The sequence below is a fragment of the Enterobacter sp. NFIX58 genome, assembly GCF_900110475.1.
Taxonomy (GTDB): domain Bacteria; phylum Pseudomonadota; class Gammaproteobacteria; order Enterobacterales; family Enterobacteriaceae; genus Enterobacter; species Enterobacter quasiroggenkampii.
The window spans coordinates 1-57671 of sequence record NZ_FODW01000008.1 but is presented as its reverse complement, the minus strand read 5'-3'; the positions used below and the strand labels follow the sequence as shown (position 1 = coordinate 57671).

General features: G+C 54.4%; 54 protein-coding genes (1 of these 54 running past the window's edge). 26 read left to right on the top strand and 28 right to left on the bottom strand.

Annotated elements, in window-relative coordinates:
• Together pfkA and fieF are read right to left on the bottom strand one after the other, a co-directional pair.
• On the bottom strand, positions 1-747 hold the 5' portion of the coding sequence (pfkA, locus tag BMW97_RS21760) for a 6-phosphofructokinase (protein ID WP_008501816.1). It extends 216 nt beyond the left edge of the window; only the first 747 of its 963 coding nucleotides appear in the window; the start codon lies at positions 745-747; the stop codon falls past the left edge of the window.
• 174 nt (positions 748-921) lie between these two features.
• The gene (fieF, locus tag BMW97_RS21755) at positions 922-1815 is read right to left on the bottom strand and encodes a CDF family cation-efflux transporter FieF (protein WP_045909114.1); all 894 of its coding nucleotides are present in this window, start codon (positions 1813-1815) and stop codon (positions 922-924) included.
• Positions 1816-2295: 480 nt separating this feature from the next.
• Between fieF and BMW97_RS21750 the strand changes: the two genes are divergently transcribed.
• Positions 2296-3804, top strand: coding sequence for a polysaccharide pyruvyl transferase family protein (locus tag BMW97_RS21750; RefSeq protein WP_045909113.1), 1509 nt, complete (start codon positions 2296-2298; stop codon positions 3802-3804).
• Between the two features lie 145 nt (positions 3805-3949).
• On the opposite strand, the gene cpxP is transcribed toward BMW97_RS21750, so the two are convergent.
• The gene (cpxP, locus tag BMW97_RS21745; RefSeq protein WP_045909112.1) at positions 3950-4456 is read right to left on the bottom strand and encodes a cell-envelope stress modulator CpxP; all 507 of its coding nucleotides are present in this window, start codon (positions 4454-4456) and stop codon (positions 3950-3952) included.
• 150 nt (positions 4457-4606) lie between these two features.
• Here cpxP and cpxR point away from each other — a divergent pair, with 150 nt between their 5' ends.
• Both cpxR and cpxA read left to right on the top strand, forming a co-directional pair.
• On the top strand, positions 4607-5305 hold the full coding sequence (gene cpxR, locus BMW97_RS21740; protein ID WP_006179159.1) for an envelope stress response regulator transcription factor CpxR: 699 nt from the start codon (positions 4607-4609) through the stop codon (positions 5303-5305).
• The gene (gene cpxA, locus BMW97_RS21735; RefSeq protein WP_014885717.1) at positions 5302-6675 is read left to right on the top strand and encodes an envelope stress sensor histidine kinase CpxA; all 1374 of its coding nucleotides are present in this window, start codon (positions 5302-5304) and stop codon (positions 6673-6675) included. The genes cpxR and cpxA overlap by 4 nt, the downstream gene beginning before the upstream one ends.
• A gap of 53 nt (positions 6676-6728) precedes the next feature.
• On the opposite strand, the gene yiiM is transcribed toward cpxA, so the two are convergent.
• Both yiiM and sodA read right to left on the bottom strand, forming a co-directional pair.
• On the bottom strand, positions 6729-7403 hold the full coding sequence (yiiM, locus tag BMW97_RS21730) for a 6-hydroxyaminopurine reductase (protein WP_045909111.1): 675 nt from the start codon (positions 7401-7403) through the stop codon (positions 6729-6731).
• Between the two features lie 71 nt (positions 7404-7474).
• Positions 7475-8095, bottom strand: coding sequence for a superoxide dismutase [Mn] (sodA, locus tag BMW97_RS21725; protein WP_003861999.1), 621 nt, complete (start codon positions 8093-8095; stop codon positions 7475-7477).
• 288 nt (positions 8096-8383) lie between these two features.
• Here sodA and rhaT point away from each other — a divergent pair, with 288 nt between their 5' ends.
• On the top strand, positions 8384-9418 hold the full coding sequence (gene rhaT, locus BMW97_RS21720; RefSeq protein ID WP_045909110.1) for an L-rhamnose/proton symporter RhaT: 1035 nt from the start codon (positions 8384-8386) through the stop codon (positions 9416-9418).
• Here the strand turns inward: rhaT and rhaR are convergent, their stop codons facing one another.
• Positions 9419-10267, bottom strand: coding sequence for an HTH-type transcriptional activator RhaR (gene rhaR / locus BMW97_RS21715; RefSeq protein ID WP_045909109.1), 849 nt, complete (start codon positions 10265-10267; stop codon positions 9419-9421). It lies immediately after the preceding gene.
• A 73-nt stretch (positions 10268-10340) separates the two neighbouring features.
• Positions 10341-11177: an HTH-type transcriptional activator RhaS gene (rhaS, locus tag BMW97_RS21710; RefSeq protein ID WP_045909108.1), complete on the bottom strand. Its 837-nt coding sequence runs from the start codon at positions 11175-11177 to the stop codon at positions 10341-10343.
• 301 nt (positions 11178-11478) lie between these two features.
• On the opposite strand from rhaS, the gene rhaB reads away from it, so the two are divergent.
• The 5 genes from rhaB (at position 11479) to rhaM (ending at position 16631) form a co-directional block, all read left to right on the top strand.
• Positions 11479-12948 (top strand): rhamnulokinase, encoded by a 1470-nt coding sequence (rhaB, locus tag BMW97_RS21705; RefSeq protein WP_045909106.1) that lies wholly within the window; start codon positions 11479-11481, stop codon positions 12946-12948.
• The gene (gene rhaA, locus BMW97_RS21700; RefSeq protein WP_045909105.1) at positions 12945-14204 is read left to right on the top strand and encodes an L-rhamnose isomerase; all 1260 of its coding nucleotides are present in this window, start codon (positions 12945-12947) and stop codon (positions 14202-14204) included. Before rhaB ends, rhaA begins: the two co-directional genes overlap by 4 nt.
• 95 nt (positions 14205-14299) lie before the next feature.
• A complete protein-coding gene (gene rhaD / locus BMW97_RS21695) occupies positions 14300-15130 on the top strand; it encodes a rhamnulose-1-phosphate aldolase (protein ID WP_045909104.1) in 831 nt (276 codons plus the stop codon).
• Between the two features lie 41 nt (positions 15131-15171).
• On the top strand, positions 15172-16320 hold the full coding sequence (gene fucO / locus BMW97_RS21690) for a lactaldehyde reductase (RefSeq protein WP_045909103.1): 1149 nt from the start codon (positions 15172-15174) through the stop codon (positions 16318-16320).
• Positions 16317-16631: an L-rhamnose mutarotase gene (gene rhaM / locus BMW97_RS21685; protein WP_045909102.1), complete on the top strand. Its 315-nt coding sequence runs from the start codon at positions 16317-16319 to the stop codon at positions 16629-16631. The genes fucO and rhaM overlap by 4 nt, the downstream gene beginning before the upstream one ends.
• Here the strand turns inward: rhaM and BMW97_RS21680 are convergent.
• The 4 genes from BMW97_RS21680 to BMW97_RS21665 all read right to left on the bottom strand — a co-directional run bounded on the left by BMW97_RS21680 (position 16619) and on the right by BMW97_RS21665 (position 21730).
• Positions 16619-17896 (bottom strand): MFS transporter, encoded by a 1278-nt coding sequence (locus BMW97_RS21680; RefSeq protein WP_045909101.1) that lies wholly within the window; start codon positions 17894-17896, stop codon positions 16619-16621. The genes rhaM and BMW97_RS21680 overlap by 13 nt on opposite strands.
• Positions 17897-17940: 44 nt before the next feature.
• Positions 17941-20064, bottom strand: coding sequence for an alpha-galactosidase (locus BMW97_RS21675; protein WP_045909100.1), 2124 nt, complete (start codon positions 20062-20064; stop codon positions 17941-17943).
• Between the two features lie 104 nt (positions 20065-20168).
• The gene (locus BMW97_RS21670; protein ID WP_045909099.1) at positions 20169-21164 is read right to left on the bottom strand and encodes a LacI family DNA-binding transcriptional regulator; all 996 of its coding nucleotides are present in this window, start codon (positions 21162-21164) and stop codon (positions 20169-20171) included.
• A gap of 17 nt (positions 21165-21181) precedes the next feature.
• Positions 21182-21730: a helix-turn-helix domain-containing protein gene (locus BMW97_RS21665; RefSeq protein WP_023309744.1), complete on the bottom strand. Its 549-nt coding sequence runs from the start codon at positions 21728-21730 to the stop codon at positions 21182-21184.
• Positions 21731-21832: 102 nt separating this feature from the next.
• On the opposite strand from BMW97_RS21665, the gene BMW97_RS21660 reads away from it, so the two are divergent.
• A complete protein-coding gene (locus tag BMW97_RS21660; RefSeq protein WP_045909098.1) occupies positions 21833-22492 on the top strand; it encodes an AzlC family ABC transporter permease in 660 nt (219 codons plus the stop codon).
• Positions 22492-22815: an AzlD domain-containing protein gene (locus BMW97_RS21655; RefSeq protein ID WP_008501826.1), complete on the top strand. Its 324-nt coding sequence runs from the start codon at positions 22492-22494 to the stop codon at positions 22813-22815. Before BMW97_RS21660 ends, BMW97_RS21655 begins: the two co-directional genes overlap by 1 nt.
• Before the next feature lie 40 nt (positions 22816-22855).
• Here BMW97_RS21655 and BMW97_RS21650 read toward each other — a convergent pair whose 3' ends face one another.
• Entirely contained in the window at positions 22856-23068 is a 213-nt protein-coding gene (locus tag BMW97_RS21650) for a YdgH/BhsA/McbA family protein (protein ID WP_021242795.1), read from the bottom strand.
• Between the two features lie 114 nt (positions 23069-23182).
• Complete coding sequence (gene fdhD, locus BMW97_RS21645) at positions 23183-24019, bottom strand: formate dehydrogenase accessory sulfurtransferase FdhD (protein WP_045909097.1); 837 nt, start codon at positions 24017-24019, stop codon at positions 23183-23185.
• A 372-nt stretch (positions 24020-24391) separates the two neighbouring features.
• Here fdhD and fdnG point away from each other — a divergent pair, with 372 nt between their 5' ends.
• From fdnG to fdhE, 4 genes are read left to right on the top strand one after another with little or no spacing between them, the layout of a single operon-like run.
• Positions 24392-27442 carry a formate dehydrogenase-N subunit alpha gene (gene fdnG, locus BMW97_RS21640; RefSeq protein WP_090393126.1) on the top strand — a complete coding sequence of 1017 codons (3051 nt, stop codon included), beginning with the start codon at positions 24392-24394 and terminating at the stop codon, positions 27440-27442.
• Positions 27443-27454: 12 nt separating this feature from the next.
• On the top strand, positions 27455-28357 hold the full coding sequence (gene fdxH, locus BMW97_RS21635) for a formate dehydrogenase subunit beta (RefSeq protein WP_045909095.1): 903 nt from the start codon (positions 27455-27457) through the stop codon (positions 28355-28357).
• On the top strand, positions 28354-28989 hold the full coding sequence (gene fdoI, locus BMW97_RS21630) for a formate dehydrogenase cytochrome b556 subunit (RefSeq protein ID WP_045909094.1): 636 nt from the start codon (positions 28354-28356) through the stop codon (positions 28987-28989). The genes fdxH and fdoI overlap by 4 nt, the downstream gene beginning before the upstream one ends.
• Positions 28986-29915: a formate dehydrogenase accessory protein FdhE gene (gene fdhE, locus BMW97_RS21625; protein ID WP_008501833.1), complete on the top strand. Its 930-nt coding sequence runs from the start codon at positions 28986-28988 to the stop codon at positions 29913-29915. Before fdoI ends, fdhE begins: the two co-directional genes overlap by 4 nt.
• Before the next feature lie 39 nt (positions 29916-29954).
• Here fdhE and BMW97_RS21620 read toward each other — a convergent pair whose 3' ends face one another.
• Positions 29955-30326, bottom strand: coding sequence for a type II toxin-antitoxin system VapC family toxin (locus tag BMW97_RS21620; protein WP_080347348.1), 372 nt, complete (start codon positions 30324-30326; stop codon positions 29955-29957).
• A 2-nt stretch (positions 30327-30328) separates the two neighbouring features.
• Entirely contained in the window at positions 30329-30571 is a 243-nt protein-coding gene (locus BMW97_RS21615; protein WP_045909092.1) for a ribbon-helix-helix protein, CopG family, read from the bottom strand.
• Between the two features lie 198 nt (positions 30572-30769).
• Between BMW97_RS21615 and BMW97_RS21610 the strand changes: the two genes are divergently transcribed.
• Entirely contained in the window at positions 30770-31690 is a 921-nt protein-coding gene (locus BMW97_RS21610; protein WP_045909091.1) for an alpha/beta hydrolase, read from the top strand.
• A gap of 8 nt (positions 31691-31698) precedes the next feature.
• Here BMW97_RS21610 and fabY read toward each other — a convergent pair whose 3' ends face one another.
• The 6 genes from fabY to BMW97_RS21580 form a co-directional block, all read right to left on the bottom strand.
• A complete protein-coding gene (fabY, locus tag BMW97_RS21605) occupies positions 31699-32640 on the bottom strand; it encodes a fatty acid biosynthesis protein FabY (RefSeq protein WP_023309755.1) in 942 nt (313 codons plus the stop codon).
• 44 nt (positions 32641-32684) lie between these two features.
• Positions 32685-33122, bottom strand: coding sequence for a D-aminoacyl-tRNA deacylase (gene dtd / locus BMW97_RS21600; protein ID WP_008501836.1), 438 nt, complete (start codon positions 33120-33122; stop codon positions 32685-32687).
• Positions 33119-34000, bottom strand: a complete 882-nt coding sequence (locus BMW97_RS21595; protein WP_045909090.1) for a virulence factor BrkB family protein — start codon at positions 33998-34000, stop codon at positions 33119-33121. The genes dtd and BMW97_RS21595 overlap by 4 nt, the downstream gene beginning before the upstream one ends.
• Positions 33994-34593: a glucose-1-phosphatase gene (gene yihX / locus BMW97_RS21590; RefSeq protein ID WP_045909089.1), complete on the bottom strand. Its 600-nt coding sequence runs from the start codon at positions 34591-34593 to the stop codon at positions 33994-33996. Before yihX ends, BMW97_RS21595 begins: the two co-directional genes overlap by 7 nt.
• A gap of 88 nt (positions 34594-34681) precedes the next feature.
• Entirely contained in the window at positions 34682-35152 is a 471-nt protein-coding gene (locus BMW97_RS21585) for a hypothetical protein (RefSeq protein WP_045909088.1), read from the bottom strand.
• Positions 35149-35886: a winged helix-turn-helix domain-containing protein gene (locus BMW97_RS21580; protein ID WP_045909087.1), complete on the bottom strand. Its 738-nt coding sequence runs from the start codon at positions 35884-35886 to the stop codon at positions 35149-35151. Before BMW97_RS21580 ends, BMW97_RS21585 begins: the two co-directional genes overlap by 4 nt.
• A gap of 547 nt (positions 35887-36433) precedes the next feature.
• Here BMW97_RS21580 and BMW97_RS21575 point away from each other — a divergent pair.
• Positions 36434-37051 carry a transcriptional regulator gene (locus BMW97_RS21575; RefSeq protein WP_045909086.1) on the top strand — a complete coding sequence of 206 codons (618 nt, stop codon included), beginning with the start codon at positions 36434-36436 and terminating at the stop codon, positions 37049-37051.
• A gap of 71 nt (positions 37052-37122) precedes the next feature.
• Positions 37123-39999: an autotransporter outer membrane beta-barrel domain-containing protein gene (locus BMW97_RS21570; protein WP_045909085.1), complete on the top strand. Its 2877-nt coding sequence runs from the start codon at positions 37123-37125 to the stop codon at positions 39997-39999.
• Positions 40000-40053: 54 nt separating this feature from the next.
• Here the strand turns inward: BMW97_RS21570 and typA are convergent, their stop codons facing one another.
• Positions 40054-41877, bottom strand: a complete 1824-nt coding sequence (gene typA, locus BMW97_RS21565) for a ribosome-dependent GTPase TypA (RefSeq protein WP_023331638.1) — start codon at positions 41875-41877, stop codon at positions 40054-40056.
• A 378-nt stretch (positions 41878-42255) separates the two neighbouring features.
• On the opposite strand from typA, the gene glnA reads away from it, so the two are divergent.
• The 4 genes from glnA (at position 42256) to BMW97_RS21535 (ending at position 46530) form a co-directional block, all read left to right on the top strand.
• Positions 42256-43665: a glutamate--ammonia ligase gene (gene glnA / locus BMW97_RS21555; RefSeq protein WP_008501856.1), complete on the top strand. Its 1410-nt coding sequence runs from the start codon at positions 42256-42258 to the stop codon at positions 43663-43665.
• Between the two features lie 170 nt (positions 43666-43835).
• Positions 43836-44885 carry a nitrogen regulation protein NR(II) gene (gene glnL, locus BMW97_RS21545; protein ID WP_032644301.1) on the top strand — a complete coding sequence of 350 codons (1050 nt, stop codon included), beginning with the start codon at positions 43836-43838 and terminating at the stop codon, positions 44883-44885.
• A gap of 11 nt (positions 44886-44896) precedes the next feature.
• Positions 44897-46309 (top strand): nitrogen regulation protein NR(I), encoded by a 1413-nt coding sequence (glnG, locus tag BMW97_RS21540; RefSeq protein WP_023309765.1) that lies wholly within the window; start codon positions 44897-44899, stop codon positions 46307-46309.
• Positions 46310-46419: 110 nt separating this feature from the next.
• Positions 46420-46530 (top strand): YshB family small membrane protein, encoded by a 111-nt coding sequence (locus BMW97_RS21535; protein ID WP_032622955.1) that lies wholly within the window; start codon positions 46420-46422, stop codon positions 46528-46530.
• A gap of 100 nt (positions 46531-46630) precedes the next feature.
• On the opposite strand, the gene hemN is transcribed toward BMW97_RS21535, so the two are convergent.
• Positions 46631-48004 (bottom strand): oxygen-independent coproporphyrinogen III oxidase, encoded by a 1374-nt coding sequence (gene hemN / locus BMW97_RS21530; RefSeq protein ID WP_045909084.1) that lies wholly within the window; start codon positions 48002-48004, stop codon positions 46631-46633.
• Positions 48005-48192: 188 nt separating this feature from the next.
• On the bottom strand, positions 48193-48708 hold the full coding sequence (gene yihI / locus BMW97_RS21520) for a Der GTPase-activating protein YihI (protein WP_032644299.1): 516 nt from the start codon (positions 48706-48708) through the stop codon (positions 48193-48195).
• Positions 48709-49285: 577 nt separating this feature from the next.
• On the opposite strand from yihI, the gene yihA reads away from it, so the two are divergent.
• Complete coding sequence (gene yihA, locus BMW97_RS21510; RefSeq protein WP_045909083.1) at positions 49286-49915, top strand: ribosome biogenesis GTP-binding protein YihA/YsxC; 630 nt, start codon at positions 49286-49288, stop codon at positions 49913-49915.
• 312 nt (positions 49916-50227) lie between these two features.
• On the opposite strand, the gene polA is transcribed toward yihA, so the two are convergent.
• Complete coding sequence (polA, locus tag BMW97_RS21505) at positions 50228-53020, bottom strand: DNA polymerase I (protein WP_045909082.1); 2793 nt, start codon at positions 53018-53020, stop codon at positions 50228-50230.
• A 440-nt stretch (positions 53021-53460) separates the two neighbouring features.
• Between polA and BMW97_RS21500 the strand changes: the two genes are divergently transcribed.
• Entirely contained in the window at positions 53461-54369 is a 909-nt protein-coding gene (locus BMW97_RS21500) for an acyltransferase (protein WP_045909134.1), read from the top strand.
• 23 nt (positions 54370-54392) lie between these two features.
• Here BMW97_RS21500 and dsbA read toward each other — a convergent pair whose 3' ends face one another.
• From dsbA to BMW97_RS21485, 3 genes are all read right to left on the bottom strand, one after another.
• A complete protein-coding gene (gene dsbA, locus BMW97_RS21495; RefSeq protein ID WP_045909081.1) occupies positions 54393-55016 on the bottom strand; it encodes a thiol:disulfide interchange protein DsbA in 624 nt (207 codons plus the stop codon).
• 27 nt (positions 55017-55043) lie between these two features.
• Complete coding sequence (locus BMW97_RS21490) at positions 55044-56030, bottom strand: serine/threonine protein kinase (RefSeq protein ID WP_045909080.1); 987 nt, start codon at positions 56028-56030, stop codon at positions 55044-55046.
• A gap of 75 nt (positions 56031-56105) precedes the next feature.
• Positions 56106-56375, bottom strand: a complete 270-nt coding sequence (locus BMW97_RS21485) for a YihD family protein (protein ID WP_008501866.1) — start codon at positions 56373-56375, stop codon at positions 56106-56108.
• Positions 56376-56443: 68 nt separating this feature from the next.
• Between BMW97_RS21485 and mobA the strand changes: the two genes are divergently transcribed.
• Together mobA and mobB are read left to right on the top strand one after the other, a co-directional pair.
• Entirely contained in the window at positions 56444-57028 is a 585-nt protein-coding gene (mobA, locus tag BMW97_RS21480; RefSeq protein ID WP_045909079.1) for a molybdenum cofactor guanylyltransferase MobA, read from the top strand.
• Positions 57025-57528 carry a molybdopterin-guanine dinucleotide biosynthesis protein MobB gene (gene mobB / locus BMW97_RS21475; protein WP_045909078.1) on the top strand — a complete coding sequence of 168 codons (504 nt, stop codon included), beginning with the start codon at positions 57025-57027 and terminating at the stop codon, positions 57526-57528. Before mobA ends, mobB begins: the two co-directional genes overlap by 4 nt.
• The last annotated feature ends 143 nt before the right edge of the window (positions 57529-57671 follow it).

Below are 57671 nucleotides of genomic sequence, written 5' to 3'. Positions count from 1 at the left end.
CCCCAGTACGGTGGCACGGGTTTCACGTTTGGTTTCGGTTTCGATGTACTTCGCCAGCTCGTCTACGTCACAGATGTGCTCGGTGATAGCCACGATCGCGTGTTTCTTGCCTTTCGCGATGCCCGCTTTGATTTCAGCCACCAGATCTTCACGGCTGAATTCCACTTCCGGAACCACGACAAACTCACAACCACCCGCAATCGCCGCAGCCAGGGTCAGGTCACCGCAATAACGCCCCATCACTTCAACGATTGAGATACGCTGGTGAGAAGAAGATGTGTCACGCAGGCGGTCAATCGCTTCCACAACGGTTCCCAGCGCGGTGAAGTAACCGATGGTGTAGTCGGTGCCTTTGATATCGTTGTCGATAGTGCCTGGCAGACCGATGCACGGGAAGCCCATTTCAGTGAGACGTTTTGCACCCATGTACGAGCCGTCACCACCGATAACCACCAGGGCGTCCAGGCCACGTTTTTTCATGTTCTCGATAGCCACTTCACGAACGTGTTCATCACGGAATTCCGGGAAGCGTGCAGACCCAAGGAAGGTACCGCCACGGTTGATCATGTCAGACACGCTGTAACGGTCGAGCTGAACCATACGGTCTTCATACAGACCCAGGTAACCATCATAGATACCAAAAACTTCCAGACCTTCCGTCAGCGCCGCGCGAACAACCCCACGAATTGCCGCGTTCATGCCCGGCGCATCACCGCCGCTTGTCAACACACCGATTTTCTTAATCATGACTACCTCTGAACTTAGGAATGCAAAATTGAAATCTGTTGCCGGAAGAAACTTATCGACCAACGAATACTGCAAATAGTATATCAATCCCTTCCAGCTGAATTGATTCAGGTCAGACCAAATGGCGGTAATTTATACACAAAATGCTGGCCTGGCTCACTTTTTTACAACGAATTACGAAAGCCCAACATGTCCGGGTACAACCGAGCAGGGATCCTGGTGAATGATGACGTCTGAACCAGGAAAACGCTGCAAAATCGCCTGCTCAACCTGCTCAGCAATCACGTGAGCCTGAACCAGTGGCAGGTTGTCTTCCATTTCAATATGAATCTGAATAAAGCGGGTCGGCCCTGACTGCCGCGTTCGAAGATCGTGCGCACCGCTGACGCCGGGCCAAGCGGTCACGATAGAAAAAATTTCATTGCGTTCTGAATCCGGGAGGGCGCGGTCAAGCAGTGATTGCACCGCTTCATACCCCATCCGCAGGGCGCTATATAAAATATAGATACCAATCCCTAACGCAAACAACGCATCGGCCCGATGCCAGCCATACCAGGCCAGACCGAGCGCAATAAGAATAGCCCCATTCATCATAACATCAGATTGATAATGAAGCATATCCGCCCGTACAGCCTGACTTTGCGTTTTGCGAACGACCCAGCGCTGGAACGTTACCAGAACAAGTGTGCATATAAGCGCGACAATCGTCACAACGACGCCGACGCCGGGATCGTTCATCGGTGTCGGCGAGACGAGATGCTGAATGCCGGTGAGAAACAGGAACAGCGCAGAACCGGATATAAACATGCTCTGCGCCAGCGCGGCCAGCGACTCCGCTTTGCCGTGCCCAAACGTGTGCTCTTCATCCGCTGGCTGCAGCGAGTAACGCACCACCAGCAGGTTGGTCAGCGAGGCGGCAATATCGACCAGCGAGTCCACCAGCGCCGCCAGAATACTGACCGAACCGGTATACCACCACGCAAAAACCTTAATGACCAGCAAACACGACGCCATGATCGTCGCGGCCATGGCGGCCCGGTTTACCAGTCTTCCATAGGATTGATTCATAAACGCTCCTGTCATGTCATGCCGCTAGTATAACGGAAGCATGGGGAGTCGAAGGATGAATAAACGGTTAACAAATCAGAATATGGTGCAGAGCCCCCCTTATGTGGGAAAAGACAGGAACAGAGAAGAAAGAAAAACAATAACCACTTGTATCAAAAGAATTTTATTTCACCAACCCGTTACATCCAGACTACACATCCGGTTTGATTGTTACGTTGATATGCACCATCGACGACACTGTCACTGCGACTTAGAAAATACTGAATGGATAAGTTGTTTCCGTATCCAATCGCTCAACAGATGCTATTGCATTGTGTCAAACAATAAAAACCTACCACTACTCTGAAAAACCACCACACCATCTAACTCATTGTTCTTTATTAGATTTATAGGATAAGTTAATATTGTTTAATTTCAGCGATATAGTACACTTGATGCTATACATGTTGTACTGGAAAAATTTATCTTAAGAGAATATATATGTCTAATGAACCACTAAAAATTGCGTTTACTGGCGTTTATGATATCGCAAATTATGGAGATCATTTATTTCCGATTATTTTCGATAAAATCATGAAAATGAAAGGTCTGAATATCAAGCTTTATCTTTTCTCACCGGTGGGGGGAACACAAAGCCTCTCATTAAATGAGATTGTCTACCCATTAAATGAGATGGAATCATTGCATCTAAAACATAATTTCGATGCAATTATCGTTGGTGGTGGTGGAATATTCCACTATGCAAGCGGGCAACAAAAAATAAAAAGAGACTCGGACGAGTTCGTAGACTACCCGGTGTTTGAAACATGGGTTATTCCTTCGATAGTTGCATACAAACACAACATAAAACTAATCTGGAATCTACTTGGCGGCTACCATGATTTCTCACCATTTTATCAGAAACTTACTCAGGCCTTATGCGACCCAATTGACTATATATCAGTCCGGGACAACTATACTAAAAAAATCCTGACAGATAGTGGCATAGAGGATACATTAATTAACGTATTTCCTGATTCTGCATTTATGATGACAGAATGTATTCCTCATGAACTTATTGAAAAATCGTTAAAAAATTTAAGAAACAGCGATAAAGAATACATTGTTTATCACGCGAATAGATTCCTACCTAAAAGTGCAATCCCTGATGTTGTAAAGTCATTAGACTATTTTTACAATTTAGGCTTTGAAATCATACTATTACCACTGGCGTATACTCATGATGATGAAAGCATTCTTAGAGAGATAAATCAAAATGCAGATTCCCGATATACTCTTTATGAAAAAGAACTCAATATGTACGAAATTATGAGCATGCTGGCAGGTTGCCACGCTTATATTGGTGTGAGTTTCCATGGCGCAATTACCGCAGCCTGTCATGGGAAAAAAGTTGTGGCCTTTGATTATATGCTGAACGGGAAAACTAAAGATCTCTTCAAGATGTTAGATCTTCAGGATTATTACGTAACTGATTCTAATTCCCTATACGAGCGTACAGTACAATGTCACAAAAACATGTCTCCAGTTATTTTAGATGATAAAATAGCATCTCTGCATCAGCACTTTGACACTATTATTGAATTACTCGTATCAACTAAAACGAGAGAAAAAGGAAGTGATAATTTCCTTATTAACTTTTCTAATACCATATCCAATATAAACAAATCTTTCAGTGCATTACAATCCGAGTTCAGTCAACTGGATAATCTCAGTAGAGACACCCACATAAAGTATGTAGAGCTACAGGATAAACACGCCGAATTATATAAGTTGAATATTGAACTGAAGGATAATATAAATACCTTTAGTAGCGCCAACAATGAATTGCAGGATACATTCAACGCCCTTCAACTGCAAAACAAAGAATTATTTAAACAAAAAACCGATGCTGAAAAATGGATTGATGAAATGAAAAAATCAAGGACCTATAATTTTATTAAAACCATTAATAACATAAAATTAAAAATCAAAGATGTACTCATAAAATAATACAGGGACATGAAAACTCCCTGGTAATAGCAACGAGGAACGCTCAATACCATTTTCTCATGATGTGAAGAATCAACAGGCAAAAAAAACCCCCACATCATGTGGGGGAAGACAGGGATGGTGTCTATGGCAAGGAAAACAGGGTTTACTGGTTACTACGGGTACTGCTATTGCTACTGAAAAACGTCGTTTCTGAGCTTCGCTGCATCCGTGCAACCTCACGCAGCTGATCCATACGCTGCTGATGTCTGGTGTTCAAAACCGCTTGCTGCTCCGGCGTTAGCAGGTGGAACATCTGGTTGCGGACCTTCGCCATTTCAACCTGGCGAGCAACCTGTTCCTGTGCCATTTTTTCGGCCTGAGCGCGCACAGCGCTTTCGTCAAAATTTTCTGCGGTGACAAGGCGATGCATTGTCTCCATTTCGCTAACATTAACAGGGGGCTGGTCGTGTCTCGCCCTCTGCATCAGATCTCGCATCTGTTGACGCTGATGTTCGGTTAAACTTATGCCGTCAAACATATGGCTTTGGCTACTGTGCTGCGTTGTGTCCTCTTGTGAGGAACCGTTATCGCTGATGATAGCTACAGCAGCCTGGCTAAACGCACTGAACGCCAGCGTTGAGGCCATGACGGCAGCGGTAACTTTGCGCATCACTTGCTCCCAAAATCTTTCGTGTCGCGATTCAACGAGAGACAGTCTACGATTCAGGCTGCAAACATGCGTCAGGGGGTGTAAAACAACGTAAAGTCATGGATTAGACAGCCTTGATGTCGTAATTTCTGCCTCGGAGGTATTTAAACAATGAATAAAATCCTGTTAGTTGATGATGACCGAGAGCTCACATCCCTTTTAAAGGAGTTGCTCGACATGGAAGGTTTCAACGTCCTGGTTGCCCATGATGGCGAGCAGGCGCTGAGTCTCCTTGACGACAGCATCGATTTACTTTTGCTCGACGTGATGATGCCGAAGAAAAACGGTATTGATACGTTGAAAGAGCTTCGCCAGACACACCAGACTCCCGTTATCATGCTGACCGCTCGCGGCAGCGAACTCGATCGCGTACTCGGTCTTGAGCTGGGCGCGGATGACTATTTACCGAAGCCGTTTAACGACCGCGAACTGGTCGCCCGTATTCGCGCGATCCTGCGTCGTTCCCACTGGAGCGAGCAGCAGCAGAATACCGACAACAGCTCGCCTACCCTTGAAGTCGACTCCCTGAGCCTGAACCCGGGCCGTCAGGAAGCGAGCTTTGATGGCCAGACGCTGGAACTGACCGGCACGGAGTTCACCCTGCTGTATCTGCTGGCGCAGCACCTCGGCCAGGTGGTTTCGCGTGAACATTTAAGCCAGGAAGTGCTGGGCAAACGTCTGACCCCGTTTGACCGCGCCATCGACATGCACATCTCTAACCTGCGCCGTAAGCTGCCGGAGCGTAAAGACGGTCATCCATGGTTTAAAACCCTGCGTGGTCGCGGTTATCTGATGGTTTCCGCTTCATGATAGGAAGCTTAACCGCCCGCATCTTCGCCATCTTCTGGCTGACGCTGGCACTGGTTTTAATGCTCGTACTGATGTTGCCAAAACTCGACTCACGCCAGATGACGGAGCTTCTCGACAGCGAGCAACGTCAGGGCGTGATGATCGAGCAGCACGTGGAAGCCGAGCTGGCAAACGATCCGCCAAACGATTTAATGTGGTGGCGCAGGCTGTTTCGCGCTATCGACAAGTGGGCGCCGCCCGGACAACGCCTGCTGCTGGTGACCAGCGAAGGCCGCGTGATTGGCGCCGATCGCAATGAAATGCAGATCATCCGCAACTTCATTGGCCAGGCAGATAACGCCGATCACCCCCAGAAGAAAAAATATGGCCGCGTAGAAATGGTGGGGCCGTTCTCCGTCAGAGATGGCGAGGATAACTATCAGCTCTACCTGATTCGCCCCGCGAGCAGCTCCCAGTCCGACTTTATCAACCTGCTGTTTGACCGCCCTCTCCTGCTGCTGATTGTTACTATGCTGGTCAGCTCGCCGCTGCTGTTATGGCTGGCGTGGAGCCTGGCAAAACCGGCCCGTAAGCTGAAAAATGCGGCTGACGAAGTGGCCCAGGGTAACCTGCGACAACATCCTGAACTGGAAGCCGGACCGCAGGAGTTCCTTGCCGCCGGGACCAGTTTTAACCAGATGGTGAGCGCTCTCGATCGCATGATGACGGCACAACAGCGTCTGCTGTCGGATATCTCGCACGAACTGCGCACCCCGCTTACGCGCTTACAGCTTGGCACCGCGCTGCTGCGCCGCCGCAGCGGGGAGAGCAAAGAGCTGGAGCGTATCGAAACCGAAGCGCATCGTCTGGACAGCATGATCAACGATCTGCTGGTCATGTCGCGCAATCAGCAGAAAAACGCGCTGGTGAGCGAAACGGTGAAAGCCAATCATCTGTGGCATGAAGTGCTGGATAACGCGGCGTTCGAAGCGGAGCAGATGGGCAAATCCTTCACCGTCAACTTCCCGCCGGGTCCATGGCCGCTGTACGGTAACCCCAACACGCTGGAAAGCGCGCTGGAGAATATCGTGCGTAACGCCCTGCGCTACTCGCACACGAAGATTGAGGTGGCGTTCTCGGTGGATAAAGACGGGATCACCGTCATTGTCGACGACGACGGTCCTGGCGTCAGCCCGGAAGACCGCGAGCAGATTTTCCGTCCGTTCTACCGTACCGACGAAGCGCGCGACCGGGAATCGGGCGGTACGGGACTCGGTCTGGCGATTGTGGAAACCGCCATGCAGCAGCACCGCGGCTGGGTGAAAGCCGACGACAGCCCGCTGGGTGGGCTGCGGTTAACGCTGTGGCTACCGTTGTATAAGCGTTCGTAGCTGTTAGTGCCGGGTGGCGGCTTCGCCTTACCCGGCCTACGCTTTACGGAGGACTATTTACCCCACAACCTCCGCGAATTATCCTCGATCTTGCTGCTTAAACGCCGCTTCTGCATCGTTCTTGTCCAGCTGGTCGATAACCCCGCCGCCGACAGCAGGCGATGATACTGCTCGTCATCAAACGGCATATGCCAGGCAATGGCGCAGGCGTCGTAAACAGACACTTCACTCAGGCGTGATGCCAGCTCAAGCGGCGCATCCGCTGACACCTGCCCAGCCAGCACCACACGGTACAGCCAGCCGGTTTTACCCGCGCTTTGCATCTGAGCCGACATGTCATGAATACCGAAATGGAAGTTGAGCTTGAAGCACGGCGAGCGCGGCTGCGTCACCTGAATCAGGGCATCGCCCCAGCGGTAGATATCACCTATAAACACGTTCTTTTCGGTGAGCCCTTCGGTGGAGAGATTCTCGCCAAACGCGGGGGCGACGAAGAGGTCCGCCTGCTCGGGGAACTCGGTTTTCCAGTGCTGATAGTGCTCGCGCGGGTAGTGGCACAGTGCGCGCTCGGGCCCGCCGTGGATTTTCTTTTCGGCCTGCTCGTCACCCGCAAGCCCAAGGTCGGTTAACGTCAGCTCACCGTCGACCTGAATTTTGGCGATGGCGCTCGGGCGGCTGCCGTCGTACTCCCTTACCTTGCCTGTAAATACATTCACCGGGTAATGCATCGCTGCCTCCATTACGCAGATACAAAAAAAGCGAGCCATCAGACTCGCTTCTCACAGGCGTCAATGCAACCTTATTTTTTAGCGGCGAAACGCGCTGCTGCTTCGTCCCAGTTCACCACGTCCCAGAACGCTTTGATGTAGTCCGGGCGACGGTTCTGGAATTTCAGGTAGTAAGCGTGTTCCCACACGTCCAGACCCAGAATTGGGAAGCCGGATGCGCCAGAGATCGCTTCACCCATCAGCGGGGAGTCCTGGTTCGCGGTAGAAACCACCGCCAGTTTGTCACCTTTCAGAACCAGCCACGCCCAGCCGGAGCCGAAGCGGGTTGCAGCGGCTTTTTCGAATTCTGCTTTGAAGTTGTCAACAGAACCGAAGTCGCGCTCGATAGCCGCTTTCAGGTCGCCCTGCAGGGTGGTACCAGTTTTCAGGCCTTTCCAGAACAGGCTGTGGTTTGCGTGACCGCCCGCGTTGTTACGCAGCACGGTTTTCTTGTCCGCTGGCAGCTGGTCCAGCTTGGTGATCAGCTCTTCAACAGGCAGGTTAGCGAACTCTGGCAGGCTTTCCAGCGCGGCGTTCGCGTTGTTCACATAGGTCTGGTGGTGTTTAGTGTGATGGATTTCCATCGTCTGCTTGTCGAAATGCGGTTCCAGTGCGTCGTAGGCATACGGCAGGGATGGCAGTGTATAACTCATAATCCTCTCCATTATTGTCGGGCGGCACAGCTGTTAATGCCGCGTAAGCAGTTGGTTCATTATAGTTAATTAAATGATATTGAAAATGATTATCAATGCCGTAGTTTTTATAAGGTTATTCAGTTTTCGATTAATAGCGGAAATGTGAGTCTGCTCACGCGGTTAACGTGCTGATTGCCATCCAGAACACCTGTGCGGCAACCTTCTGAAGGTTCCCGAGCTGCCTAATTTTTACACTCCTCAAGTCGAAGAGAAGCCACTGACGATAAAAACGATGAGGGTGTAAAAATGAATCATGCGATTACGATGGGTATCTTCTGGCATTTGATAGGCGCTGCCAGTGCAGCCTGTTTCTATGCTCCGTTTAAAAAGGTGAGAGGCTGGTCATGGGAAACCATGTGGTCCGTTGGCGGGGTCGTGTCCTGGCTGATTTTGCCCTGGACCATTAGCGCCATGCTGCTGCCCGATTTCTGGGGCTACTTCTCCTCCTTCAGCGCCTCCACCCTGCTGCCGGTGTTCCTGTTCGGCGCGATGTGGGGCGTCGGTAACATCAACTATGGCCTCACCATGCGCTATCTCGGCATGTCGATGGGCATTGGTATCGCGATTGGTATTACGCTGATCGTCGGAACCCTGATGACGCCAGTTCTCAACGGCAACGTCGAGGTGCTTATTAATACTCAGGGTGGGCGGATGACGCTCCTGGGCGTGCTGGTGGCGGTCGTTGGCGTAGGAATTGTGACTCGCGCGGGGCAACTGAAAGAGCGCAAGATGGGCATTAAAGCCGAAGATTTTAACCTGAAGAAAGGTCTGCTGCTGGCGGTGATGTGCGGCATCTTCTCGGCCGGTATGTCGTTCGCGATGAATGCTGCCAGGCCTATGCATGAAGCCGCCGCCGCGCTGGGCGTCGATCCGCTGTATGTTGCGCTGCCAAGCTATGTCGTGATTATGGGTGGCGGCGCGATGGTTAACCTGGGCTTCTGCTTCATTCGTCTCGCAAAAGTGAAAAACCTGTCGGTAAAAACCGACTTCTCGCTGGCAACATCGCTTATCATCACCAACGTGTTACTCTCCGTGCTCGGCGGCCTGATGTGGTATTTACAGTTTTTCTTCTACGCCTGGGGCCATGCCAGCATTCCGGTGCAATACGACTACGTCAGCTGGATGCTGCACATGAGTTTCTACGTACTGTGTGGCGGGCTGGTCGGTCTGGTGCTGAAAGAGTGGAAGAACGCCGGACATCGTCCGGTTGGCGTACTGAGCCTCGGCTGCGTGGTGATCATTATCGCTGCCAATATCGTTGGGCTCGGCATGGCAAACTGATCACGACCCCTTTCGACTGCGATGACGCCACTGTACCGGCGTCATCCCCACCTCACGATTAAACACCACTGAAAAGTAGTTACTGTCTTCAAAGCCGCAGCACATCGCCACATCACTGACCATCCACTCCGTATGCTGCAGGAGATATTGTGCATGGCAGATGCGTAGCTGGCGCAGATAGTGGTTGACCGTCATCCCGGTCAGGGTGCGGAACTGCTGGCGCAACGCGCGCTCGCTGCACTGCTCCTGCTCGCAGAATTTCTCCAGTATAAAGTTTTTATTCAGGCTGCCCGCAAGCGTGGTGATGAGCTTATCCAGCAGCGCTTCCTGCGTCGTGGCAGAGGGGTTATCAGTGGCGTAACGATGGCGCTTTAACGTCACCACCAGCTGGGCGAAAAGCAACTCCGCTAGCTGGTTAGAAACGGGGTCGTTCTTCTGGCTCTCCTGCTCCAGTTGAGAAATAACCTGCCGTACCTGAGCCATGCCGTTACTGCTTAAGCGCCAGTGCGGAGAACCCTTAGCATCAAGAAAACCCGGGATGCTTGCGGCCCAGTCTACGTTAAGCCTGAGCCTGTCCGGACAGTAAATAACGTTCTGCAGGACCAGGTCATTAACCGAGGCGTAGGAATGCTTATCCTCCGCGCGAATGTAGAACAGATCTCCGCGCGTGATGCGGTAGGGACGGTCGTTGAGGATGTGCAGGCCGTTACCGCGCCATACCAGCACCAGCTCGCAAAACTCGTGGGTATGTTCGGCAAAGACATCTTGCGGGTAGCGGTCGGCCACCGTCACGGCCTGGCTCGCGGAGGCATAAAAATCATCTTTGCGAAGGATTAACTGAGCAGCCACACCACGACCTCTACGCCGAATAACCTGACACTATTAGCTTTTTTGCGGAAATAAAACGGTGACTGCCCTCGCGTTACTGAAGCATCGCGTCTTTCCCCTGACGAATATCACGCGGCGACCAGTTAAATTCCCGGCGAAACAGCGTTGAAAAGTGATTGCTGTCGCCAAAACCGCAGCAATAGGCGATATCCGTGACGCTTTCGTCGGTATGACGTAAAAGATGACGGGCTTTGATCAGGCGCAGACGGTTGAGATATCGCTGCGGCGTCATACCGGTATGCTGTTTAAGCTGGCGATGCAGGGTGCGCAGCGACAGTGAAAAATCATCCGCAAGCGTTTCCCAGCAGACATCCTCAGCGAAATGATCTTCCAGCCAGGCCATCAGATGGTTCAGGCGCGCGTTGTTATCTTCCAGCCCTTCCACCAGGCTGCTGCGGCGCAGCAGCACCAGAAGCTGCATAAACAGCAGTTCGCGCGTGGCAATGGCGTGCGTCTCCCGCCCGTCCTCGCTCTTCTCCATTTGGCCCACCAGCTGACGCACCTGCTGCAGGATGGACTGATTCACGCGCCAGTGCGACGGATAGTGTCCGTCTTGCTCCTGGGGCAACAGCTGATTCAGCCGCGAAAGAAACTGGAACGCATCCGGGGAACGGTAGAGCACATTCGTCAGATACAGGTTGTCGGTATGCTCATACAGGTGCCGATCGTGGTCGCGCACGAAGCACACCGTACCGCCGCTGATGGTATAAGGCTGGCCATTGAAGACATGAATACCTGTCCCGCGCTCAACAATCACAATTTCATGAAAATCATGGTGATGCTCCGGGAACGCGGCCTGAGGAAGCCGTGGCTCAATCGCGACAGGCGCCCCTCCTGAAGGAAAAAAATCCACGCTGTGCAGTACGGTCATAACGGCCTCCACCAATGAAAAATGTTCTCAAAATAGTAATTAAGGCCTTCCGCACTCACCTTCAATTTTTGGCAGTAAACCTCGCAAAAGCTGTCCATTTTTCAAGAAACAGGGGGAAAGATCGGGAAATGCGGTCAGCGTCACACTGCCTGAAAATTCCGCCACCACAGGAAACTGTGAACTCCCTCACATTCACCTTTGCTTTCTTGCCAGCGCGAGATTTGGCCTGTCAGTGGTGAGAAGGTGACATTTTCTTCCCTTTTTTACACTCACCGCTAATGACTTAAGAAAGGACCCGACTATGACTTTTCGCCATTGTGTGGCTGTCGATTTAGGCGCATCCAGCGGTCGCGTAATGCTCGCGAGCTGGGACCGTGAGCAGCACACGCTTGCGCTTCGCGAAATGCACCGTTTCGCCAACTGCCTGCAAAAGCAGGACGGTTTTGTTGCCTGGGATATCGATGCCCTGGAGGCGGAGATCCGTATCGGACTGAACAACGTCTGCAACGATGGCATTCGCATCGACAGCATCGGCATTGATACCTGGGGCGTGGACTACGTTCTGCTTGATAGCCATGGCGAACGCGTCGGCTTGCCGGTTTCTTATCGCGACAGCCGCACCGATGGCCTGATGGCGCACGCTATCGCCCAGCTAGGCAAGGACAACATCTACAGACGCAGCGGCATTCAGTTTCTGCCGTTTAACACGCTTTATCAGCTGCGCGCTTTGGTCGAGCAACAGCCAGAGCTGGTGGCGGACGTGGCCCATGCGCTGCTGATCCCGGACTACCTGAGCTATCGCCTGACCGGCAACATGAACTGGGAATATACCAACGCCACCACCACGCAGTTGGTCAACATCAACTCGGATAACTGGGATGAACATCTGCTGGCCTGGACGGGAGCGTCGCCTTCCTGGTTCGGCACACCAACCCACCCGGGTAATGTGATCGGTCACTGGATTTGCCCACAGGGGAACGCAATTCCTGTCGTTGCCGTCGCCAGCCACGATACCGCCAGCGCGGTGATTGCTTCCCCACTTGCGAGCAAAGACGCGGCTTATCTCTCGTCCGGTACCTGGTCGCTGATGGGCTTTGAGAGCAAAACCCCGTACGCCAGCGATGCGGCCATGGCCGCAAACATTACCAACGAAGGGGGTGCCGAAGGCTGCTATCGCGTACTGAAAAACATCATGGGGCTGTGGCTGCTCCAGCGGGTACTGAAAGAGCAGAACATTACCGACCTGCCTGCGCTTATCGCCGAAACCGAGAAGCTGAAGGCCTGCACGTTCCTGATCAACCCGAACGATGAGCGCTTTATCAATCCGGCGCACATGAGCGCCGAAATTCAGGCCGCCTGCGTCGAGGTCGGGCAGCCGGTGCCGTCCAGCCCTCCCGAACTGGCGCGCTGCATTTTTGACAGCCTCGCCCTGCTGTATGCCGACATCCTCAGCGAGCTGGCGAGCCTTCGCGGAAAACCCTTCAGCCAGCTGCATATCGTGGGCGGCGGCTGCCAGAACCAGCTGCTGAACCAGCTCTGCGCCGATGCCTGCGGCATCACCGTGGTGGCAGGTCCCGTGGAGGCCTCCACGCTCGGCAATATCGGCATTCAGTTGATGACTCTGGACGAACTTTCCAACGTTGACGACTTCCGTTCGGTGGTGACGGCGAACGCCAGTCTGACCACCTTCACACCCAATCCCTGCCATGAAATTGCTCGCTTTCGCGCGCAGTTTCAGCAAAACCGACTGACTAAGGAGCTTTGTGCATGACAACTCAATTAGAACAAGCCTGGGATCTGGCTAAACAGCGTTTCGCCGCCGTCGGCGTGGATGTCGAAGAGGCGCTGCGCCAGCTCGACCGTCTGCCCGTCTCCATGCACTGCTGGCAGGGCGATGACGTCGCTGGCTTCGAGAACCCAGGCGGTTCCCTGACGGGGGGTATTCAGGCCACGGGTAACTATCCAGGCAAAGCGCGCAACGCGACCGAACTGCGCGCCGACCTTGAACTGGCGCTGAGCCTGATCCCGGGGCCAAAGCGCCTGAATCTGCATGCAATCTATCTCGAATCCGATGAGCCGGTGGCGCGCAACGAAATCAAACCGGAACACTTTAAGAACTGGGTAGAGTGGGCCAAAACCAACAGGCTGGGCCTGGACTTTAACCCGTCCTGCTTCTCACATCCGCTGAGTGCGGACGGTTTTACTCTCGCCCACGCGGACAACGACATCCGCCAGTTCTGGATCGATCACGTGAAGGCCAGCCGCCGCGTTTCGGCGTATTTCGGCGAGCAGCTCGGCACACCGTCGGTGATGAACATCTGGATCCCGGACGGCATGAAGGATATTACCGTCGATCGTCTGGCTCCGCGCCAGCGCCTGCTGGCCGCGCTGGATGAGGCTCTCAGCGAGAAGCTGGACCCGGCGCACCACATCGACGCCGTCGAGAGCAAGCTGTTCGGTATAGGCGCCGAGAGCTATACCGTGGGCTCGAACGAGTTCTATATGGGTTACGCCACCAGCCGCCAGACCGCGCTGTGTCTGGATGCTGGCCACTTCCACCCGACCGAGGTGATCTCCGACAAAATCTCCGCCGCCATGCTCTACGTGCCGCGTCTGCTGCTGCACGTCAGCCGTCCGGTGCGCTGGGACAGCGACCACGTGGTGCTGCTGGATGACGAAACCCAGGCGATTGCCAGCGAAATCATCCGCCACGACCTCTTTGACCGCGTACACATCGGCCTCGACTTCTTCGATGCCTCCATCAACCGCATCGCGGCGTGGGTTATCGGCACCCGCAATATGAAGAAAGCCCTGCTGCGCGCGTTGCTGGAGCCTGTCGCCACGCTGAAACAGCTGGAGGCTAACGGTGACTACACCGCACGTCTGGCGCTGCTGGAAGAGCAGAAATCCCTGCCGTGGCAGGCAGTGTGGGAGATGTACTGCCAGCGTAACGATGCCCCGGCGGGCAGCCAGTGGCTGAACAACGTGCGGGCATATGAGAAAGACGTTCTCGCCGCTCGTCAGTAAAAACATCGCCCGGCAGCACGTTGCCTGCCGGGTCTACGGGTAAGAGTAGGCCGGGTAAGCGTAGCGCCACCCGGCATTTTCAAAGGAACCACAGTATGCTGACTATCACCCACTCCTGGTTCGTCCAGGGCATGATCAAAGCCACCTCCGACGCCTGGCTGAAAGGCTGGGACGAGCGCAACGGCGGCAACCTGACGCTGCGCCTGGACGACGCGGATATCGAACCTTTCGCGGCCGATTTCCACGCGAAGCCGCGCTATATCGCGCTGAGCCAGCCGATGCCGCTGCTCGCCAACACGCCGTTTATCGTCACCGGTTCCGGCAAGTTTTTCCGTAACGTCCAGCTCGACCCGGAGGCCAACCTCGGCGTGGTGAAAGTGGACAGCGACGGCGCGGGTTACCACATTCTGTGGGGGCTCACGGATGAAGCGGTGCCCACCTCCGAACTGCCGGCGCACTTCCTCTCCCACTGCGAGCGCATCAAAGCGACCAATGGCAAGGACCGCGTGATCATGCACTGCCACGCCACCAACCTGATCGCCCTGACCTACGTGCTGGAAAACAGCGCCGATGTCATCACCCGCAAGCTCTGGGAAGGCAGTACCGAGTGTCTGGTGGTATTCCCGGATGGCGTGGGCATTCTGCCGTGGATGGTACCGGGTACCGACGAAATCGGCCAGGCAACCGCCGTTGATATGCAAAAACATTCTCTGGTGCTATGGCCGTTCCACGGCGTGTTCGGCAGCGGTCCAACGTTGGATGAAACCTTTGGCCTGATCGACACCGCTGAGAAATCAGCGGAAGTGCTGGTGAAGGTGTACGCCATGGGCGGCATGAAGCAGACCATTCCCCGGGAAGCGCTCATCGCCCTCGGCAAGCGCTTTGGCGTGAGCCCGCTGCAATCCGCGCTGGATTTATACGCATAACGCCTTTGCAGGACAAACGTTGATCGTTAAGGAGAATTATCATGAGCTTTATGTTGGCGCTTCCAAAAATCAGCCTTCACGGCGCGGGCGCAATCGGCGATATGGTCAATCTGGTAGCGAACAAGCAGTGGGGAAAAGCGCTGATTGTCACCGACGGCCAGCTGGTGAAGCTGGGTCTGCTCGACAGCCTGTTTACCGCGCTGGACGCCCATCAGATGTCGTATCACCTGTTCGATGAGGTGTTCCCGAACCCAACAGAAGCGCTGGTGCAAAAAGGATTTTCGGCTTACCGGGACGCAGAGTGTGATTACGTCATTGCCTTTGGCGGCGGCAGCCCGATTGATACCGCCAAGGCGATTAAAATCCTCACCGCTAACCCCGGCCCGTCAACCGATTATTCCGGCGTCGGCAAGGTGAAAAATGCGGGGGTGCCGCTGGTAGCGATCAACACCACCGCAGGGACGGCGGCGGAGATGACCAGTAATGCGGTGATCATCGACTCCGCGCGTCAGGTGAAAGAGGTGATCATCGACCCGAACATCATCCCGGATATCGCCGTGGACGATGCCAGCGTCATGCTGGATATTCCGGCCTCCGTGACCGCCGCAACCGGTATGGACGCATTAACCCACGCCATTGAAGCCTATGTGTCCGTTGGCGCGCACCCGCTGACCGATGCCAACGCGCTGGAGGCGATTCGCCTGATCAACCTGTGGCTGCCGGAAGCGGTTGATAACGGTCATAACCTTGAGGCGCGCGAGCAGATGGCGTTTGGCCAGTATCTGGCGGGCATGGCGTTTAACAGTGCGGGTCTGGGTCTGGTACACGCTCTGGCGCACCAGCCGGGCGCGACGCATAACCTGCCGCACGGCGTGTGCAACGCCATTCTGCTGCCGATCGTCGAAAGCTTTAACCGCCCGCACACCATCACCCGCTTCGCCCGCGTGGCGCAGGCGATGGGCGTCGATACCCGCGGCATGAGTGATGAAGCCGCCAGCATGTCCGCCATTCAGGCGATTCGCGACCTGAGCGCTCGCGTCGGCATTCCTGCGGGCTTCAGCCAGCTCGGCGTCACTAAAGCCGATATCGAAGGCTGGCTGGATAAAGCCCTCGCGGATCCGTGTGCGCCATGCAATCCGCGCACCGCCAGCCGCGATGAAGTCCGCGAGCTCTATCTGGAGGCATTATGATCCGCAAAGCGTTTGTGATGCAGGTGAACCCGGACGCGCACGAGGAGTACGCGCGTCGCCACAATCCAATTTGGCCCGAGCTTGAAGCGGTGCTGAAAGACCACGGCGCTCACCACTACGCCATTTATCTCGACAAAGCCCGTAACCTGCTGTTTGCGACCGTGGAGATTGAATCGGAGGAGCGCTGGAACGCGGTAGCGAATGCCGACGTCTGCCAGCGCTGGTGGAAACATATGGGCGACGTCATGCCGTCGAACCCGGATAACAGCCCGGTGAGTGCGGAACTTAAAGAGGTCTTTTACCTGGACTGATGTGTTAGCGCTGCCGCCCCCGAGGCGGCGGCAATCTCCTGCCTGCTGCTCAGCGTAAACGCCGACACCACCGTAATCGCCAGCACGAAACAGCCCAGCATCAGATACGTCTCCTGGAAGCCGATCCGGTCATACATATTCCCGGCAAAAGCGGAGAGAATAATCGCCGCCGACTGTTTGGCAAACTGGAAGCCGATCAGATAGATAGTCGCCGACAGTCGGGTATCAAACACCCCGGTGATGTACTTGAAGGCGCCCACCAGCAGGAACGGGACTTCCAGTGCGTGCAGCATCTTGAGGGCAATCACCTCCACGGCAGTGGTGGCGAACGACGAGCCGATAATGCGCGTCGCCATAATCACCCCGGCGATCAGCAGCGTGTTCTTCGCGCCGATGCGGTTAATGATCCACGGCGAACAGAACATAATGATGGCATTACAAATCTCCCCGGCAGTCGTTGCGAAACCAAAGGCGCGGGTCCCCTCCTGCGGCGTGGCGAAGAAGGTTTTAAAGAAGGTGGCAAACTGCTGATCGAAAACGTCATACACGCAGGCCACGCCAATCACGTAGAGGATAAACATCCACATTCTGCGCTGGCGGAACAGGTTGAACACGGTTTTTGCGGTGATTTGCGGCTGGTTCGCGCCCAGGGCATTCATGACCTGCGCCGTCTGGTTGGGCTTCGGCTTCGCGACCACCAGCAGCAGCATCAGCAGCAATGCCGCTCCCGATCCCATCCAGAAAACATACGATGGATCGATGCCGAACAGGATGCCGCCCGTGGAGGCGCACAAGCCCCAACCGAGACAGCCAAACATCCGCGCCTTGCCGTATTCAAAGAAGCTGTTGCGGCTCACGCGTTCGATGTAGGCCTCAATCGCCCCCGATCCGGCCGAAAATACAAAACCGATATACAGCCCGCCGCTCAGCGCGCCCAGCCAGATATTGGCTTTCAGCAGCGGCGCGAAGACGTACAGGAAGAACGGTGCGAACAGAACCAGCAGCACCGCGATGATCCACAGAAGGTGTTTTTTCAGCCCCAGCTTGTCCGAAATAACGCCCAGTAGCGGCTGGAACGCGATGGCCGACAGCGAGATGCAGGAGAAGACAATCCCGGTATGGGTTTTATTCAGGCCGATGATGTCCGACAGCCAAATCGGCAGGAACGGAAAGCAGGTGGCCATGATGAAGAAGTAGAGAAAGAAGAACAGCCCGAAGATCCAGAAGTTAGGGTTGTCTTTGTGGGTACAGGTTGTTGTGTTCATTATTTTTATCCTCAACGGAGGGCCGGCTGCCCGGCCCGTCACCTTTACACGCGTTCAACGCCAATCAGAACGGCGGTTTCCGGATCCAGAATCGGCAACGCAATGCCCGCCTGCATCAGCCACTCGCCGCTCACCGTTTGCGGCGTTTCCATCCACGCTGGCAGCTTGCGCATGGTGTGCCCTCCCTCGCCCGTAATCTGAATATTCGGGTGATCGAGCAGCATGACGCGGTACCGCGCGCTAGCCTCCAGCCCCGCCATGCGCAGCGGCATCATCAGGCTGTAATCCGGCATCGCGAGCTGGCTGACCATAAACAGCCCCTGCGCCTTATCTTCGCTCACAATCCCCTGCGCCAGCGTGGTGGCATCCGGCATATCAATACGCCACTGGGTACCATGGTGGATCACCTCTCGCCACTGCTTGTGCAGCGCGGCGTAATGGCGATAGCCTTCGCGCTCCTGTGCGTCCACGGTGAGCGGATCCAGCTCCAGCCCCATATGGCCAAACAGGGCCGTCAACCCGCGAAACTGGATGCTATGCTGGCGGAAGGTGGCGTGACATTTATGATGACCGATATGCGCGCCCATCACCTCCGGCGGGAAGAAGTAGCTCATGCCGCGCTGGATGGTGCTGCGTTCCAGCGCGTCGTTGTTGTCAGACGCCCAGAAGCGGTGGCTGCGGGTCAGTACCTCATAATCAATGCGCCCACCGCCGGAGGAGCACGATTCAAACTCAATGTGCGGGAAGCGCTCGCCCAGCACGTCCAGCAGGCGGTAAAACTGGCGGGTCTGCGCGTCGGCAGCGGCTTTACCGTTGTGTCCCGGCTGCACCAGCTCGCGGTTCATGTCCCACTTCACGTAGTCGACCGCATGCTCACCCAGCAGCCAGCTCATGCGCTCCACCAGGTAATCAAAGGCCTCCGGGATGTTGAGATTGAGCACCAGCTGGTGTCGTCCGGTCGCCTGGGGATAGCCCGGCAGCGCCAGTACCCAGTCAGGATGCGCGCGGTACAAATCGGAATCCGGATTGATCATCTCCGGCTCTACCCAGATGCCAAACTCCATGCCGAGCCGCTTGACGTGGTCGATCACCGGCGTCAGGCCGTTCGGGTATTTTTTCTCATCCAGATACCAGTCGCCCAGCGCGGCATGGTCGTCATTACGGCCCTTGAACCAGCCATCATCAATGATGAAGCGCTCCACGCCCAGCGCGGCAGCCTCGTCGGCCATGCGCATGATGTAGTCCGGATCGTGGTTGAAGTAGATCCCTTCCCAGGTATTGAGGTGCACCGGGCGCGGTTTGTTTTCCGGGAAGCGGATGACGTTGTTGCGCAGGTAGCGATGGAACGGCTGGCTCATGCCGTTCAGGCCCTGCGTGGAGTAGCTGGCATACAGGCGCGGCGTCCAGAGCGTATCGCCCTCCTCAACCGCCATTTCACCCGGCAGGTAGAGCGCTTCGGCCTGCAGGTAGCGACGACCATCGGTTTTCGCTTCCGCGCGCAGGCGGTGATTACCGCTCCAGCCCAGATGCACGCCCCAGACGTCACCCTGCATTTCGCTGAACGACGGCGTACCGGCAATCAGCGCCGGGAAGTGCTCGTGGGAGGTTTTACCCCGGCGGTTTTCAATCACGAAGCTGCCGTGTTCAAGCTTTACGCGGTGCGGCTGGAATTCACGGATCCAGCGTCCGTGGAAGGCCATCACCTCCTGCGCGCGCTCGGCCACCGGCAGCGTGACGGCGAAACGGTCCACCTGCCAGGGGATCGCTTTCAGATTCGTTAAACCGTGACGAACCACCAGTACGCCGCTGGCATCCAGCGCCAGCTCGCTGGTCAGGCGCAGTCCCGCATGCTCATCTTCGGCGGTTATCGTCAAGGTATTTACGCCCTGCTGCACCTGGGTGGTTTTGAACACCGGGGAACCGTCCAGCCCCTGGCGATGCCCCTCAATGCCCGGCGAGCCAAACAGGCCGTGCCCCAGCTCGGCCATCAGCGTGACCGGGGAGTCGACGTCAAGCTTGCCGTTGGCAACAGGACGTGCGAGCAGAGCAACATCCTGCGGCGAAAAGTGCCGAAGGTGAGGCCCCCAGTAGAGAATTTCGGCGAACGGATGGGTTTTAATCACCACGTCTACCGTCGTGGTTTCGAGACGTAAAACGGGATCTTGCATCAGACATCTCCTGTCATCGGGATGATCTGAGTGTTGATCCGAAACGTTTCGGATACAAACCAAAACGTTTCGGTTCTGTGATCGGGTTTAAAATTTTGCGCTATTTAAGCCGTCTGGCCCGGAGAGAATTCTGGCTGCCAGAGCACCTGAAGCTGTTCAATATCGTCGCCGTTAATCAGCTGGCGCACCATATCGGCAATCTGTTTCCCGACGCCCTGGCGGGTGGACTGGATCACCGACGCCACGTCAATATCGACGATGCTGTCCTGGGGTAGTCCGTCATAGACCACCAGTGAGACGGCGTTGTCGCCGGATAAACGCCCCATCTGCGCCAGCGCCATCGCCGCGCCGTCGCCATGGGTGTTGCAGTCGGTGATGATGGCCGTGGGCGGCTGCGGCAGGGCAAGCAGTTCTTTCGTGATGGCATACCCGACGCGGCGCGAAGGCGGCATAGCGCGCAGCCATTCGCTGGAAAGCCCGGCTTCCCGCAACGCGTCCAGATAGCCCTGACGGCGCTGGGTGATAAACGCCTGATTGTTGCTTTCGCCAAGTAGCGCGATACGCTGATGGCCTTTCTCGATCAGCCAGCGGGTAGCCTGATGCGTACCGGCGTAGTTGTCGAAATCAAACCATGCGTACGGCTGCGGGAGATGGCTGCGCCCGAGCGCCAGGAAAGGAAAACCGGCCGCCTGCAACTGCTCAAGACGGGGATCGTGATCCAGCGTGTGTGCCACGATCAGCGCATCCACGCGGCGGCTTTGCACCATGCGCATATAGCTGTGTTTATCGGCCAGATCGTCATCGGCAATCAGCAACAAATCGATTTCATGTCGCGCCAGTTCGTGGCTAATTTCGCCGACCATGTCCATAAATACGCTGTTATTGAGCGGAACAGGATGGACCGGGAACACCAGCCCAACGGCGTCAATTTTGCCCATCTTCAGGCGCCGGGCGAAGGTGTTCGGTCGGTAACCACGGCGCTGGGCCTCTGCTTCCACGCGTGCGCGCGTCTCGGCGGAGACGTCGTCATATCCGTTGAGGGCGCGGCTGACGGTGGTGACTGACAGCCCCAGTTCTTTGGCAATGGCTTTAAGCGACATGAGTTTCCGTATCTCTGTTAGTTTTGTTCCGCCACCAGCAGCGCGTAAGTGTCTGGCTCCAGGGCCTTGAAGATATGCGGCTGATCGGCGGGATAACAAATGTAATCCCCTGCGCCGAGCTCTTCCGCCGCGTCGAGCAGACCGACCAGCGCCCGCCCCTGCGTCACAATAATATGTTCAACCGAGCCAGGTGGATGCGGCTGTGAAATACGGTCGGCTCCCGGTTGGGTCATCAGAAGATAGACATCGCGGCGCGCGCCGGGGGGGCATGCCGCCAGTAAAATGGCTTCATAGTTAGCCTGTCCAGCCACCACTTTTGTCCCTTCTCCACGGCGGATCACCTGCGTGGTCGGCAACTGTGGCTCAAGCAAACGGGCGAAAGGAATATCCAGCGCCACGCAGAGCGACCACAGCGTTTCCAGGCTAGGGTTACCGTTGCCGGACTCCAGCTGGGAAAGCGTGGATTTTGCGATCCCGGCACGGCGGGCAATTTCCGCCAGTGAAAGCCCGGTTCGCAGGCGTTCTCGCACCAGACTTTTGGCGATCAGGCTGATCGGCTGCGTCATATAACGGCCTCGCGTTCTATAAAACGAACAAATCGTTCGTCTTGAAAATCAGTTTCGTTGCGTTCATTATAATGGATACACGTTCGATATGGCTAAAATTGTATGAAGCATCATCTCTCTTGTCTGAAAGGCGACACCATAAAAGCAATCATTCTGGTCTGCCTCGCGGTGGGCGTGGTCGGGATGTCCTACGGATCGCTGGCAATGGCCTACGGTTTCCCGGTCTGGGTGCCGTTTGTGCTCTCCATTACCGTGCTGGCGGGCGCGTCTGAGTTCATGTTTATCGGCATCGTGGCGAGCGGCGGCAATCCGCTGGCGGCTGCGGCGGCAGGTTTGCTGGTCAATGCGCGGCATGTGCCGTTTGGCGTGACGGTGCGTGAGCTGGTGGGCAAGCGCGGTCTGAGCCTGCTGGGCTGCCACATCATGAACGATGAAAGCGTGGTGTTTGGCCTGTCGCAAAAAACCGCCGAACAGCGTAAAGCCGCCTACTGGCTATGCGGCTTAGGCGTTGCCATCATCTGGCCGCTGGGCGCGCTGCTGGGTGCCATGGTGGGCAAACTGTTGCCCGACCCGGAAACCATCGGGCTGGACGCGGTATTTCCGGCCATTCTGCTGGCATTAGTGGTTCCCGCATTTAAAAACCGTACCACGCTGATCCGCGCCTGCAGCGGCGCTGTGTTATCGCTGGCCGCCGTGCCGTTTGCCCCGGTGGGATTACCGGTACTGCTCTCTTTACTCGGTCTTGCCGCGAGGAAAAAATAATGGAAAACATGACGGTCTTTATTCTCGGCATCGCCATTCTTTCTGCCGGAACCTATTTAATGCGCCTTGGCGGCGCCAAACTCGGCAACCGGCTGGCGCTGTCGGAGCGTTCTCAGGCGCTGCTGTCAGATGCGGCAACGGTATTGCTGTTCTCCGTCGCGCTGGCGACCACCTTTTATGAGGGAGAACACTTCGCAGGCATGGCGCGCGTGCTGGGCGTGGCGTTTGCGGTGTTTTTGGCCTGGCGGAAAATGCCGTTAATCGTGGTCATTGTGGCCGCGGCGGTGGTGACGGCATTGCTGCGCGTGGCGGGCATAAACTAAAAAAGCGCCCCGGGGGCGCTCTTTCGACGGTGTGACTCGCTTATTTGTTCAGTTCAGCAGTCATGTGTACGCGGTTACCGGAGAATGCCTGGGTAATTTTGTACGATGATGCGCCCGCTTCCTGAGCCTGAGCCGCGATTTTCGCTTCTGCACCATCAATGGTTGAGGCGGTTGCGGTCACAGTCTGCGCAGCGAAAGAACCGAAAGAAGCAGCCAGAGCGATTACAGCGACAAAAGTTTTGATGCTTTTCATGATTTAAACCCTTTCATTAAGTTGTTTAGGTAAGGCACCGTGCCTTGATGAGATAAATACTAGACCTCATCGCGAACAACTAAAAGCGGAAGGATTTGCTAATATCATTCAAAATTACTGATCAACTATTAATCGCTGAGGATGGGTATAAATCGTCGCCCTTCCCGGCTTGCAGAAGCCCACCAGCGTCAGGTTACAGCGCTCCGCTACCTCTACCGCCAGCGTGGTCGCCGCCGACACCGCGAACAAAATTTCCACACCGCACATGGCGGACTTTTGCACCATCTCGTAGCTGGCCCGGCTGGAAACGAGCGCAGCGCCCTGCTGCCAGACCTGACTTTCACGCGCACGACGACCGAGCAGCTTATCCAGCGCCACGTGGCGACCCACGTCTTCATGCCCACCGGCAATCTCTCCCGACGGCAATACCCATGCCGCCGCGTGCGTGCAGCCGCTCAGCTGGCCGATGGGCTGTACGTCGTTGAGATGCTCAAGGGCGGGGTCGAGGTGCGCCAGATTAAAGGTCTGAGTAAACGGCAGTGGCGCAACGGGCTTGCCAATATCGTTAAGCTGCTCAACGCCGCACACGCCGCAGCCGGTACGCCCGGCCAGCGCGCGACGGCGCTCCTTGAGTCCCATAAAGCGGCGGCTGGAGAGTTCGATTTGCACTTCAAGACCGTTGCAGGCCTGGACCACGTCCATGCCGTAGATCTCTTGCGGATGCTCGATGATGCCTTCCGAGAGGGAAAAACCGATGGCGAACAGCTCAAGATCTTTCGGAGATGCCATCATCACCACATGCGAGATGCCGTTGTAAACGAGCGCAACGGGCACTTCTTCCGCCAGAAAATCGGGCGTGGCATCGGTTATGCGGGGCGGTCGGTGTACCGACAGTTCCACAATGCCGGCAGGCAGGGGTGACGAGTGGGGATCACGGTTTTGTTTAGACACAGCGGTATTCCTGAACAACCACGGAAGCGAGCGTGCTATTGCAGCATAAACCACAGGCTGTACGCATAGTATGGATCAACTTTTCGACAACCATTCTCCTACTCATTTAGCAGGGGTGCAACCTGACACCGGCTACATCGCTTTAACATGCAGAGCTGTTAATGTGATCGATATCACACTTTATAATCAACATGGTGATAATACGTTCACTTTGTATTAACGCCATTAGAACAGCGGTACCGACAATGTGGTATTCTGATGATATCCCTCGTGGAATTGAGGGATTAACGCAAATTTTTCTCCTTTGCGGTCATTCTTCAACCGCGAAGTCAAAACTACATATGTAAGCAATGTCGAAACAAGGAGTGACCCATGCAGGTCAGCAGAAGGCAGTTCTTTAAGATCTGCGCTGGCGGTATGGCAGGCACCACGGCAGCGGCACTGGGCTTTGCGCCCGGCGTAGCGCTGGCGGAAACGCGGCAGTATAAACTGCTGCGCACCCGTGAAACCCGTAATACCTGTACGTACTGCTCTGTCGGTTGCGGGCTGTTGATGTATAGCCTCGGCGACGGTGCTAAAAACGCCAAAGCGTCTATTTTCCATATCGAAGGCGACCCGGATCACCCGGTTAACCGCGGCGCATTGTGCCCGAAAGGGGCCGGTCTGGTGGACTTTATCCACTCCGAAAGCCGCCTGAAATTCCCTGAATATCGCGCGCCGGGTTCCGACAAATGGCAGCAAATCAGCTGGGAAGAGGCGTTTGACCGCATCGCTAAACTGATTAAAGAAGACCGCGATGCCAACTTTGTTGAGAAGAACGCCGACGGCGTCACGGTCAACCGCTGGCTCTCCACCGGGATGCTGTGTGCTTCTGCTTCCAGTAACGAAACCGGTTATTTAACCCAGAAATTTACGCGTGCACTCGGTATGCTCGCGGTCGACAACCAGGCGCGTGTCTGACACGGACCAACGGTAGCAAGTCTTGCTCCAACATTTGGTCGCGGTGCGATGACCAACCACTGGGTCGACATCAAGAACGCCAACCTCATTGTGGTGATGGGCGGTAACGCCGCTGAAGCGCACCCGGTCGGGTTCCGCTGGGCGATGGAAGCCAAAATCCACAACGGTGCGAAACTGATTGTGATCGATCCCCGCTTTACGCGTACTGCGTCAGTGGCGGATTTCTACACCCCTATTCGTTCAGGTACTGACATCACTTTCCTGTCAGGCGTACTGCTGTACCTGATGACCAACGAAAAATACAACCGCGAATACACCGAAGCCTATACCAACGCCAGCCTAATCGTGCGTGAGGATTACCACTTCGAAGATGGCCTGTTTAGCGGTTACGACGCTGAAAAACGCAAGTACGACAAAACCAGCTGGAACTACGAGCTGGATGAAAAAGGCTTTGCGAAGCGCGACACCACTCTGCAACACCCGCGCTGCGTGTGGAACCTCCTGAAAGAGCACGTCTCCCGCTACACGCCGGACGTTGTCGAAAACATCTGTGGTACACCGAAGGCGGACTTCCTGAAGGTGTGCGAGCTTATCGCCGAAACCAGCGCGAAAGACAAAACCGCGTCGTTCCTGTACGCCCTCGGCTGGACGCAACACTCCATCGGCGCGCAGAACATCCGCACCATGGCGATGGTTCAGCTCCTGCTCGGCAACATGGGAATGGCAGGCGGCGGCGTGAACGCCCTGCGCGGTCACTCCAACATTCAGGGTCTGACCGACCTCGGCCTGCTGTCTCAGAGCCTGCCGGGCTATATGAACCTGCCAAGCGAGAAACAGACCGACCTGCAAACCTACCTGACGGCCAGCACGCCTAAACCGCTGCTTGAAGGCCAGGTGAACTACTGGGGCAACTATCCGAAGTTCTTCGTCTCGATGATGAAAGCGTTCTTCGGGGATAAAGCTACGGCGGAAAACAGCTGGGGCTTTGACTGGCTGCCGAAGTGGGACAAAGGTTACGACGTTCTGCAGTATTTCGAGATGATGCACCAGGGCAAAGTGAACGGCTATCTGTGCCAGGGCTTTAACCCGGTTGCCTCGTTCCCGAACAAGAACAAGGTTGTTGAGTCGCTGTCGAAACTGAAGTTCCTGGTGACAATTGACCCGCTCAATACCGAGACCTCGACTTTCTGGCAGAACCACGGCGAATCGAACGACGTCGATCCGTCGAAGATTCAGACCGAAGTGTTCCGTCTGCCATCAACCTGCTTTGCGGAAGAGAACGGGTCTATCGTCAACTCCGGACGCTGGCTGCAGTGGCACTGGAAAGGCGCTGACGCCCCGGGCATCGCCATGAACGACGGCGAGATCCTGGCCGGTATCTTCTTGCGCCTGCGTAAGATGTACGCGGCAGAAGGCGGCGCGAACCCGGAACCGGTCCTGAACATGACCTGGAACTACTCGACGCCGGAAAACCCTGCCCCAGAAGAAGTGGCGATGGAGAGCAACGGTAAGGCACTGGCGGACGTTATCGACCCGGCCACCGGCACCGTGCTGGCGAAGAAAGGCGATCAGCTTAGTACCTTCGCCCACCTGCGCGATGACGGTACCACCTCCAGCGGCTGCTGGATCTTTGCCGGTAGCTGGACGCCGAAAGGCAACCAGATGGCCAACCGCGATAACGCCGACCCGTCAGGCCTTGGCAATACGCTGGGCTGGGCATGGGCGTGGCCGCTCAACCGCCGCATCCTCTATAACCGTGCGTCCGCTGACCCGCAGGGCAACCCGTGGGATCCGAAGCGTCAGCTGCTGAAGTGGGACGGCGCGAAATGGGGCGGCGTGGATATACCGGACTACAGCACTGCCGCACCGGGCAGCGACGTTGGGCCGTTTATTATGCAGCCTGAAGGGATGGGGCGTCTGTTCGCTATCGATAAGATGGCGGAAGGTCCGTTCCCGGAACACTACGAGCCGTTTGAGACGCCGCTGGGCACCAACCCGCTGCACCCGAACGTGGTCTCTAACCCGGCTGCCCGTATCTTCAAGGGCGACTTTGAAGCGCTGGGTAAAAAAGACAAGTTCCCGTACGTGGGTACCACCTACCGTCTGACCGAGCACTTCCACTACTGGACCAAGCACGCGCTGCTTAACGCCATCGCGCAGCCGGAACAGTTTGTGGAGATCGGCGAGAAGCTGGCGAACAAGCTCGGCATTGCCCATGGCGATACCGTGAAGGTCTCCTCTAACCGCGGCTACATTAAGGCCAAGGCGGTGGTGACCAAGCGTATTCGCACGCTGAACGTTCACGGTCAGCAGGTGGATACCATCGGTATTCCGATTCACTGGGGTTATGAGGGCGTGGCGAAGAAAGGGTTCATTGCGAACACCCTGACGCCGTTCGTCGGTGATGCGAACACGCAGACGCCGGAGTTTAAAGCCTTCCTCGTGAACGTGGAAAAGGTGTAACGGAGACGACTTATGGCTTATCAATCTCAAGACATTATCCGTCGTTCCGCGACTAACGGTTTCACGCCCGCGCCTCAGGCGCGGGACCACCAGCAGGAAGTGGCGAAGCTTATCGACGTGACGACCTGTATCGGCTGTAAAGCTTGTCAGGTGGCCTGCTCTGAGTGGAACGACCTGCGTGACGAAGTGGGTCACAACGTCGGGGTGTACGACAACCCGGCAGACCTGACCGCCAAGTCCTGGACGGTGATGCGTTTCTCGGAAGTGGAGCAGAACGACAAACTGGAATGGCTTATCCGCAAAGACGGCTGTATGCACTGTGCGGATCCGGGCTGCCTGAAGGCATGTCCGTCAGAAGGGGCTATCATTCAGTATGCCAACGGCATCGTCGACTTTCAGTCCGAACAGTGCATCGGCTGCGGCTACTGCATCGCGGGCTGTCCGTTCGACGTACCGCGCCTGAACCCGGAAGACAACCGCGTCTACAAATGCACCCTGTGCGTGGACCGCGTTACCGTCGGCCAGGAGCCTGCATGCGTGAAGACCTGCCCAACCGGCGCGATCCACTTTGGCTCCAAAGAGGATATGAAAACGCTGGCGGCAGAGCGCGTGGGCGAGCTGAAGACCCGAGGTTACGAAAACGCGGGCCTGTACGATCCGGCCGGGGTTGGCGGTACGCACGTGATGTATGTGCTGCACCACGCCGACAAGCCGAATCTGTATCACGGTCTGCCGGAGAACCCGGAAATCAGCGCCACCGTGAAGTTCTGGAAAGGCATCTGGAAACCGCTGGCAGCGGTGGGCTTTGCTGCCACCTTCGCAGCGAGCATCTTCCACTACGTCGGCGTCGGTCCGAACCGCGCGGAAGAGGAAGACGACAACCTGCATGAAGAGAAAGACGAGGTGCGCAAATGAAAAAAGGTGACACCATCGTGCGCTACACCGCGCCGGAACGCATCAACCACTGGGTCACCGCCTTCTGCTTCATGCTGGCGGCGATAAGCGGGCTGGGGTTCTTCTTCCCGTCCTTCAACTGGCTGATGCAGATCATGGGGACACCACAGCTGGCGCGCATCCTGCACCCGTTTGTGGGCGTCATCATGTTCGCGTCGTTCATCATTATGTTTTTCCGCTACTGGCACCATAACCTAATCAATCGGGATGATATCTTTTGGGCGAAGAATATTCGTAAGATCGTCGTCAACGAGGAAGTGGGTGACACCGGGCGTTATAACTTCGGCCAGAAATGCGTATTCTGGGCGGCGATTATCTTCCTGGTCCTGTTGCTGGTGAGCGGCGTGATCATCTGGCGTCCGTACTTTGCGCCTGCTTTCTCAATCCCGGTGATCCGATTCGCGCTGATGCTGCATTCATTTGCCGCAGTGGCGTTAATTGTGGTTATCATGGTGCATATCTACGCCGCCCTTTGGGTGAAAGGCACCATTACCGCGATGGTGGAAGGATGGGTAACCAGTACGTGGGCGAAGAAGCATCACCCGCGCTGGTACCGTGAAGTCCGCCAGAAACAGGAAAAGTCATCTGAATGAGTATTCGCATAATCCCGCAAGATGAGCTGGGGTCGAGCGAGAAACGCACGGCGGATTATATTCCGCCGTTGTTATTCCCCAGACTCAAGAACCTCTACAACCGCCGCGCAGAGCGTCTGCGCGAGCTGGCAGAGAACAACCCGCTGGGCGATTTTCTGCGTTTTGCCGCGCTGGTCGCCCACGCGCAGGAAGTGGTGCTGTACGATCACCCGCTGCAAATGGATCTGACCGCGCGCATCAAAGAAGCCAACGCGCAGGGCAAGCCGCCGCTGGACATTCACGTCCTGCCGCGCGACAAGCACTGGCAAAAGCTGCTGCATTCGCTCATTGCCGAGCTGAAGCCGGAGATGAGCGGTACCGCGCTGGCGGTCATTGAGAATCTGGAAAAAGCGTCCGAACAAGAGCTGGAAGAGATGGCGAGCGCGCTGTTTGCCTCTGACTTCTCTCTGGTCAGCAGCGATAAAGCGCCGTTTATCTGGGCTGCGCTGTCGCTTTACTGGGCGCAAATGGCGAGCCTGATCCCGGGTAAAGCGCGCGCCGAATACGGCGAGGCGCGCCAGTTCTGCCCGGTCTGCGGCTCAATGCCGGTTTCCAGCATGGTGCAAATCGGCACCACGCAGGGGCTGCGCTACCTGCACTGCAACCTGTGTGAAACCGAGTGGCACGTGGTGCGCATCAAGTGCAGCAACTGCGAACAGACCCGCGATCTGAACTACTGGTCGCTGGAAAATGAAGACGCAGCGGTGAAAGCCGAAAGCTGCGGCGACTGCGGCACTTACCTGAAGATTCTGTATCAGGAAAAAGACCCGAAAGTCGAAGCGGTGGCCGACGATCTTGCCTCGCTGATTCTGGACGCGAAGATGGAGCAGGAGGGCTTTGCCCGCAGCTCGATCAACCCGTTCCTGTTCCCGGGTGAAGGGGAGTAATTCCCTGAGACAGTGCCGGGCGGCGCGTGCTTGCCCGGCCTACAATTGATAAGGTAAAACCACCCCGGCAATCCCCTGAAAGTCTTTGGTATTCCGGGTGATTAACGGGCAATTTCTGCTTTGGGCAGTCGCTAAAATAATGGCATCCGGCAGTTTCATGCCATGCTTCTCACGGAGCACGACGCTTCTTTCTGCGATCTCTCGGGTTACATCGATAACCTCAAATGCGCCCATTACCGCCGCGGTTTTCGCTTCGTGGCCATGTTTGCGCGCCCCTACCATGACTTCCATCCATGTGATTAGACTGATTGACCGGTGCGATGCTGTGTTTTCGATCGTATTTGCTGCCTCGACGCGATTGTTGAAAAGGTCGATCAGGATATTGGTATCAAAAACCGCCATGTGTTCCATCACTACCACTCCTCACGCAGCTTGCGCTCATACTCTAAACCATCTTCTTGCTGGTTCCCCCAAAGACCAAGCGCATCACGGATAACGGACGAGCTTTGCTGATCGAGATACTGCTCAATTGCTTCACGCAGTAATTCGGCACGAGGTTGGTTACGCAGCTGTTTGAGGTTATCGAGACGTTGAATAACGTCATCCGACAAATCGATCAGGATTCTGCCCATGTTAAGCTCCGCCAGTAAACTCATATATCACCTCAGTATATCACTATTGTCTATTTTCAAGGCAACATACGCTTTCTCTCAGTAGGGTTAAAGTCCCAGCCAATAGTTTGCCTTCCGTTTGCGAGGTGCTTTCCAGATTGTTGCCCACAACACTATTCTTGTTTTCTTTTGAATCAAACCAGGCTATAAAACTGTTCATCCATACAGTAAAAGGGAATTTTCATGGCGCTGGAACAGGGTATTGCACAGCTGGTTCAGGGGTTTATCGCTGCAGGTCGGCCCTCGTCACGTCGCCAGAGCATTGAGGTGCGACGAGCAGGCTATATTGCCAGCACGAGGCTTGCCGGGGAGACCGAAACGCGCGTTCAGGTGGAGACGCTTGTTCTTGAGGGTCTTACCATTCGGGTATTTTCACCTCTCAATGCACCTGAAATATTGCCTGCTGCCATCTACTACCACGGCGGATGCTTTATCAGCGGCGGCTTTGATACCCATGACAACCAACTCCGTCAGTTAGCCTGCTACGGCAACTGCCGGGTGATTGCGATTCAGTACAGGCTGGCGCCGGAGCATACTTTCCCCGCCGCACATGACGATGCGGAAAGAGGTGCCGATCTGGTCTGGCACTATGCGAACAAACTGGGCGTGGATAAAAACCGGATCACCCTTTGCGGAGACAGCGCAGGGGGACATCTTGCGCTGGTAACGGCGCTGCGGCTTAAGGTTAAAGGGCTGTGGCAACCTGCGCAGCTCATTCTCATCTACCCCATGCTCGACGCCACGGCCAGTTTTGAAAGCTATGCCCTCAATGGCACGGATTACATCATCACCCGCGATACCCTGCTCAGTGGGTATGAAATGTACCTCGCTGACACCGACCGCCAGCTCCCCGAAGCAAGTCCGCTGTGGCGCGATGATTTTTACGGTCTTCCGCCTGTGCACATTATTACCGCAGAGTACGATCCGCTCTGCGATGAGGGCGAAATGTTGTTCCAGCATCTGACGGAGCAGGGTGTGAAGTGTACCGCTCAGCGCTGGCTGGGCGTCATCCATGGCTTCTTTCAGCTTGGCGGCGTTAGCCAGTCAGCGCGAGACGTTATGCGGGATGTCGCCGGGCGGATTCAGCACGCCCGGGGAGCGTGAACAGGAGATTACTCCTCCTCGTTCCCACCCTCTTCATACGCGCCAAAAGGCTTCGCCGGAAGAACGATATAGGTGCCTTCAAACACCGCGCCCGGTGTTTTATCGCCAAACAGTTCAACCTGCATTTGGACGCGAGCCTTGCGGCCACGAGCCAGACGGTCCAGATCGCCGCCCAGTGACCCCAGATCGGCCACCGCACTCGGCTTGCCGCTGATAGGTGCGCTATAGCGGATATGAGCATCAGCAAGAATGATGGTGCCACCCAGATGGCGCTCGCGCAGCATCAGCCAGATCAGTCCCCAGCCGGTAAGCGTGGCCAGTGAGAACAGGCTGCCGGCAAACAGCGTGTGGTGCGGGTTCTGATTGCCGGTTTCCGGCATGGTGGTAATAAATTTTTGTCCAGTGTACTGCTGAATGCGCACGCCCATTTTTTCACTGAGCGGAATATGCTGATACCAGGCCTGCTGGAGCTGTCCGCACCAGTCGGCGCGATGCAGAATATCGTCCAGGGTGGCGATGGGTTTGATCATCAAAAAATGACGAATCGGCGTGGTTTGCGGGGTCGTGATTTCCCCCTGATTCACAAAACCGAGTTTAGCGAAGAACTCAACGGCATCTTCGCGGGCGCTACAGGTGACGCGCTTAACGCCTTCCTGACGGGCGACGGATTCCAGGGTCATCGCCATTAGCGTACCCAGACCTTTGTCCTGCACGGAGGGATGAACCGCCATAAAGCGAATAGACGCTTCGTTATCGGCGTTGATATACAAACGCCCGACGGCCACGAGGTTGCCCTCTTCGTCCATCACCATCTGATGGTGAGCCATTGCGTCCCAGGCGTCGCGTTCAGAGCCTTTTGGCTGATGCAGTGGCTTGCGCAGCATTTCCCAGCGGAACTGGTAATAAGCGTCTAACTCTTCTTCCGTTTGCGGTACTCGAAGGTGATACATAGCTGTACTCTCTCTTGTTACCCGCGGCCATGCCGTAAGTATGCTCATACCTGGAGCCAGAATGTGACGGGGCCATCGTTCACCAGCGATACCTGCATATCTGCAGCGAATCGTCCGGTTTGCGTATTCATTTCCTGCTGGCGACAACGCTCAACAAAGTACTCGTAAAGTGCTTCTGCACGATCCGGCGCGGCCCCTTTGGAGAAACTCGGGCGCATGCCGCGCTCGGTATCCGCTGCCAGCGTAAACTGGGAAACCACCAGCACGCTGCCGCCTGCCTGCTGGACGTTCAGGTTCATTTTGCCTTCCGCATCGCTGAAAATACGGTAGCCCAGCACGCGCTCACACAAGCGGTTGGCTTTTTGTTCGTCATCATCCTTTTCGACACCTAACAACACCAAAAGTCCTGGGCCAATTTCACCCGTCACCTCTCCCTCCACGGTGACGCTGGCACGGGTTACGCGCTGTATCAATGCAATCATGGTTGGTCTGCTTCTTGTTGTTTTTCAGCTGCTGCTGCTTTTTTAAGTTCGCGGTATACACCGAGAGTGACAGTTATTTCAGCACCAAGCAAGACGATACACCAGGTCCAGTAGACCCAGACAAACAAAATGGGGATCACCGCCAGCACGCCGTAAATCAGCTGATAGGACGGAAACATCGTGATGTAGAGGGCAAACCCTTTCTTACCGAGCTCAAAGAGCAATGCCGCCACCAGCGCCCCCACGACCGCATCGCGGTTAGGCACGCGCGTGGTCGGCACGACGCTATAGAGCAGCCAGAACGAGAGCCACGACAGGATCAACGGAAAGATGCGAAGCACATTATCAATAGCGCCGTTTAAATCACTCGCCCAGCGCAGGGAGAGCAGATAAGAACTGATTGCCAGGCTCGCCCCGGCCAGCAGCGGTCCCAGCGTGAGGATCATCCAGTACACGGCAAAGGAATAGACCTTTGGCCGCGCTTTTTTACTCCGCCAGATCGTGTTCAGCGCGTTATCGATGGCATACATCAACAGCAGCGCGGTGACGATAAGACCGCACGCCCCCACTGCCGTCATCTTGCTGGAATTGGCAACAAACTGCTCAATGTAGTTCTGGATAACATCCCCGGTTGCCGGAATGAAATTCGCGAAGACAAAATGACGAAGCTGCACGCTGACGTCCGCAAACATCGGAAAGGCGGAGAACAGGGCAAAGATGACCGCCACCAGCGGCACTAACGAGAGCAATGACACGTAGGCGAGGTTACCCGCCAGCGTGGTCATATTGTCCTCATCAATCCGGTGCCAGAGCAGTTTCAGCCAGGCCCGCAGCGGGCGAGTATGGTGCGTGGCTTTTTGATGAACGGTTTTTAGCATAGCTGCTTCGCAAAGTAGTCAGGTATCGTCTCTTTTCCGGTCACCAGAATTGACGTAATACCCAACTGGTTAGCTCCCTCTATATTATCGGCGTTGTCATCGAAAAAGACCGCATCGGCGGCGGTGAATCCCTCTGCCTGCAGAACAGCCTGATAAATTCGCGCTTCAGGCTTACGCATCCCCATCTCCTGCGAGAGATAGATCTTATCCGCCGCCGCCTTAACTTCAGGGTACTCCTCAGGCCAGAACGTGGTATGCAGGCGGTTGGTGTTTGACAGCACAACGACCCGATGTCCCTGCTCGCGAAGCTTATGCATGATGTCGATCACCTCAGGCCGGATGGCGACAAATACGGCCTGCCAGCCGTGTGAAAACTGCTCGTAGCTTAACGGTAGATCCATCTCCTGACAGAAACGTTCAGCGAATTCTTCATCGCTGATCTCGCCGCGTTCATGCTGATGGAAGGTCTCACCCATCGCGAAATTTTGCTTTAACGTTGCCAGCGGCACGCGGCTAAAGTCGCTCCATGCACCCAACACGCGATTAAAATCGATATCGACGATGACGTTTCCTAAATCAAAGATATAAAGCATGTTTATCTCCTGCTCGCCGTGGAGAGGTAACTGTAGCGGGAATAAAGAGATTTGACTATGCGTGCGCTCTAAGGTGTGCGATCGATTTTTACGGCGCGTTTTTACGACAGTAAAGTGAAGGGACGTTTGACGCGGCAAAAAGCCAGGCCCCCCGGTACTCATCAATCATCAGGCTCAGGTCCCGACCCGGCGTACGGTAAAAGCCCGGTAATGTTGCGTTGATATCAGCCTCATCCGCATTATCGGCGAAGGTTTTAACAATACGATCGTTATTTAACACGCGCGCATTCTGATGGTAACTGTAGTGAAAATAGATGGTCCGGTTAACTTCAGACACCGTCTGACCAAATAATTTACCGTTAATGATGGTCGCGCCCTCCCGATGCTGCATTCGCCAGGAAACCGTACCCACAAATCGGTTTTTACCAATCGTCCATTCCACATTTCCCGTGCAGCGTATCGGCGTACTCGACAAATTCGAGTAAGCTAACCAGCCGCTGGTAATAACCGCCACCAGAATCGCCCCCAGCAAAATAATTCGGTTTCGAAGAGTCATCATTGCTCGTGTGCCCAAAAATAATGGGTGGTACAAAACGCTGCCGCGTCGCGACGCGGATCCTTATTACAGGCAAACGCCGCGATTCGCTCCGTTTTACTGTAGCCGATGAGAAAAACATATCGCTTTTCGGCACACAGGCCAGGGTTATTGTTTAACAAGCGCAAGTAATGGTCCTGCATAGGTTCGTTAGGCGCATAAAAAAGCTGGCAGGCACTGCTGCCCGTAGAAAGTGGAATGTAGTGACTAAACGGCATGTTCTGGTGCTGTTTGTATAATATCCCCCCGTTGATAAGCGCGATCAGCAAAAGCGTTGCGGTCGTTATTATCAGCCAGGCCGGACTCTTCACCGCGGTGCTATCGGCAACGACTGCGTCTTTATTGGCTATTATCGGCTCAGCGCCTGGGATAAATCGTTCAACCTGGGTGGCTTCGGAAAGCATAAGCCCACGACGCGAAATCGTTTTTACCGTATCGCGCGGTAACCCCACCTCAGCCAGGGCGTTGCGTAATGTCAAAATAGCCTGATAAAAGGTATTCGGTGTGGTGACGTCATTGCGCTCACCCCATCCCACTATCATTAACTGATTTTGCGAAATTATTTCTCCGGGATGGGTGACGAGATAGAGAAAACAGAGGTTGGCAGGAAGCTGCAATTGTATCGAGCGCCCGGAAATATGATTTACCAGGGTTTTGTTTTCTGGATCATACTCGACCAATTTGTTAATGAGATACAATTTTCCTTTCCTCAGCAATAACAATACTTAACCATATACACCAAAAACACATACGTATATTTAACAAGAGTATAGGTCAGAAGGATCAGGACGCGATACCATTCCAACTAAGATTAAAAATAACACATTTATTTTCAATAGGTTAAGAGATGTTTTTCTTAGGTTTTTCTCATCTAAAACGACATAATGAGATTTCATTACACTTCGCCAGACCAAATAATTATATTGAGCCACAACAAGAGAAAAGACGGTCGTTGCGGCAGATTAAAGAAACGAATCTTTAGCTTTTAGTGCTATTTCGTGAATCTTCCCCTGGGATTTTTTTTGTCGAATAATCTTAAGGTACTGACGAATATTCCTGGAATACGTTGACCAACATATGTCCTTTCGCGATGGCTATGGCCTGACAGAATAGGCATCACCAGGAATTTATATTCTTTATCACTATTTTTCATAAACAAGAGAGGGCCACTGGATATGTTTCAAGATTGACACATTTGCATGGCAGTGAAATATTGACGGTGAAAATAAGACAGGAGTGGACTGGATGATAACATCGTCGCATAAGGTTGTCCGCTGTATAAGCTGTGAATTGTCCTGTCAGTTATATCCAGATAACACAGTACGTTCACAATATTGTGGAAACGCCTCGTTCGCAGTTTGGCCAGGTGATAACCATTTCCTGCAGATTGCAGTAGAAAATAAAATAGTGCGAGGAAACAAGAATCACTTATTACGCGGATTTATATTTGTAGACTTTTCAATGTACAACCTGCGCGCACTTGCCGATCCGCAATGGATTGAACGTCTGGCGAGAACTAACATGAACATTGTGATTATCTCAGACCGCAAGCTGGAAGCATTGGCCAATTATTTTCTCACTCACCGCAGTGAAATAAAGGGAGTTATTTATTCAGATGACAGTGACATTATATTAAAAGAAAAAATTAGCCATCTATTCACCGGGAGACGAGTGAATAGCAGACGCGGCAGTATCTTAAATGCTGTTGAATTCACGTTGCTTAACAGATTTTTGTCAGGAGCGTGCCTTCAGGAGATTATAAAAACAGACGGCATTGATGTTAAAAAAATTTACGTCCATAAAATACGACTTGAGAGGAAGTTAGGCACCAGCATTCATAAAATTCTCGTTTCTATTTTGTAATTTCAACCTGTTTACCTACCCACATTTAATGGTGTGGAGGATGTTCTACGCCTGAAAGAAAGGGGGCAGTCATGCCATATTTAATGAAACACTCACCAGTCGCCGCTGCGATTTCGCTGGCGTTGTCGTCAGCGCTATTTACCGCACATGCAGCGGTAATAGATTTTGCTAATTTACCCGCTTCCGGAGCGGTAACGGATTTGCCTGCAGAAATACAGGCGATGATACCTGCAACAGCAAACACGAACTTTAGCAAAAATACCGGCGATCCTAACTATGTCTACCAGTACAGCGCCGGTAATATCCCGATCTACGGAGATGGGATCACCCTCGAAGGGCCTGGGGCGGAAGCCTTTGAGCATTCCGTTACCGTTATTCAGAACTCCACGTCCGGCAGTCCGGGGGTGATATTTGGTGACGATCTGACTATTCGCACCCAGTCAAAAGTGGCTGCCAATAATGGTAAAGATGTCGACGGTATTCGTACCCACGGTATGAACACGCCGGACAACCCGGTATTTATCATTACCGGCGATCGCACCCACATTTACGTTAATGGCCAAAGCGGTGACGGCATCAATGCCGGCTACAGCTCCTTCAGCCAGGGATCGCTTGGCTCCGCCAATATTTATGTGGGGGACGATCTCTATATCGAAACCACGGGCAGCACAGGACGCGGGATTAGCGCCTATGCACTGAATGATGCGTCGAAGGCAAAAAATAACGTTATCGTCGGCGATCGTGCCCATATTGTGACGCGTAGTACCTACGCCGAAGGGATCCGCACCAACCAGAGCGGCTCTTACGTTCGTCTGGGAAATGAGGCGACCATCGAAACGTACGGCACATCGGCCTATGGCCTGTATGCGGGCTCTGCGTCAAAAATTGAGCTAGGCAAAAGCGCGACGATTACCACCGACGCGGCCAGTGCCTCCGGGGTTTATTCTACCGGCTCGTCAACTATCACCCTTGATGAAGGAGCCACCATCACGACCAACGGTGCCAGCGCGCATGGCGTCTATGCTTACACCGGTGCGGTGAATCTGGGAGATAACGTCACCATTGCGGTAAACAGCAGCGAGAAAACCAGCAGCTCTGCGCAAGCGCCGCACGGGATGTATGCCTGGTCACGCGGCGTGATAGCCCTCGCGGGTGGTGCAACCATTACCACCGCAGGCCATCGCGACAACGGTAGCTATGCCCTGAACGCCAGTAACGGCGGGGTAATTGACGCGTCCGCTGGAGGCAAATTCATCCTCAACGGCGATGTCCTTTCAGCGGGCGGCGTCGCGGCCACCAGCACGCTTCCGGCACAAAACAGTACCATTACGCTGACGATGGATGACAACTCCCTGTGGAATGGGGCGTCCTTCATTGAGGGCAACGCCGCGGGTACCGGTACTATCGCACTGACGATGAATGATGCCGTCTGGAATCTGCGCGACAGCTCCACGCTGACCAGCCTGACGCTGAATGCGGGCGGCACGATTAATTTTCAGCATGCAGAGGACGCGGCGTGGCAAACGCTGACCATCAAGGATGATTTTATCGGCAACGGCGGCAAGCTGGTTTTCAATACCGTGCTGTTTGACGACACTTCGGAAACGGACAAACTGATTGTTGAAGGCAACACGTCCGGTCATACCGGGGTGGAAGTGAACAACATTGGCGGTACTGGCGCGCAAACCGTAGAAGGGATTGAAATTGTCAGCGTTGGTGGCAACTCTGACGGGACGTTTGAGAAGGCCAGCCGTATCGTGGCGGGCGGTTATGACTATAACGTTGTGCAAAAAGGTAAAAACTGGTTTCTGACCAGCCTGGCGGAGCCCGTTGATCCAGTTGACCCACCGGTCGACCCCGTAGACCCGCCTGTTGACCCCGTGGACCCACCAGTCGACCCGGTAGATCCGCCCGTTGACCCGGTGATTCCGCCGCAAGAGCCGGTCCCACCGCCTGCACCACCGAAAAGCGAGCATCAGTATCGCCCGGAATTTGGTAGCTATCTGGCAAACAGCTATGCGGCAAATACGCTGTTTATGACCCGCCTGCACGATCGTCTGGGTGAAACGCAGTACACCGACATGCTCACTGGCGAGCAGAAAGTGACGAGCCTGTGGATGCGTAACGTCGGCGGTCATACGCGTTTCAGAGACGACAGCGGCCAGTTAAAAACCACCGCCAATCGCTACGTGCTGCAGCTGGGTGGCGATGTCGCTCAGTGGAGCACCGACGGTCTGGACCGTTGGCATCTTGGCCTGATGGCGGGCTACGGCAACAGTCAGAGCCGGAGCGCTTCCAGCCTGACCGGCTACCACTCACGCGGTGAAGTGAATGGCTATAGCGTCGGTCTGTACGGTACCTGGTACGCAAACGACGCGGATAAAAGTGGCACTTATGTTGATAGCTGGGTGCTGTATAACTGGTTCGACAATAAGGTGATGGGACAGGATCAGGCCACTGAAAACTATCGCTCCAGCGGCGTGACCGCCTCTGTAGAAGCAGGCTATAGCGTTAAGGTGGGCGAAAGCGGCCGCAACAGCTACTGGCTCCAGCCGAAAGCGCAGGCCGTTTGGATGGACGTGCAGGCTGACGACCATCGTGAGCGCAACGGCACGCGGGTGAAAGACGAAACCCAGGGGAACCTGATGACGCGCCTCGGCGTGAAGGCCTACATCAGCGGACATAACGCGATTGACGACGGTAAATCACGGACCTTCCAGCCGTTTATCGAAGCGAACTGGATCCACAACACCCAGACCACGCATATCCGCATGGATGACGTTAGCAATGAGATGCGTGGTACGCGCAATATCGGTGAACTCAAGACAGGCGTAGAGGGGCAGATTACGCCGCAGCTTAGCGTATGGGGCAACGTGGCTCAGCAGATAGGCGACAAAGGCTACAGCGATACGCAGGGGATGCTGGGGGTGAAATACAGCTTTAAATAAAAACAAAAAAGCCGCTGAGAAATCAGCGGCTTTTTTTATTACGGATTAACCGTATTAGTCTTCTTTCGCACCGCGCATAGCACGTTTACGATCGTTCTCGGTCAGGTGACGTTTACGGATACGAATTGACTGTGGAGTCACTTCGACCAGTTCGTCATCATCGATGAATTCCAGAGCCTGCTCCAGAGTCATCTTGATCGGTGGAACCAGAACCGTTGCTTCGTCAGTACCGGACGCACGCATGTTGGTCAGTTTCTTACCGGTCAGGCAGTTTACGGTCAGGTCGTTAGAACGACTGTGAATACCGATGATCTGGCCTTCATAAACCTCAGCACCGTGACCCAGGAACAGTTTACCGCGATCCTGCAGACCGAACAGCGCAAACGCAACCGCTTTACCCTGACCGTTGGAGATCAGCACGCCGTTGTTACGCTGGCCCACTTCACCCGGACGCACGTCGTCGTAGTGGCTGAAGGTGGAGTACAGCAGACCAGTACCTGAAGTCATGGTCATGAACTCAGAACGGAAGCCGATCAGGCCACGGCTTGGGATCACGTAGTCGAGACGTACGCGGCCTTTGCCATCTGGATTCATGTTTTTCAGGTCGCCTTTACGCTCACCCAGAGCCTGCATCACAGAACCCTGGTGCTGCTCTTCAACGTCCAGCGTCACGTTTTCGAACGGCTCTTGTTTACGGCCATCGATTTCGCGGAAGATAACTTTCGGACGGGAAACCGCCATTTCGAAACCTTCACGACGCATGTTTTCGATCAGAACAGACAGGTGCAGCTCACCACGACCCGAAACGCGGAATGCATCAGCGTCTTCGGTTTCTTCAACGCGCAGCGCAACGTTGTGCACCAGCTCTTTGTTCAGGCGGTCAAGGATCTGACGAGAGGTAACGAACTTACCTTCTTTACCACAGAACGGAGAGGTGTTGACGTTGAAGAACATGGATACGGTTGGTTCATCAACGGACAGGGCTGGCAGCGCTTCGACGTTCTGCGGATCGCAGATGGTGTCGGAGATGTTCAGTTCACCCAGACCGGTGATAGCGATGATGTCGCCCGCTTCAGCGATGTCGCTCTCGATACGCTCAAGGCCCAGGTGAGTCAGTACTTTACCAACTTTACCGTTACGGGTTTTGCCTTCGCTATCGATGATAGTGACCTGCTGGTTCGGCTTCACTTTACCGCGCTTGATACGACCAATGCCGATAACGCCAACGTAGTTGTTGTAATCGAGCTGAGAGATCTGCATCTGCAGGGTACCGTCGAGATCGACGTTTGGCGCAGGAACACGGTCAACAATCGCCTGATACAGCGGGGTCATGTCTTCAGCCATGTCTTCGTGGTCCAGACCTGCGATACCGTTCAGCGCAGAGGCGTAAACGATAGGGAAGTCCAGCTGCTCGTCGGTCGCGTCGAGGTTAACGAACAGGTCGAATACCTGGTCAACAACCCAGTCAGGACGCGCGCCAGGGCGGTCAACTTTGTTGATAACAACGATTGGCTTCAGACCATGGGCAAATGCTTTTTTGGTCACGAAGCGCGTCTGTGGCATTGGGCCATCCATTGCGTCAACGACCAGCAGAACGGAGTCTACCATGGACATTACACGTTCAACTTCACCACCGAAGTCGGCGTGCCCTGGGGTATCAACGATGTTGATACGGTAGTCATTCCATTTAATCGCGGTGTTTTTCGCGAGGATGGTAATCCCACGCTCTTTCTCCAAATCGTTGGAGTCCATCACGCGTTCTTGGGTTTCGGCACGCGCATCAAACGTACCGGATTGCTGCAGCAGCTTATCGACCAGGGTAGTTTTACCATGGTCAACGTGCGCGATGATGGCGATGTTACGCAAATTTTCGATCACAACTTTGCCTCAGGCATTTAGAAATAGCGCGTTATTGTACACGGATTAATCGCACTACAAAACAGGATCACAAACATCCCCCGCAAACAAGTATTGCAGAGATGCTTTGTGATCGCTTTCACGGAGCGGTAAAAGGGCACTTTAACGTAAATTGCACCAATATGGTGCTCAATGTTCACATTGAAGCACTATACTGGTGCAACAAATCCATCGTGGTGCAGCCCTTTTGCACTATGGTGCGCATGATAACGCCTTTTTGGGGTGTTTTAAAAGTTGGCACAGATTTCGCTTTATAAAAAATACATGGCACCAGCCAGTACAAACAGAAATTGAAGACCTCGTTACCACGACGACAATGACCAATCTGGAGAGTTAAGTATGTCCGCTGAACACGTTTTGACGATGCTGAACGAACATGAAGTGAAGTTTGTTGATCTGCGCTTCACCGATACCAAAGGTAAAGAACAGCACGTCACAATCCCTGCTCATCAGGTGAACGCCGAATTCTTTGAAGAAGGCAAAATGTTTGACGGCTCCTCCATTGGTGGCTGGAAAGGCATTAACGAATCCGACATGGTTCTGATGCCAGATGCGACCACTGCGGTCATTGATCCGTTCTTTGAAGAACCTACCCTGATCATCCGTTGCGACATCCTCGAGCCAGGCACCCTGCAGGGCTACGACCGCGACCCACGTTCTATCGCGAAACGCGCTGAAGAGTACCTGCGTTCTACCGGCATCGCAGACACCGTTCTGTTCGGGCCAGAGCCAGAGTTCTTCCTGTTCGATGACATCCGTTTCGGTGCGTCTATTTCTGGCTCACACGTGGCTATCGACGACATCGAAGGCGCATGGAACTCCTCCACCAAATACGAAGGTGGTAACAAAGGTCACCGTCCAGGCGTGAAAGGCGGTTACTTCCCGGTTCCTCCGGTCGACTCTGCACAGGACATTCGTTCCACCATGTGTCTGGTGATGGAAGAGATGGGCCTGGTTGTTGAAGCGCACCACCACGAAGTGGCGACGGCGGGTCAGAACGAAGTGGCTACCCGCTTCAACACCATGACCAAAAAAGCGGACGAAATTCAGATCTACAAATACGTTGTGCACAACGTTGCGCACCGTTTCGGTAAAACCGCGACCTTCATGCCAAAACCAATGTTTGGCGACAACGGTTCCGGTATGCACTGCCACATGTCTCTGTCCAAGAACGGTACCAACCTGTTCTCTGGTGACAAATATGCCGGTCTGTCCGAGCAGGCGCTGTATTACATTGGCGGCGTAATCAAACACGCTAAAGCGATCAACGCCCTGGCGAACCCAACCACCAACTCCTACAAGCGTCTGGTCCCGGGCTACGAAGCGCCAGTGATGCTGGCCTACTCTGCGCGTAACCGTTCTGCTTCTATCCGTATCCCGGTGGTGGCGTCTCCTAAAGCGCGTCGTATCGAAGTGCGCTTCCCGGATCCAGCGGCTAACCCATACCTGTGCTTCGCAGCACTGCTGATGGCCGGTCTGGACGGTATCAAGAACAAGATCCACCCGGGCGAAGCGATGGACAAAAACCTGTACGACCTGCCGCCAGAAGAAGCGAAAGAGATCCCACAGGTTGCTGGCTCTCTGGAAGAAGCCCTGCAGGCGCTGGACGCAGACCGCGAGTTCCTGACTGCAGGTGGCGTATTCACTGACGACGCTATCGATGCTTACATCGCGCTGCGCACTGAAGAGAACGACCGCGTGCGTATGACTCCGCACCCGGTTGAGTTCGAACTGTACTACAGCGTTTAATTAAGTTGTTTTACCCGGCGTGACAAGCGCCGGGAGTAGTTGCCGTGGAAACTTTTAGCCCATCTCCGGATGGGCTTTTTTCTCCACCAACAATCTGATCTCACGCGCTTTTGACGCCGAAAACGCTATACTGCACTAAATTAGTGCAAACGACTCCAGGAGACTGCTGAATGGCAACTGGCACGCTGCCCGATGCTGGGCAGATCCTCAATTCTTTGATTAACAGCATTTTGCTGGTCGATGACGAGCTGGCCGTTCATTACGCCAACCCAGCGGCACAGCAGCTGCTCGCCCAAAGCGCACGTAAACTGTTCGGCACCCCACTTCCGGAACTCCTGAGCTATTTTTCGCTGAATATTGGCCTGATGCAGGAAAGTTTACAGGCAGGCCAGGGTTTCACCGATAACGAAGTGACGCTGGTGATCGACGGGCGTTCGCACATTCTGTCGCTGACCGCGCAACGTCTTCCCGAAGGCCTGATCCTGCTGGAAATGGCGCCGATGGATAATCAGCGCCGACTGAGCCAGGAACAGCTTCAGCATGCACAGCAAATTGCCGCCCGAGACCTGGTGCGCGGTCTGGCGCATGAAATCAAAAACCCGCTGGGCGGATTACGCGGTGCGGCGCAGCTTCTGACCAAGGCGCTGCCTGACCCTGCGCTGGCGGAGTACACCAACGTCATCATTGAGCAGGCGGACCGTCTGCGGAATCTGGTTGACCGCCTTCTCGGGCCACAGCAGCCGGGAATGCACGTCACAGAAAGCATCCATAAAGTGGCTGAACGGGTGGTGAAGCTCGTCTCGATGGAGCTGCCGGAGAACGTCACGCTGGTACGTGATTACGACCCAAGCCTGCCGGAACTGGCCCATGACCCGGATCAGATTGAGCAGGTCCTGTTGAACATTGTGCGCAATGCCCTGCAGGCGCTGGGGCCTGACGGGGGCGAGATTATTTTACGCACCCGTACCGCCTTCCAGCTCACGTTACACGGCGTGCGCTATCGGCTTGCAGCCCGAATCGACGTCGAGGATAACGGGCCCGGCATTCCATCGCATCTGCAGGACACCCTGTTCTACCCGATGGTCAGCGGTCGCGAAGGCGGAACCGGCCTGGGCTTATCCATTGCCCGCAGTTTGATCGATCAACACTCTGGAAAAATTGAATTTACCAGTTGGCCGGGACATACCGAGTTTTCGGTTTTCCTGCCGATTAAAAAATAAAGGTGACGTTTATGCAACGAGGGATAGTCTGGGTAGTCGATGACGATAGCTCCATCCGTTGGGTGCTTGAACGCGCGCTCACAGGGGCGGGATTAAGCTGCACGACGTTTGAGAGCGGCAGCGAAGTGCTCGACGCACTCACCACCAAAACGCCCGATGTTCTGCTGTCGGATATTCGCATGCCGGGCATGGACGGGCTGGCGCTGTTAAAGCAGATCAAACAACGCCACCCTATGCTTCCGGTCATCATAATGACGGCACACTCCGATCTGGATGCCGCGGTGAGCGCCTATCAGCAAGGGGCATTCGATTATCTGCCCAAACCGTTTGATATCGACGAAGCGGTGGCGCTGGTTGAGCGCGCGATTAGCCACTATCAGGAGCAGCAACAGCCGCGCCACGCGCCCGATTTTGGGCCAACCACCGACATCATCGGCGAAGCGCCGGCGATGCAGGACGTCTTTCGCATTATTGGCCGTCTGTCCCGCTCGTCCATCAGCGTCTTGATTAACGGCGAATCGGGAACCGGTAAAGAGCTTGTGGCGCATGCGCTGCATCGCCACAGCCCCCGGGCAAAAGCACCGTTCATTGCCCTGAATATGGCGGCGATCCCGAAGGATTTGATTGAATCCGAATTGTTCGGGCACGAAAAAGGGGCGTTTACCGGCGCAAATACCATTCGCCAGGGGCGCTTCGAACAGGCTGACGGCGGCACGCTGTTCCTGGATGAGATCGGCGATATGCCGCTGGACGTTCAGACCCGTCTGCTGCGCGTGCTGGCCGACGGGCAGTTTTACCGCGTGGGCGGCTATGCGCCGGTGAAGGTGGACGTGCGTATTATCGCCGCGACCCACCAGAACCTGGAGCAGCGCGTGCAGGAAGGCAAATTCCGTGAGGATTTATTCCATCGTCTGAACGTCATTCGCGTTCATCTGCCGCCGCTGCGTGAACGCCGGGAAGATATTCCCCGCCTGGCGCGCCATTTCCTGCAGGTAGCCGCCCGCGAGCTGGGTGTGGAGGCCAAGCAGCTTCACCCGGAAACCGATGCTGCCCTTACGCGCCTGGCGTGGCCGGGCAACGTGCGTCAGCTGGAAAACACCTGCCGCTGGTTAACCGTGATGGCCGCCGGGCAGGAAGTGCTGATTCAGGATTTACCGGCCGAGCTGTTTGAAGCGACCGCGCCTGAAAGCAGCACCGGGCACGCTTTGCCGGACAGCTGGGCAACGCTGCTGGCGCAGTGGGCCGACCGCGCGCTGCGTTCCGGTCATCAAAACCTGCTGTCTGAAGCGCAGCCTGAGATGGAGCGTACGCTGTTAACTACCGCGCTTCGTCATACGCAGGGCCACAAGCAGGAAGCCGCTCGCCTGTTGGGATGGGGACGCAATACCCTGACGCGCAAGCTGAAAGAGCTGGGAATGGAGTAATATCCGCGCTTGTGTAAAGGTTATTAATTGAGCGCAAATTGCCGTTATTTTGCGCTTTACTGTTCCGATGAGTTTTGTATGATCGTGCCCGGAAATTGGGGGTGAACATCATGCTGGAAACATTCGTGAATATGCTCTCTAGCGGAGCCGCTGAAAGCCACACGCCACAAACCGCCGTTGCGGCGGTACTGTGCGCGGCGCTGGTTGGGCTGTTTAGCTAGCGAGTTGGCGATGAAAAGCCGGGTGGCGCTTCGCTTACCCGGCCTACATTTCGCACTTTTGTAGGCCGGATAAGGCGAAGCCGCCACCCGGCATTGCAGTTTAAATTACCCGCGAGAACTGCTGCATACGCGCTTTCTGACGCAGATACGCGTCGAAGCACATGCAGATATTGCGGATCAACAGACGCCCTTTTGGCGTGACCTCAATCGCGCTCTCCGACACATCCACCAGCCCGTCTTTCGCCAGCGGCGCCAGCAGCTTCAGGTCTTCCGCGAAATAATCGCTGAAGTTCAGCGCCCACTGCGCTTCCACATCGCTGAAATCAAGACGGAAGTTGCAGATAAGCGCCTTAATCACATCGCGACGGATACAGTCATCGCGCGTTAATGCGATGCCGCGCCACAGCGCGTTGCCCGTCTCATCAACCTGCTGGTAATACAGCTTCAGTTCTTTCTGGTTTTGCGCGTAGCAGTCGCCGATCATGCTGATGGCGGAGACGCCCATTCCCAGCAAATCGGTATCGCCCTGGGTCGTGTAGCCCTGGAAGTTGCGGTGCAGGACCCCTTCGCGCTGAGCGACCGCCAGTTCGTCGTCCGGACGGGCAAAGTGATCCATGCCGATAAACTGATAGCCGGTGTCGGTCAGCGAGGTGATGGTTTCCTGCAGGATATCCAGCTTCTGCTGGGCAGAAGGCAGATCGGCATCTTTGATTTTACGCTGGGCGGCAAACAGCGTCGGCAGATGCGCGTAGTTAAAGACGCTCAGACGGTCCGGGTTGAGTTCGGCCACGCGCTTCAGCGTGAAGGCGAAGCTTTCCGGCGTTTGCTTTGGCAGGCCGTAAATCAGGTCAATATTGGTCGAGGTGAAGCCAATTTCACGCGCATGGTTGAGTAAGGCAAAGATAAAGTCTTCGTCCTGCTCGCGGTTCACCAGACGCTGAACCTCTTTATTGAAGTCCTGTACGCCCATGCTCAGGCGGTTGAAGCCTTCGGCGCGTAAGTGATCGAGGACATCCAGCTCAATTTCACGCGGATCGACTTCGATCGAGATTTCAGCGTCGTCGTTAAAACTGAAATTACCGCGCAGAAGCGTCATCAGGCGGCTGATTTGCGCTTTATTCAGATAGGTTGGCGTACCACCGCCCCAGTGCAACTGGCTGACGTGACGGCCTTTAAACAGCGGCGCGCGATGCACAATTTCCTGTTCAAGCGCGTCAAGGTACTGGTCGGCTTTATGCTGCTGGCGGGTCACGATTTTATTGCAGCCGCAGAAGTAGCAAAGCTTGTGGCAGAACGGAATATGGACGTAGAGCGACAGCGGACGCTCAGGATAGCGCGCAACAGCCTGCTGAAAATCCCCCTCGCCGAAGGCATCGGAGAACTCCAGCGCGGTGGGGTATGACGTATAACGCGGCCCGGAATAGTTATATTTCTGGATTAGGGCCAAATCCCAGTCGATAGTTGGTGCTGACATGCTCACTCCTTCCGTTGGTGTCGCGTTCGTATACGGCGGCCCGTTCTGACCCCATTGCGGGCCATCATTCGGGTGCGCAGCCACTTCTGTCGCCGCGACAACCGCCGTAGTTTAACGAATAACCACACCAGATAACATATAACCGGAAGGGTTATAAGCAGGACTATCGTGCCTGCCGGGTGCAAATGTTAGTTTCCACCCTTCAGAAGACGCATCATATCTTCCTGCTTCTCGTCTTCTTCTTCATCTTCGTCATCGTCGTATGACAGGCCCAGCTTCTGCATCAGTTCATCAATACGATCCAGTTTGGCATCCACCCATGACTGCTCTTCAGCGGTCAGGGTTTCACCCTCTTCAAGACGTTCCAGCAGCGCATCCAGGCGCTCATCGTTCTCCAGCAAATCCAGCTCAGCCTGCGGTGAAAGCATAGGTTTCTCGCTCTTTGGTTTGTGCTGCTTAGTGACCGGGGTGTCTGTCACGCCCAGTGGAATGGGAGTTTTACTGCCGATACGAGGATCTTTCTGCTGTTTGCCTTTTGCAGAAGCGCCCGCTGCACCACCACCGTTGGCACGGCTACCCGCAGCATGACCGCGATGTTTTTTGTCGCGTTTGCGGTCGCGCGCTTCCTGGTTCAGTTCTTCGCGCGTTTTGCGGCGTGCTTTTGCAGGGCGTTTCGCGCCCGCAGCGGAGGTTGGTTTTTTCATGATGTTTTATCTTTAAGTCGTTTTCTTCAGTATAGAATTGCGGCGAAATCTAGCAGAAAGCAAGCAAAGAAAAAAGGCGACAGAGCAATCTGTCGCCTTTTTTCCTGACTCACAACCCTTAGCGGGCCAGACATTCCATGTTTGCCAACAACAAACCCTGTTTATCCCTTGGCTAATACCGTCCGTGATACGGTTCCATTTCCTGTTAAAACGCCTCCAGGCGCTGGTCGTCCTGACAATCCTGCGTCTTCGCCTCCTGGCGCTCCTGACCCTAATCCTTAAGTCGATTTCCTGTTGGCTTCCTCGCCCTGACGCACACTTTACCTTGTTCCGTTAAACTAACAAGCAACGAAACGGTATAAAAAGAGATTTTCAGACAATTACCCGAAAATAAGCTTATGATTTAAAACAGTTTGCATTTTTTAACGCCTGCGAATTCTCTGAAATCTCCCATAGCATCACTGGCCGATCTCTCACACCGGTGGGGGCATTCGCCTACAGGGCATAGCAATCAGAAAAGCCTTTTGCCTGCATTCGGGTATAATCCCCCTCAGATTACGATTTTGGAGACGACCACGTGACTACCTGGAACTACCAACAGACGCATTTTGTCACCAGTGCGCCCGATATTCGCCACCTCCCCTCTGATACCGGTATTGAAGTGGCCTTTGCTGGCCGCTCTAATGCGGGGAAATCCAGCGCCCTGAATACGCTGACCAATCAGAAGAACCTGGCGCGTACCTCAAAAACACCTGGCCGTACCCAGCTGATCAACCTGTTTGAAGTCGCAGAGGGCAAACGCCTGGTCGACTTACCGGGGTACGGTTACGCACAGGTACCCGAAGAGATGAAAATCAAGTGGCAGCGTGCGCTGGGTGAATACCTGGAAAAACGCCTGTGCCTGAAAGGTCTGGTGGTGCTGATGGATATTCGCCATCCCCTGAAAGATCTCGATCAGCAGATGATCGACTGGGCGGTGGCAAGCGATATCGCCGTGCTGGTGCTGCTGACGAAAGCCGATAAGCTGGCAAGCGGCGCGCGTAAAGCGCAGGTGAATATGGTTCGCGAAGCGGTGCTGGCGTTCAACGGCGATGTGCAGGTTGAACCGTTCTCCTCGCTGAAAAAGCAGGGCGTGGACAAGCTGCGTCAAAAGCTCGACACCTGGTTTAACGAGCTGGAACCCGCGATGGAAGCGGAAGAAGAGTAATACCGGGCGCGGCGATGGCCGCGCTTTTTTTTGCCCGAAAGTTTCTTTGCCGCAATAAAAAACGCCCCAGTCATTACTGACTGGGGCGGCTAAAATATTCAGCCAAATCCGATTACGTGAAGTAAAAGGTCTGAAAGATAGAACATCTTACCTCTGTACCCTACGCCGATAACTCTACCCCTTTTTGTGCTGCAGAAAAAGCACTTTTTGTAGTTTTTTTTCATTCTTTACATAGGGAATTCTAATGATCGTCACAAAACGCGCGTTCTTATGTTGCAAACTTACATAAACAGCGCGTTATGCGAAGAACCGTTAGTGAGCCTGATCCCAGTTTTCACCACTTCCCACTTCCACCAGCAACGGCACGTCCAGCGTCATGCTGCTTTCCATCAGTTCGTGGATCTTCTTCGACACGGCGTCGAGGTCGTCCTTGTGCACTTCAAATACCAGTTCATCGTGTACCTGCATGATCATTTTCACGCGCGGTTTCTCTTTCTCGAGCCAGGCATCAACGGCGATCATTGCACGCTTAATAATGTCCGCCGCGGTGCCCTGCATCGGGGCGTTGATCGCGGCACGCTCTGCACCCGCGCGGCGCGCGGCGTTGCTGGATTTGATGTCCGGGAGATAGAGACGGCGGCCGTCCAGGGTTTCAACGTAGCCTTTCTCTTTCGCCTGCGCGCGGGTACGTTCCATATATTCCAGCACGCCCGGATAACGCTCGAAGTAGAGATCCATATACTTCTGCGACTCTTTACGCGGAATGTTGAGCTGGCGCGAAAGCCCGAATGCACTCATGCCGTAAATCAGCCCGAAGTTGATCGCCTTAGCGCTGCGGCGCTGTTCGTTGGTTACGCTGTCCAGCGGCAGACCGAAGACTTCGGCTGCAGTCGCCCGGTGGATATCCTTCCCTTCGGCAAAAGCGCTCAGCAGGCCTTTGTCGCGGGACAGGTGCGCCATAATGCGCAGTTCGATTTGGGAGTAGTCCGCCGAGACAATCAGATAATCCTCTGGCGCGATGAAAGCCTGGCGAATACGGCGGCCCTCTTCGTTACGTACCGGGATGTTCTGCAGGTTGGGATCGGTTGACGAGAGACGACCGGTCGCCGCGACAGCCTGATGGTATGAGGTGTGCACGCGGCCCGTTTTCGGGTTGATCATCAGCGGGAGCTTATCAGTGTAGGTAGACTTCAGCTTCGCGAGACCACGGTACTCCAGAATCACTTTTGGCAGCGGATAATCCAGCGCCAGTTCTTCCAGCACCTCTTCAGAGGTTGAAGGCGCACCGCCAGGGGTTTTCTTCAGCGGCTTGATGCCCTGCTTTTCAAACAGAATGGTTTGCAGCTGCTTCGGCGAAGAGAGGTTAAACGGCTCGCCTGCAAGCTCATGCGCTTTTTGCTCCAGCTCGGTCAGACGCTGCGCCAGTTCCCCGGAGTGGTTATGCAGCACCGTTGGATCGATTTTCACGCCGTTGCGTTCAATGCGGGACAGCACGGGCACCAGCGGCATCTCAATATGCTGGAACACGTTAAGCGGACCTTCGTGCTTCTGCAGCTTTGGCCACATCTTCAAATGCAGCTGCAGCGTGACGTCAGCGTCTTCCGCCGCGTAGCGTCCTGCCTCTTCGAGAGCAATCTGGTTAAAGGTGAGCTGATTTTTCCCTTTACCGGCAATCTCTTCAAAGGTGATCGTTTTGTGCTTAAGCCAGCGGTCAGATAAGGAATCCATATCATGGCGGCCCGCGACGCTGTCCAGAATGTAGGATTCGAGCATGGTGTCGAAGGCGATCCCGCGTAGTTCAATGCCGTAGTTTTGCAGAATACCACGGTCGTACTTGAGGTTTTGCCCAACCTTAAGCGCCTTTTCGTCTTCCAGGATCGGCTTCAGCAGCTCAAGCACGCGTTCACGGGAGATCTGTTCCGGCGCGTCCAGGTAATCGTGCGCCACGGGAACATAGGCCGCATGACCAGGCTCTGTCGCAAATGACAGACCTACCATATTGGCAGAGATGTTATCGAGACTGTCCGTTTCGGTGTCAAAGGCGAAGACCGGCGCTTTTTTCAGTTTTTCGATCCAGGCAATGAGCTGCGACTCTTCAAGAAGGGTTTCGTAGTTGTCGAAGGTAAGCACCACGGCTTCTTCTTCCGCCTGCTCTTCTGCGTCAACGACAATCGTCTCCTTCGGTTTAGCAGCAGGTTTTGCCCCTTTTGCCTGCAGCCACTTGCCGGCTTCCACGTCAGTGGTCCAGCGCTTAAATTCGTATTTCTTAAACAGACTTAGAAGCTCGTCCGCAGAAGGCTGCTGCACTTCCAGCTGCTCACAGCCCAGCTCCAGTTCGACATCGGTTTTGATGGTTGCCAGCTTATAGGAGAGGTAAGCCACCTCTTTGTTCTCTTCCAGCTTCCCGGCCATGGTTTTTGCACCACGGAAGGAGAGCCCGGCGATTTTGTCTGATTCGGCGTAGAGCGTATCCAGCCCGCCCAGCCCCTGAAGCAGCGCCTGCGCGGTTTTCTCACCGACGCCAGGAACACCAGGGATGTTATCCGAGGAATCGCCCATCAACGCGAGGAAATCGATAATCAGCTCTGGCGGCACGCCATACTTATTGACGACCTCTTCAGGCCCCAGAATAGTGTTGGTCATGGTGTTAATCAGGGTGATCCCTGGCGTCACCAGCTGTGCCATATCTTTATCACCGGTGCTGATCAGCACGGGACGACCCATCTTTTCGGCTTCACGCGCCAGCGTACCGATGACGTCATCGGCTTCAACGCCAGAAACGGCCAGCAGCGGTAGCCCCATGGCTTTTACCATGGCATGCAGCGGCTCTATCTGCGCACGCAGATCGTCAGGCATTGGCGGACGGTGGGATTTGTAATGTTCAAACAACTCGTCGCGGAACGTTTTGCCTTTTGCATCAAAAACGACGGCCGCATGGGTTGGCTGATACTGCAGGATCAGGCTGCGCAGCATATTCAGCACGCCGTACATTGCGCCGGTAGGTTCCCCTGCGCTATTGGTCAGAGGAGGAAACGCATGGTATGCCCGATACAGGTAAGAAGAGCCATCGACGAGAATAAGAGGGTTTTCTGGGATCTGAACCATAATGTCCGTGCCTTTAATCAATTTATGAGTAAAGGATGCCACAGAAGGATGAAAACATCAGTTATTAGCGCCAGATACAGGAAAAGATTTTGCGATCGTGAGGATCGCTCGCAAAAATAAAACTGTGGATAAGTTTGTGAATATTTTCACTTCATATGAATAACAGACGCGAAAAACACATATGAGGTAATATTTAGATCTTAATTATCATGCTGTTATGTTGTTAGATCTTATCTATATGGTCAACTGATGGCAATTTAGTCTATGTGGATATAAGCCTTGATTAGCGCAGAACCCCAGAGAAATCTGCTGCGCCAGGGTAAAAGCCGCCAAATCATCATGTGAAAGCGCCATTCATTCGTCTGTTTTCTGGTAAAATCAGCGCCCAGCGTCGACTAGCCGGTCGCTCACTTACAGCTAACTATTTGAAAAAGCTCATCATGTCGAGATTGCTCGCTGCAATAACATTACTGCTAAGCATCATTTTAACTATCCTGGTGACGATCGCCTGTTCCGTGCCGATCATTCTCGCCGGGATCATTAAACTGCTGCTGCCCATACCCGTGGTGTGGCGAGCCGTGTCCGCATTTTGTAACTTCATGATGTATTGCTGGTGCGAAGGGCTGGCGATCCTGTTGTGCCTTAACCCGCATCTGAAGTGGGATGTCAAAGGGCTCGAGAGTCTCAACAAAAAGAACTGGTACCTTCTGATCTGCAATCACCACAGCTGGGCGGACATCGTGGTGTTATGCGTGCTTTTTCGCAAACACATCCCGATGAACAAATACTTCCTGAAACAGCAGCTCGCCTGGGTGCCTTTTATCGGGCTGGCCTGCTGGGCGCTTGATATGCCGTTTATGAAACGCTATTCGCGCAGCTATTTGATTCGTCATCCGGAACGTCGCGGTAAGGATGTGGAGACCACACGCCGTTCCTGTGAAAAGTTTCGCGCACATCCTACGACCATCGTGAACTTTGTTGAAGGTTCCCGGTTTACGGAAGAGAAGCGCCAGCAAACTCGCTCTCCTTATCAGCACCTGTTGCCGCCAAAAGCGGCAGGGATTGCGATGGCGCTTAACGTACTGGGAGCACAGTTCGATAAACTTCTTAACGTCACGCTCTGCTATCCGGAAAACGACAGGACACCGTTCTTCGATATGCTCAGCGGCAAACTGACGCGCATTGTCGTGCACGTCGATCTGGTTCCGATTGACGCTGAACTGCACGGTGATTACGTAAACGATAAGAACTTCAAACGTCGTTTCCAGCAGTGGCTTAATACGCTCTGGAAAGAGAAAGACGAACAGATAGACAAGATAAAATCTTCATACAAAAACGCCGGTCAGTGACCGGCGTTTTTACATCAACGAAATTACTTCTTCTCAACCAGGTATTTCACGGTATCTGCATACTGCTGTACGAAAATATCCATGCTGCTGGTGTCCATGCCCTGCATGTTCAGCTGATATTTGCCGTTAACAAACATCGCCGGAACGCCCTGAAGCTGGAGATCAGCAGCCGCTTTTTCCTGCTGGGCAACCAGTGATTTCACCACGAAGCTGTTCCATGCGGCATCGTACTCTTCACCTTTCACGCCCGCATCAACGAACACTTTACGGATATCCGCAGTGGTCTGAACGGTCTGGGTTTTCTGTACGGCTTCAAACATTGGCGAAGTGATCTTATCTTCCACGCCCAGTGCCATCGCCACCGCCCATGCCTGAGTCAGGTCTTTACCCAATGGGCCCAGGAACTCAACGTGGTACTTGGTCATTTTGGTGCCTTCCGGCAGCTTTTTCTTCACGTTGTCAGAAACATGCAGCACCTGCTCGAACTGATAGCAGTGTGGGCAATAGAACGAGAAGAACTCCAGAACCTGTGGCTCGCCAGCGACCGGCTTGTCCAGCGTGATGAACTGTTTGCCGTCGGTAAACTGCGCAGCAGAAGCGCTAAATGCCAGAATCATACCTGCCAGCGCCAGCCAAATTTTTTTCATGATTAACTCTCTCCTGGGTGTGTCCAATTAATACATCGGCGTTAATTGCAGAGGGGGCTCCTGAAGAACCTTAACCTGCTCAGTAAATGTAGATATCTGGCTACGCCAGTAATCCTCTCCGGTAAGCCACGGGAAATTGCGAGGAAATGCCGGATCGTCCCAACGCCTGATTAACCATGCGAGATAATAAACAAAACGCATCGCACGTAAAGGCTCAATCAGGGCAATTTCGTCTGAATTAAACGGGCTAAATTCTTCATAAGCTTCAATAATGGTTTCAAGCTGCATGCGTTGCTCGGCTTTGTCGCCATTGAGCAGCATCCACAGGTCCTGAACCGCTGGCCCCATACGCGCATCATCGAGATCGACAAACAGCGGGCCATCACGCCAGAGAATATTCCCGGCGTGACAATCGCCATGCAGGCGCAGGACGGAAATATCATCGCGCCAGCAGGTTTTCACTGCAGCAATAAGCTTATCGGTGGCGTTGAGGAAATCATCCTTTAGCGCAGCGGGGATCATTGCAGACGTTTCGAATAGTTCGCGCGGTTCAAGAAGGTATTCCTGAATCCCCATCGTCGGGCGGGCAATAAAGGCTTTTTTGCGTCCCGTCTGGTGTATACGCCCAAGATAGCGGGCAACCCACTCCATCTGATCGATATTATCCGCTTCAAATTGACGACCACCCAGGCTTGGGAATACTGCGTAGTAATACCCTTCGTGCGTGAGGAGCGTTTGGTTATTGAATTTAAGGGGCGCGGCAACGGGGACATCGTCATCCAGCAGATCGTGAGCAAACTGATGCTCTTCCTGAATTTGTTCAGCGGACCAGCGTTCAGGACGATAGAATTTTACGACGTAGCGCTGACGATCCTCGTCCTGAAATTGATAGACGCGGTTTTCGTAGCTGTTTAACGGTGTTAGCCCGGAATCCACCCGAATACCCTGTTCAAACAGGGCATCCATAATGGTGTCCGGGTGTAATGTCTGGAAAGTAAAAGCCTGGTCGTTCATCCGATCATCCGGAAATTATACGAATGATTCAGGATATCATCTTGTGGCGATTTCGGTGCCGCCGCTTACAAGCTTTTACTCTTTAATTACGCCTCGGGCGCGCAGCAATGCGGTCTTAAAATCTTCCTCATAATCTTTCTGAATACCAGGAATAACAGCATCTTTGGCGGAGTCGCGCATTTTAAGGTGGTAGATCAGGATGTCGTCAGAAAGGTCTGCCAGATCGCCGTCAAAACCTGACTCTTTCGCCAGTTTCTGTAAAAATTGCATCAGATTTAGCTCTGGCTCTTTTTGCCAGGCGGGCTGGAGGAGTTCAATAACTTCATTCAGACGTTTACATTTCATGGTGGTGCTCCTTTCATTTAGAGTGACACGTTAGCAGGGTCAATCCCACAATAAAAGAGGCGATATTCGTGAATGTTAGCCAGGAAATCATCGGGGTCGTTCTGGCAGGCGGCAGAGCAACGCGAATGGGCGGTAAAGATAAGGGGCTTCAGCTTCTTAATGGAAAACCCTTGTGGCAGCATGTCGCCGATACGCTCGCCGGCCAGGTGACGGCAATGGCCATCAGTGCGAACAGACATATCGACACTTACCGGCAAAGCGGGTACGCCGTTTATCAGGATAGCCTTGAGAATTACCCAGGGCCGCTTGCCGGTATGCTTTCGGTCATGCAACAGTCGCACGGAGAGTGGTTTATCTTCTGTCCCTGCGATAACCCGTTTATTCCCTCCGATCTCGTCGAGCGTCTGTTCCTGCTTCGTGGTACAGCACCTGTGGTTTGGGTACATGACGGCGAGCGTGACCATCCTGCTATCGCGTTGATGCATCGATCGCTAGTGCCTGCTCTGCAGAGCTATCTGGCTGCGGGAGAGCGCAGGGTGATGGTCTTCATGCGTGAGTCTGGCGGGCATTCCGTTGATTTTAGCGATGTGAAATCAGCGTTTGTGAACGTGAATACACATGAAGATTTGCAGATGATGCAGGAGAAAAAATGATACCTCTTTTAGCCATTTCCGCATGGAGTGGGACCGGGAAAACCACGCTGCTGAAAAAGCTGATACCCGCGCTGTGTGCCAGAGGCCTTCGTCCGGGATTGATTAAGCATAGTCATCACAACATGGATATCGATACGCCAGGAAAAGACAGCTATGAGCTGCGTAAGGCCGGAGCAGCACAAACGATGGTAGCAAGTCCTCAGCGCTGGGCGCTAATGACAGAAACGCCGGATAAGGCGCCGCTGGATCTCGCTTATCTGGTCAGTCGGATGGATCATTCCACCCTGGATCTGGTGCTGATTGAGGGATTTAAGCATGAGGCAGTGCCTAAGATCCTGCTGTTCAGAAGCGATGCCGGACATCATTTCAGCGAGTTAACGCTGGATGAGCATGTCATTGCGGTAGCCAGTGATGTGGTATTGCCGCTTGAGGTTCCGGTGCTGGACTTAAATGATGTAGATGGGATTGCGGGCTTTATTGTGACGTGGAGTACGGTCTGACGTGCCGGGTGGCGGCTTTGCTTTACCCGGCCTGCCGTTTTTTTGGCGGTATAAACGCAAAAAGGCCATCCTTTCGGATGGCCTCTTCACTTAATTGATGCCTGGCAGTTCCCTACTCTCACATGGGGAGACCCCACACTACC

What these genes read in the sequence shown, in the direction of transcription:
- fieF (WP_045909114.1), bottom strand. Translation starts at nt 1,815, where the DNA reads ATGAATCAATCCTATGGAAGACTGGTAAACCGGGCCGCCATGGCCGCG.
- BMW97_RS21750 (WP_045909113.1), top strand. Translation starts at nt 2,296, where the DNA reads ATGTCTAATGAACCACTAAAAATTGCGTTTACTGGCGTTTATGATATC.
- cpxP (WP_045909112.1), bottom strand. Translation starts at nt 4,456, where the DNA reads ATGCGCAAAGTTACCGCTGCCGTCATGGCCTCAACGCTGGCGTTCAGT.
- cpxR (WP_006179159.1), top strand. Translation starts at nt 4,607, where the DNA reads ATGAATAAAATCCTGTTAGTTGATGATGACCGAGAGCTCACATCCCTT.
- cpxA (WP_014885717.1), top strand. Translation starts at nt 5,302, where the DNA reads ATGATAGGAAGCTTAACCGCCCGCATCTTCGCCATCTTCTGGCTGACG.
- yiiM (WP_045909111.1), bottom strand. Translation starts at nt 7,403, where the DNA reads ATGCATTACCCGGTGAATGTATTTACAGGCAAGGTAAGGGAGTACGAC.
- sodA (WP_003861999.1), bottom strand. Translation starts at nt 8,095, where the DNA reads ATGAGTTATACACTGCCATCCCTGCCGTATGCCTACGACGCACTGGAA.
- rhaT (WP_045909110.1), top strand. Translation starts at nt 8,384, where the DNA reads ATGAATCATGCGATTACGATGGGTATCTTCTGGCATTTGATAGGCGCT.
- rhaS (WP_045909108.1), bottom strand. Translation starts at nt 11,177, where the DNA reads ATGACCGTACTGCACAGCGTGGATTTTTTTCCTTCAGGAGGGGCGCCT.
- rhaB (WP_045909106.1), top strand. Translation starts at nt 11,479, where the DNA reads ATGACTTTTCGCCATTGTGTGGCTGTCGATTTAGGCGCATCCAGCGGT.
- rhaA (WP_045909105.1), top strand. Translation starts at nt 12,945, where the DNA reads ATGACAACTCAATTAGAACAAGCCTGGGATCTGGCTAAACAGCGTTTC.
- rhaD (WP_045909104.1), top strand. Translation starts at nt 14,300, where the DNA reads ATGCTGACTATCACCCACTCCTGGTTCGTCCAGGGCATGATCAAAGCC.
- fucO (WP_045909103.1), top strand. Translation starts at nt 15,172, where the DNA reads ATGAGCTTTATGTTGGCGCTTCCAAAAATCAGCCTTCACGGCGCGGGC.
- rhaM (WP_045909102.1), top strand. Translation starts at nt 16,317, where the DNA reads ATGATCCGCAAAGCGTTTGTGATGCAGGTGAACCCGGACGCGCACGAG.
- BMW97_RS21680 (WP_045909101.1), bottom strand. Translation starts at nt 17,896, where the DNA reads ATGAACACAACAACCTGTACCCACAAAGACAACCCTAACTTCTGGATC.
- BMW97_RS21675 (WP_045909100.1), bottom strand. Translation starts at nt 20,064, where the DNA reads ATGCAAGATCCCGTTTTACGTCTCGAAACCACGACGGTAGACGTGGTG.
- BMW97_RS21670 (WP_045909099.1), bottom strand. Translation starts at nt 21,164, where the DNA reads ATGTCGCTTAAAGCCATTGCCAAAGAACTGGGGCTGTCAGTCACCACC.
- BMW97_RS21665 (WP_023309744.1), bottom strand. Translation starts at nt 21,730, where the DNA reads ATGACGCAGCCGATCAGCCTGATCGCCAAAAGTCTGGTGCGAGAACGC.
- BMW97_RS21660 (WP_045909098.1), top strand. Translation starts at nt 21,833, where the DNA reads ATGAAGCATCATCTCTCTTGTCTGAAAGGCGACACCATAAAAGCAATC.
- BMW97_RS21655 (WP_008501826.1), top strand. Translation starts at nt 22,492, where the DNA reads ATGGAAAACATGACGGTCTTTATTCTCGGCATCGCCATTCTTTCTGCC.
- BMW97_RS21650 (WP_021242795.1), bottom strand. Translation starts at nt 23,068, where the DNA reads ATGAAAAGCATCAAAACTTTTGTCGCTGTAATCGCTCTGGCTGCTTCT.
- fdxH (WP_045909095.1), top strand. Translation starts at nt 27,455, where the DNA reads ATGGCTTATCAATCTCAAGACATTATCCGTCGTTCCGCGACTAACGGT.
- fdoI (WP_045909094.1), top strand. Translation starts at nt 28,354, where the DNA reads ATGAAAAAAGGTGACACCATCGTGCGCTACACCGCGCCGGAACGCATC.
- fdhE (WP_008501833.1), top strand. Translation starts at nt 28,986, where the DNA reads ATGAGTATTCGCATAATCCCGCAAGATGAGCTGGGGTCGAGCGAGAAA.
- BMW97_RS21620 (WP_080347348.1), bottom strand. Translation starts at nt 30,326, where the DNA reads ATGGAACACATGGCGGTTTTTGATACCAATATCCTGATCGACCTTTTC.
- BMW97_RS21615 (WP_045909092.1), bottom strand. Translation starts at nt 30,571, where the DNA reads ATGAGTTTACTGGCGGAGCTTAACATGGGCAGAATCCTGATCGATTTG.
- BMW97_RS21610 (WP_045909091.1), top strand. Translation starts at nt 30,770, where the DNA reads ATGGCGCTGGAACAGGGTATTGCACAGCTGGTTCAGGGGTTTATCGCT.
- fabY (WP_023309755.1), bottom strand. Translation starts at nt 32,640, where the DNA reads ATGTATCACCTTCGAGTACCGCAAACGGAAGAAGAGTTAGACGCTTAT.
- dtd (WP_008501836.1), bottom strand. Translation starts at nt 33,122, where the DNA reads ATGATTGCATTGATACAGCGCGTAACCCGTGCCAGCGTCACCGTGGAG.
- BMW97_RS21595 (WP_045909090.1), bottom strand. Translation starts at nt 34,000, where the DNA reads ATGCTAAAAACCGTTCATCAAAAAGCCACGCACCATACTCGCCCGCTG.
- yihX (WP_045909089.1), bottom strand. Translation starts at nt 34,593, where the DNA reads ATGCTTTATATCTTTGATTTAGGAAACGTCATCGTCGATATCGATTTT.
- BMW97_RS21585 (WP_045909088.1), bottom strand. Translation starts at nt 35,152, where the DNA reads ATGATGACTCTTCGAAACCGAATTATTTTGCTGGGGGCGATTCTGGTG.
- BMW97_RS21575 (WP_045909086.1), top strand. Translation starts at nt 36,434, where the DNA reads ATGATAACATCGTCGCATAAGGTTGTCCGCTGTATAAGCTGTGAATTG.
- BMW97_RS21570 (WP_045909085.1), top strand. Translation starts at nt 37,123, where the DNA reads ATGCCATATTTAATGAAACACTCACCAGTCGCCGCTGCGATTTCGCTG.
- glnA (WP_008501856.1), top strand. Translation starts at nt 42,256, where the DNA reads ATGTCCGCTGAACACGTTTTGACGATGCTGAACGAACATGAAGTGAAG.
- glnL (WP_032644301.1), top strand. Translation starts at nt 43,836, where the DNA reads ATGGCAACTGGCACGCTGCCCGATGCTGGGCAGATCCTCAATTCTTTG.
- glnG (WP_023309765.1), top strand. Translation starts at nt 44,897, where the DNA reads ATGCAACGAGGGATAGTCTGGGTAGTCGATGACGATAGCTCCATCCGT.
- BMW97_RS21535 (WP_032622955.1), top strand. Translation starts at nt 46,420, where the DNA reads ATGCTGGAAACATTCGTGAATATGCTCTCTAGCGGAGCCGCTGAAAGC.
- hemN (WP_045909084.1), bottom strand. Translation starts at nt 48,004, where the DNA reads ATGTCAGCACCAACTATCGACTGGGATTTGGCCCTAATCCAGAAATAT.
- yihI (WP_032644299.1), bottom strand. Translation starts at nt 48,708, where the DNA reads ATGAAAAAACCAACCTCCGCTGCGGGCGCGAAACGCCCTGCAAAAGCA.
- polA (WP_045909082.1), bottom strand. Translation starts at nt 53,020, where the DNA reads ATGGTTCAGATCCCAGAAAACCCTCTTATTCTCGTCGATGGCTCTTCT.
- BMW97_RS21500 (WP_045909134.1), top strand. Translation starts at nt 53,461, where the DNA reads ATGTCGAGATTGCTCGCTGCAATAACATTACTGCTAAGCATCATTTTA.
- dsbA (WP_045909081.1), bottom strand. Translation starts at nt 55,016, where the DNA reads ATGAAAAAAATTTGGCTGGCGCTGGCAGGTATGATTCTGGCATTTAGC.
- BMW97_RS21490 (WP_045909080.1), bottom strand. Translation starts at nt 56,030, where the DNA reads ATGAACGACCAGGCTTTTACTTTCCAGACATTACACCCGGACACCATT.
- BMW97_RS21485 (WP_008501866.1), bottom strand. Translation starts at nt 56,375, where the DNA reads ATGAAATGTAAACGTCTGAATGAAGTTATTGAACTCCTCCAGCCCGCC.
- mobB (WP_045909078.1), top strand. Translation starts at nt 57,025, where the DNA reads ATGATACCTCTTTTAGCCATTTCCGCATGGAGTGGGACCGGGAAAACC.